Origin of the sequence: Mycobacterium sp. 1081908.1, assembly GCF_001673535.1 — a bacterium.
Classification (GTDB): domain Bacteria; phylum Actinomycetota; class Actinomycetes; order Mycobacteriales; family Mycobacteriaceae; genus Mycobacterium.
Map to the genome: position 1 here is coordinate 1 of NZ_LZLY01000018.1, position 46789 is coordinate 46789.

Annotated in this window: 43 protein-coding genes and 1 tRNA gene; 28 read left to right on the forward strand and 16 right to left on the reverse strand. The window is 69.0% G+C overall.

Annotated elements, in window-relative coordinates:
* Positions 1-81: 81 nt before the first annotated feature.
* Positions 82-167: transfer RNA gene (locus A5655_RS02945), tRNA-Leu, on the reverse strand.
* A 124-nt stretch (positions 168-291) separates the two neighbouring features.
* Between A5655_RS02945 and A5655_RS02950 the strand changes: the two genes are divergently transcribed.
* The 3 genes from A5655_RS02950 (at position 292) to A5655_RS02960 (ending at position 3640) form a co-directional block, all read left to right on the forward strand.
* Positions 292-1638, forward strand: coding sequence for a M20/M25/M40 family metallo-hydrolase (locus tag A5655_RS02950; RefSeq protein WP_082978444.1), 1347 nt, complete (start codon positions 292-294; stop codon positions 1636-1638).
* Between the two features lie 29 nt (positions 1639-1667).
* Positions 1668-2198, forward strand: a complete 531-nt coding sequence (locus A5655_RS02955) for a YbhB/YbcL family Raf kinase inhibitor-like protein (RefSeq protein ID WP_067005414.1) — start codon at positions 1668-1670, stop codon at positions 2196-2198.
* Positions 2199-2260: 62 nt separating this feature from the next.
* Positions 2261-3640 carry an HNH endonuclease signature motif containing protein gene (locus tag A5655_RS02960; RefSeq protein ID WP_067005416.1) on the forward strand — a complete coding sequence of 460 codons (1380 nt, stop codon included), beginning with the start codon at positions 2261-2263 and terminating at the stop codon, positions 3638-3640.
* A gap of 171 nt (positions 3641-3811) precedes the next feature.
* Here A5655_RS02960 and A5655_RS02965 read toward each other — a convergent pair whose 3' ends face one another.
* The 5 genes from A5655_RS02965 to A5655_RS02985 all read right to left on the reverse strand — a co-directional run bounded on the left by A5655_RS02965 (position 3812) and on the right by A5655_RS02985 (position 10185).
* Positions 3812-5440: a PE family protein gene (locus A5655_RS02965; RefSeq protein WP_067005418.1), complete on the reverse strand. Its 1629-nt coding sequence runs from the start codon at positions 5438-5440 to the stop codon at positions 3812-3814.
* Positions 5441-5552: 112 nt separating this feature from the next.
* Positions 5553-7616 carry a PE family protein gene (locus A5655_RS28500; RefSeq protein WP_067005420.1) on the reverse strand — a complete coding sequence of 688 codons (2064 nt, stop codon included), beginning with the start codon at positions 7614-7616 and terminating at the stop codon, positions 5553-5555.
* A gap of 180 nt (positions 7617-7796) precedes the next feature.
* The gene (locus tag A5655_RS02975; protein WP_067005422.1) at positions 7797-8915 is read right to left on the reverse strand and encodes a quinone-dependent dihydroorotate dehydrogenase; all 1119 of its coding nucleotides are present in this window, start codon (positions 8913-8915) and stop codon (positions 7797-7799) included.
* On the reverse strand, positions 8915-9121 hold the full coding sequence (locus A5655_RS02980; RefSeq protein WP_082978448.1) for a DUF5703 family protein: 207 nt from the start codon (positions 9119-9121) through the stop codon (positions 8915-8917). The genes A5655_RS02975 and A5655_RS02980 overlap by 1 nt, the downstream gene beginning before the upstream one ends.
* Before the next feature lie 50 nt (positions 9122-9171).
* Positions 9172-10185, reverse strand: coding sequence for a YncE family protein (locus A5655_RS02985; RefSeq protein WP_197508576.1), 1014 nt, complete (start codon positions 10183-10185; stop codon positions 9172-9174).
* Positions 10186-10349: 164 nt separating this feature from the next.
* On the opposite strand from A5655_RS02985, the gene A5655_RS02990 reads away from it, so the two are divergent.
* From A5655_RS02990 to A5655_RS03005, 4 genes are all read left to right on the forward strand, one after another.
* Positions 10350-10652 carry a hypothetical protein gene (locus tag A5655_RS02990; protein ID WP_067005425.1) on the forward strand — a complete coding sequence of 101 codons (303 nt, stop codon included), beginning with the start codon at positions 10350-10352 and terminating at the stop codon, positions 10650-10652.
* 37 nt (positions 10653-10689) lie between these two features.
* The gene (locus A5655_RS02995) at positions 10690-11469 is read left to right on the forward strand and encodes a histidine phosphatase family protein (protein WP_067005427.1); all 780 of its coding nucleotides are present in this window, start codon (positions 10690-10692) and stop codon (positions 11467-11469) included.
* 63 nt (positions 11470-11532) lie between these two features.
* Complete coding sequence (locus A5655_RS03000; protein ID WP_067005429.1) at positions 11533-12120, forward strand: DUF3090 domain-containing protein; 588 nt, start codon at positions 11533-11535, stop codon at positions 12118-12120.
* Positions 12104-12922, forward strand: coding sequence for an SCO1664 family protein (locus A5655_RS03005; RefSeq protein ID WP_082978446.1), 819 nt, complete (start codon positions 12104-12106; stop codon positions 12920-12922). Before A5655_RS03000 ends, A5655_RS03005 begins: the two co-directional genes overlap by 17 nt.
* 2 nt (positions 12923-12924) lie before the next feature.
* Here A5655_RS03005 and A5655_RS03010 read toward each other — a convergent pair whose 3' ends face one another.
* On the reverse strand, positions 12925-14445 hold the full coding sequence (locus A5655_RS03010; RefSeq protein ID WP_067005433.1) for a PE family protein: 1521 nt from the start codon (positions 14443-14445) through the stop codon (positions 12925-12927).
* A gap of 376 nt (positions 14446-14821) precedes the next feature.
* Here A5655_RS03010 and A5655_RS03015 point away from each other — a divergent pair, with 376 nt between their 5' ends.
* From A5655_RS03015 to A5655_RS03025, 3 genes are read left to right on the forward strand one after another with little or no spacing between them, the layout of a single operon-like run.
* Entirely contained in the window at positions 14822-15610 is a 789-nt protein-coding gene (locus A5655_RS03015; protein ID WP_067005435.1) for a 3'(2'),5'-bisphosphate nucleotidase CysQ, read from the forward strand.
* A 26-nt stretch (positions 15611-15636) separates the two neighbouring features.
* Positions 15637-16872, forward strand: a complete 1236-nt coding sequence (mshC, locus tag A5655_RS03020) for a cysteine--1-D-myo-inosityl 2-amino-2-deoxy-alpha-D-glucopyranoside ligase (RefSeq protein WP_067005436.1) — start codon at positions 15637-15639, stop codon at positions 16870-16872.
* A 19-nt stretch (positions 16873-16891) separates the two neighbouring features.
* On the forward strand, positions 16892-17791 hold the full coding sequence (locus A5655_RS03025) for an SDR family oxidoreductase (protein ID WP_067005438.1): 900 nt from the start codon (positions 16892-16894) through the stop codon (positions 17789-17791).
* Here the strand turns inward: A5655_RS03025 and A5655_RS03030 are convergent, their stop codons facing one another.
* On the reverse strand, positions 17792-18655 hold the full coding sequence (locus A5655_RS03030) for a PAC2 family protein (protein WP_197508577.1): 864 nt from the start codon (positions 18653-18655) through the stop codon (positions 17792-17794).
* Between the two features lie 351 nt (positions 18656-19006).
* Between A5655_RS03030 and metH the strand changes: the two genes are divergently transcribed.
* Positions 19007-22768: a methionine synthase gene (gene metH / locus A5655_RS03035; protein ID WP_067005440.1), complete on the forward strand. Its 3762-nt coding sequence runs from the start codon at positions 19007-19009 to the stop codon at positions 22766-22768.
* An 84-nt stretch (positions 22769-22852) separates the two neighbouring features.
* A complete protein-coding gene (locus tag A5655_RS03040; RefSeq protein ID WP_067005442.1) occupies positions 22853-23266 on the forward strand; it encodes a VOC family protein in 414 nt (137 codons plus the stop codon).
* Here A5655_RS03040 and A5655_RS03045 read toward each other — a convergent pair.
* A complete protein-coding gene (locus A5655_RS03045) occupies positions 23263-24684 on the reverse strand; it encodes a PPE family protein (RefSeq protein WP_067005484.1) in 1422 nt (473 codons plus the stop codon). The two genes, A5655_RS03040 and A5655_RS03045, sit on opposite strands and share 4 nt — an antisense overlap.
* Before the next feature lie 130 nt (positions 24685-24814).
* On the opposite strand from A5655_RS03045, the gene A5655_RS03050 reads away from it, so the two are divergent.
* From A5655_RS03050 to A5655_RS03065, 4 genes are all read left to right on the forward strand, one after another.
* Complete coding sequence (locus A5655_RS03050; protein WP_066937487.1) at positions 24815-25096, forward strand: phosphoribosyl-ATP diphosphatase; 282 nt, start codon at positions 24815-24817, stop codon at positions 25094-25096.
* Between the two features lie 2 nt (positions 25097-25098).
* Positions 25099-25956 (forward strand): ATP phosphoribosyltransferase, encoded by an 858-nt coding sequence (hisG, locus tag A5655_RS03055; RefSeq protein WP_067005444.1) that lies wholly within the window; start codon positions 25099-25101, stop codon positions 25954-25956.
* Positions 25957-26074: 118 nt separating this feature from the next.
* Positions 26075-26584, forward strand: coding sequence for a DUF4126 domain-containing protein (locus A5655_RS03060; RefSeq protein WP_067005446.1), 510 nt, complete (start codon positions 26075-26077; stop codon positions 26582-26584).
* Positions 26581-27951, forward strand: a complete 1371-nt coding sequence (locus A5655_RS03065) for an FAD-containing oxidoreductase (RefSeq protein WP_067005448.1) — start codon at positions 26581-26583, stop codon at positions 27949-27951. The genes A5655_RS03060 and A5655_RS03065 overlap by 4 nt, the downstream gene beginning before the upstream one ends.
* A gap of 12 nt (positions 27952-27963) precedes the next feature.
* Here the strand turns inward: A5655_RS03065 and A5655_RS03070 are convergent, their stop codons facing one another.
* The 3 genes from A5655_RS03070 to A5655_RS03080 all read right to left on the reverse strand — a co-directional run bounded on the left by A5655_RS03070 (position 27964) and on the right by A5655_RS03080 (position 30593).
* Positions 27964-28179: a hypothetical protein gene (locus A5655_RS03070; RefSeq protein WP_067005450.1), complete on the reverse strand. Its 216-nt coding sequence runs from the start codon at positions 28177-28179 to the stop codon at positions 27964-27966.
* A 7-nt stretch (positions 28180-28186) separates the two neighbouring features.
* Positions 28187-29455, reverse strand: coding sequence for a DEAD/DEAH box helicase (locus A5655_RS03075; RefSeq protein WP_067005452.1), 1269 nt, complete (start codon positions 29453-29455; stop codon positions 28187-28189).
* 247 nt (positions 29456-29702) lie between these two features.
* Entirely contained in the window at positions 29703-30593 is an 891-nt protein-coding gene (locus A5655_RS03080) for a RecB family exonuclease (RefSeq protein WP_067005454.1), read from the reverse strand.
* Between the two features lie 74 nt (positions 30594-30667).
* Here A5655_RS03080 and trmI point away from each other — a divergent pair, with 74 nt between their 5' ends.
* Complete coding sequence (gene trmI / locus A5655_RS03085) at positions 30668-31510, forward strand: tRNA (adenine(58)-N(1))-methyltransferase TrmI (RefSeq protein WP_067005456.1); 843 nt, start codon at positions 30668-30670, stop codon at positions 31508-31510.
* Between the two features lie 2 nt (positions 31511-31512).
* Here trmI and A5655_RS03090 read toward each other — a convergent pair whose 3' ends face one another.
* Both A5655_RS03090 and A5655_RS03095 read right to left on the reverse strand, forming a co-directional pair.
* Positions 31513-31815, reverse strand: coding sequence for a DUF503 domain-containing protein (locus tag A5655_RS03090; protein WP_067005458.1), 303 nt, complete (start codon positions 31813-31815; stop codon positions 31513-31515).
* Positions 31816-31821: 6 nt separating this feature from the next.
* Entirely contained in the window at positions 31822-32433 is a 612-nt protein-coding gene (locus A5655_RS03095) for a hypothetical protein (RefSeq protein ID WP_067005460.1), read from the reverse strand.
* 282 nt (positions 32434-32715) lie between these two features.
* On the opposite strand from A5655_RS03095, the gene arc reads away from it, so the two are divergent.
* Positions 32716-34545 carry a proteasome ATPase gene (arc, locus tag A5655_RS03100; RefSeq protein ID WP_067005462.1) on the forward strand — a complete coding sequence of 610 codons (1830 nt, stop codon included), beginning with the start codon at positions 32716-32718 and terminating at the stop codon, positions 34543-34545.
* Positions 34546-34647: 102 nt separating this feature from the next.
* Here arc and A5655_RS03105 read toward each other — a convergent pair whose 3' ends face one another.
* A complete protein-coding gene (locus tag A5655_RS03105; RefSeq protein WP_067005463.1) occupies positions 34648-35292 on the reverse strand; it encodes a hypothetical protein in 645 nt (214 codons plus the stop codon).
* A gap of 9 nt (positions 35293-35301) precedes the next feature.
* Positions 35302-36483, reverse strand: a complete 1182-nt coding sequence (locus tag A5655_RS03110) for a hypothetical protein (protein ID WP_082978447.1) — start codon at positions 36481-36483, stop codon at positions 35302-35304.
* Positions 36484-36597: 114 nt separating this feature from the next.
* On the opposite strand from A5655_RS03110, the gene dop reads away from it, so the two are divergent.
* The 10 genes from dop to A5655_RS03160 form a co-directional block, all read left to right on the forward strand.
* A complete protein-coding gene (gene dop / locus A5655_RS03115; RefSeq protein ID WP_067005465.1) occupies positions 36598-38106 on the forward strand; it encodes a pup deamidase/depupylase in 1509 nt (502 codons plus the stop codon).
* A gap of 92 nt (positions 38107-38198) precedes the next feature.
* The gene (locus A5655_RS03120; protein ID WP_066932182.1) at positions 38199-38393 is read left to right on the forward strand and encodes a ubiquitin-like protein Pup; all 195 of its coding nucleotides are present in this window, start codon (positions 38199-38201) and stop codon (positions 38391-38393) included.
* On the forward strand, positions 38390-39280 hold the full coding sequence (prcB, locus tag A5655_RS03125; RefSeq protein ID WP_067005468.1) for a proteasome subunit beta: 891 nt from the start codon (positions 38390-38392) through the stop codon (positions 39278-39280). Before A5655_RS03120 ends, prcB begins: the two co-directional genes overlap by 4 nt.
* Positions 39277-40059 carry a proteasome subunit alpha gene (prcA, locus tag A5655_RS03130; RefSeq protein WP_067005470.1) on the forward strand — a complete coding sequence of 261 codons (783 nt, stop codon included), beginning with the start codon at positions 39277-39279 and terminating at the stop codon, positions 40057-40059. Before prcB ends, prcA begins: the two co-directional genes overlap by 4 nt.
* 69 nt (positions 40060-40128) lie before the next feature.
* Positions 40129-41487 (forward strand): Pup--protein ligase, encoded by a 1359-nt coding sequence (pafA, locus tag A5655_RS03135; RefSeq protein WP_156764665.1) that lies wholly within the window; start codon positions 40129-40131, stop codon positions 41485-41487.
* 51 nt (positions 41488-41538) lie between these two features.
* Entirely contained in the window at positions 41539-42531 is a 993-nt protein-coding gene (locus A5655_RS03140; protein WP_067005473.1) for a YafY family protein, read from the forward strand.
* On the forward strand, positions 42528-43505 hold the full coding sequence (locus tag A5655_RS03145) for a YafY family protein (RefSeq protein WP_067005475.1): 978 nt from the start codon (positions 42528-42530) through the stop codon (positions 43503-43505). Before A5655_RS03140 ends, A5655_RS03145 begins: the two co-directional genes overlap by 4 nt.
* A gap of 50 nt (positions 43506-43555) precedes the next feature.
* On the forward strand, positions 43556-43810 hold the full coding sequence (gene tatA, locus A5655_RS03150) for a Sec-independent protein translocase subunit TatA (protein ID WP_066932188.1): 255 nt from the start codon (positions 43556-43558) through the stop codon (positions 43808-43810).
* A 49-nt stretch (positions 43811-43859) separates the two neighbouring features.
* Entirely contained in the window at positions 43860-44816 is a 957-nt protein-coding gene (gene tatC / locus A5655_RS03155; RefSeq protein WP_156764666.1) for a twin-arginine translocase subunit TatC, read from the forward strand.
* A gap of 24 nt (positions 44817-44840) precedes the next feature.
* A partial coding sequence (locus A5655_RS03160) for an RNA helicase (protein ID WP_067005477.1) occupies positions 44841-46789 on the forward strand: 1949 nt, incomplete at its 3' end.

The window sequence follows — 46789 nt, forward strand, 5'->3', positions numbered from 1 at the left end:
AGAAAACACCCCCAGCCAACAACTGAAGGTGTTCACTATGTCGCGAGACATCTGTCCTCGATGTCTCGCGACATCACGGTGTGTCCGAGGGGGGACTTGAACCCCCACGCCCATTAGTAGGGCACTAGCACCTCAAGCTAGCGCGTCTGCCATTCCGCCACTCGGACAAGACCAAACGAATGTTGGCAGCTAAGGCTATCGGATCGGCCCGCGCGGACCCAACCCAGCTCGCCGCCGGCAGAAGGTTCCGGCCCGAGCCCGGCGGCGCCGGCAGTGGTAGGAAAGGTGGTTGTGACCGAGCGCACCGAGCTGTCGTCCAATCGCTTTGATGACGTGGTCGAGGTTGTCAGCAAGCTGATCCGGTTCGACACCACCAACACCGGCGAACCCGAGACCACTCGCGGCGAGGCCGAGTGCGCGCAGTGGGTCGCCGAGCAGCTGCAAGAGGTCGGCTACCTCCCGCAATACATCGAGTCCGGCGCACCCGGCCGCGGCAACGTGGTCGCCCGCCTTAAGGGCGCGGACAGCTCGCGCGGTGCGCTGCTGATCCACGGGCACCTCGACGTGGTCCCGGCCGAGCCCGCCGATTGGACCGTGCACCCCTTCTCTGGCGCGATCCGCGACGGCTTCGTCTGGGGCCGAGGCGCGGTCGACATGAAGGACATGGTCGGCATGATGCTGGTGGTCGCCCGGCAGTTGAAGCGGGACCGCATCGTGCCGCCCCGCGACCTGGTGTTCGCGTTTGTCGCCGACGAGGAGCACGGCGGGCACTACGGGGCCCAATGGTTGGTCGACAATCGGCCGGAGCTGTTCGACGGCGTGACGGAGGCGATCGGCGAAGTGGGCGGGTTCTCCCTGACGGTGCCGCGCCGCGACGGAGGAGAGCGCCGGCTCTACCTCATCGAGACGGCCGAGAAGGCGATGTCGTGGATGCGGCTCAGCGCCCACGGCCCGGCCGGACACGGATCGATGGTGCACGACCAGAACGCGGTCACGGCCGTCGCCGAGGCGGTCGCGCGGCTCGGCAGGCACCAGTTTCCGCTCGTGGTGACCGACACCGTCGCGCAATTCCTCGCCGCCGTTAGCGAGGAGACCGGGCTGACCTTCGACATCGAGTCGGACGACCTGGCGGGGACCATCGACAAGCTCGGCCCCATGGCCCGCATGCTCAAGGCCGTCCTGCACGACACCGCCAACCCGACGATGCTCAAGGCCGGGTACAAGGCCAACGTCATCCCGGCGACGGCGGAGGCGGTGGTGGACTGCCGCATCCTGCCCGGCCGCAAGGAGGCGTTCGAGGCCGAGGTCGACGAGCTGCTCGGCCCCAACGTGACCCGCGAATGGATCAGGGACCACCCCTCGTACGAGACCAGCTTCGACGGCGAGCTGGTCGACGCCATGAACGCCGCCGTCCTGGCGCTCGACCCGGACGGCCGGACGGTGCCCTACATGCTTTCCGGGGGGACCGACGCGAAAGCGTTCGCGCGCTTGGGCATTCGTTGTTTCGGCTTCAGCCCGCTGCGGCTGCCGCCGGATCTGGATTTCGCCGCGCTGTTCCACGGCGTCGACGAACGGGTACCCATCGATGCGCTGAGGTTCGGCACCGAGGTGCTGGCACACTTCCTGACACACTGCTAGCGACGACAACCGAACGAGAGGATCGCTCCATGAGCCTGCCGCAGGACCCCTATGACGCGCTGCCCAAGCTGCCGTCGTTCAGCCTGAGTTCGGACTCGATCACCAACGGGCAGCCGCTGGCCACCCCGCAGATCAGCGGGATCATGGGCGCCGGCGGGGAGGACGTCAGCCCGCAGCTGAGCTGGTCGGGGTTCCCCGAGGAGACCCGCAGCTTCGCCGTCACCGTCTACGACCCGGACGCCCCGACGCTGTCCGGATTCTGGCACTGGGCGGTGGCCAACCTGCCCGCGAACGTCACCGAGCTGCCCGACAACGCCGGCGAGGGCAGCGAGTTGCCCGGCGGCGCACTGACTTTGGTCAACGACGCCGGCATGCGTCGTTACGTCGGCGCCGCGCCGCCTCCGGGCCACGGCCCGCACCGGTACTACGTCGCGGTGCACGCCGTGGACGTCGAGAAGCTCGACCTGCCCGAGGACGCCAGCCCGGCCTTCCTCGGGTTCAACCTGTTCCAGCACGCGATCGCGCGCGCCTACATCTACGGGACCTACGAGCAGAACTAGCTCGCTGGGCACTTAGCCGGCGTCACCGGTTCTTGTCGGTGGCGCGGCGTAGTCTTTCGAACATGAGTTCGAGTACGCGCGAGGATATCGTCGAGGATTTCGACGCGCTGCGTGCCGTGGTTTCGCGCATTGTGGGGCATCGCTATGACGCGTTGACGACGCCGGAGCGGCTGGCGTTGTTGGCGCGGCTCGAAGAGGAGACGCGGCGGTTGCCGGTGGCGGGGCATGTGTTGATCAATCAGCTGGGTGCGCAGGCCACGCCAGCGGAGTTGGGCGGGCGGCTGTCTCATGTGCTGGCCGATCGGCTGCGCATCACCCGCGGTGAGGCCGGCCGGCGGGTGGCCGAGGCCGCCGACTTGGGGCCGCGTCAGGCGCTGACCGGGGAACCGTTGGTGCCGCGGTTGGCGGCCACCGCCGCCGCCCAGCGCGCCGGGCAGGCCGGCGCCGGTCATGTGCGGGTGATTCGCCGATTCCTCGAGGAGTTGCCCTGCTGGGTGGACGCCGGCACGCGCGAACAGGCCGAGGCCGATCTGGCCAAGCTGGCCGCCGAGTATCGCCCGGAGCAGGTGGGTCTGTGGGCCGATCTGATCGCCCAGTACGTCAATCCCGACGGCAGCTACACCGATGAGGAACGCGCGCGTCGGCGCGGGCTGAGCCTGGGCAAACAAGGCATCGACGGCATGTCGGCCTTGCGGGGCTGGCTGACCCCCGAGGCCCGCGCCACCCTTGAGGCGGTGCTGGCCAAAACGGCCGCCCCGGGGATGTGCAATCCCGAGGACGACACCCCCGTCGTCGACGACCCGCCCGATGAGCAGGCCCAGCGCCGCGATACCCGCAGCGCGGCCCAGCGCAACCACGACGGGCTCAACGCCGCCCTACGCGCCTTGCTGGCATCGGGAAAGCTGGGCCAACACAACGGATTACCGGCGTCGATCATCGTGACGACCACCCTGCAGGACCTCGAGGCCGCCGCCGGCAAAGGCTTGACCGGTGGCGGCACCGTGTTGCCGATGTCGGACGTGATTCGCCTGGCACGCCACGCGCATCAGTATTTGGCGATCTTCGACAAGGGCCACGCGGTGGCGCTGTATCACACCAAAAGGCTGGCCTCGCCCGGTCAGCGAATTGTCTTGTACGCCAAGGATCGCGGCTGCACCCGCCCCGGATGCGATGTGCCGGGCTACCGGTGTGAAGTCCACCATGTCGAGGACTGGGCGACCACCCACTGCACCGACGTCGACAATCTGACGCTGGCCTGCGGAGCCGATCACCCCCTGGTCGAACCCGGAGGCTGGATCACCCGAAAACGCAACGACGGCACCACCGAATGGATCCCGCCCCCGCAACTCGACCACGGCCAACCACGAACCAACACCTTCCATCACCCGGAAAAACTCTGGTCCGATGAAGGAGCCGAAGGCGACGAAGACGGGCCAGCATAACTAGCCGACCTTTAGGCCGCCGGGAATTTCGGCGTCAAGCTAGCGGGATCCTCTCAGCCGATCAGTGGCCATCGAACTGCCCGATGATGGGGTGGACGCGATGACGTAGGTGGCGCGGCTCATATCGAGCAGAAGGTTCGCCCCGCGGAAGCGCAACGTTCGATGGCTCGCCTACGGTGCGATCGCCTCGGCGATCTGACGTGGCATGAAGTTCACCAATTCGGGGATCAGGCCGCCGAATTGCGTTCCGCCCAAGCTGACGGTGACGACCTGAACTGGCTGGCCGATACCCGCGGAGACCTCCATTGTCGCCGAGATCGGTTGCGGCGGAGTGAGAATCCCATCGAACGGCATGTGTATGACGATCGGTGTATTGGCGGGGACGATGGTGATCCCCGGGAGTAGCGGCGGGATGGCGCCGATAGTTATCGTCTCGGTGACCGGGATCGTCAGGTCGATAACGGTATGACCGTTGAGGAAGCCGTTCAGGGCGTAGGCGGGCAGGTCGGCGAGGGCGCCCATCGCCGCCACTCCGTTTCCGGTCTGAACGGCCGCCCCGAACACCGTGGCGCCCGTTGCGAGCCCGTCCAGTGCGGCGATCGGTGGGCCGATGATCGCGAAGCCCAACGGGAGGGTGGTCGTGTTGAGCGCGCTGACGAAGTGCTGCGCCATCTGTGCGGGGATGGAGCCCCGCGGTATCAGGTTGACGAGGGACTGTTCCTCCGCGGCGGGGATGGAGGCCAACGGGAGCAGGTCTCCCGCCGGGCCCTCCACCTTGTATGAAGGCGCGCTGAGGAGCAACGGGTTGCTGGAGTCGACCCCGACGACATTGATGTCGACCCCGCTGAGGAGGAGGTCCAGAAACGCACGTGGGACGGCCTCGACCGCGCCGTGGTAATCAGCCGTTACGAGCGAGTGGCCAGCCGTTCCGATGTCGTGCTCGAAGACCGGGAAGGTTTTTTTCAGGTCCGCGCCGGCCTTCTGCAGGCCCGCGCCGATCGCCTGGTTGTAACTGTTCTGCTCGTTGATGAACGACTGCATCGTCGGAGCGAAGGTCGATGTTCCCTGGATCGCGATCTGGATGTTCGCCGGAATGTTGCCGAGCGTGGTGGGGAAGTTCTGCAGCTGGCTGGCCACCACCGTCCCGACGGTATGCGCGTACCCGTTCTGGTTGCTGATGACCTGGTGCAGGGCGGGGAACGGGTCGGACATCCAGTCGTTGAAGATGGTTTGCAGGTTGGCGCCGGTGTTGGCGAAGAGCATCTGCCACGGACCGCCGGCCTGTGAGGCCGTCGTCCCGGCCGCGAACAACGATGGCAGCAGCCTGACTTCGATCCCGTCCCACTGAGCGGTCAAGAAGGAACCGATTTGCTGGCCTGCCCCGCTGAAGACCGAGCCCAGGGGGTTTCCGCCGAGCAGCCCGCCTAAAACCCCGCCGCCGCCCCCGCCGAGGACCTGGCCCAGGCCACCGAGGATTGGATCCGTGGCCGCGGCGGGCGCGCTGATCGCGTTGGCCGCGTTGGCGATCTCGGTGCCGAGGTACGCCGCCGCACCGCCGTTCAACAGATTCGAGAATTCGTTGTGAAACGTCGCCGCCTGGGCGATCAAAGCCTGAAATCGCTTACCGTACAGGCCGAATACTCCCGAGATTGCGGACGACACGTCGTCGGCGCCCGCGGCGGCAACGCTAGTGGTAAAGCCCGCCGCGGCCGAGGTGGCCTCGCCGAGGGTGGAGCCGATCCCCGCGACACTCTGGGCCGCCGCTGACACCGTTTCCGGCGTGGCGACTAGGAAGGACATGCTTTCCCCCTCGACTTACGCTGCCTCCGCATACGCGGTCATGTTCGCAAATGCGGGGCCCACACGCACTCGAAATCCCGGCTTTTGACCGCAGTCTGAGCGATCGAGCTAGCTAGCCGTTAGGTGTGATTGCCGCGGCGATCGCTTCCGGAATGGTGTTGAACAACGTCGGGAAGAGGCCGCCGAATTCCGTGCCGCCAAGGGTCTGGTTGATGGGGACGCTGATGCCGAGGAGGTTCAACGGAATCGTCACCGAAAGCGGTTCCGGCGGAGTAAGAAGCCCGTCGAACGGCACGTGCGCTGTGGCCGGCAGGACAATCAGGCCCACCCCAGGCTCCATCACGGCCACCGGCAGCGGCAGATCCACCAGCAATTGGCCGTTGAGGAAGCCATTCATCGCGTAGGCCGGCATGTCGCCGACCGCGTTCAGCATTCCCAGGACGTTGCCGGCCTGCGCGGCCGCACCGAACGCCGTCGCGCCCTGCGCGACCCCGTTCGCCATCGCGAACGGCGGGCCCAATATCGCGAAGCCCAGCTGCAATGGCAACCCGAAGATGGCGGTGCCGGCCAGTGTGCCGCCTGGAGGCAACGCCGCCAGGGTCACCGTGAAGTTCGCCGAGACGCCGGCGTCGGTGAGTACGCCGACCGCATTGGCGAAGTTGTGCAGCATCTGCCCGGGGATCGAGCCGGAAGGAACCAGGCTGGCGACGCCCTGCACCTGCTGTCCGGTGGCGGTCAGGATGGGAAGTAGGGCTGCCGCCGGGCCCTCCAACCCGACCGGGCCCACGATGGAGATCGTGGCGCTGAGGTTCGGTATGGAACCGCTGACGTTGGTCGCCAAGTGGCTGGTATCGAACCCGGTGATGAACAGGTCGATCGGCGCGTGAGCCGCGTCCTGCACCGCCGCGTAGTAATTGCCGACGGCTACCGCGTCCCGGGCCTCCGACATGTCGCGGAGCGCGGCGGGCAATGTGCCCTGCAGGCCCGAGCCGAGTTGCTGCAGCGACGTGCTGACCGTCCACCCGTAGCCGGTCACACCGCTGACGAAGTCCTCCCCGATGGCCACCGGGTTGAAGGTCGACACGCCCTGGGCGGCGAGTTGAATGTTCGGCGCCACGTTCGCGGGGAAACCCTGCAGGTCGGTCGCGATCCCATTCGCGATGAGCTGCGCGTAGTGACTCTGGTTGGCGATGATCTGACTCAGGACCGGGAACGGATGGGTCGCGAACTGCGCGCCCATCAGGTTCAGGTTCGTGAAGGTGTTCTGGAAGAGGACGGTGTACGGGTTGGGGTAGGGCGCTGGGCTGCCGGGGGGCACTGGCCCAAACAGACCTGGCAGCAACGAATTCAGCAGGGGTTGGAGCCCCTGGAGCAGCGGCACGTCCTGGAAGAGCCCGGTGCCGACGCCCAGCAGGTTGGGCAGGGTTATGCCGTTGGTGAGCTCGTTGGAAAGGAAGTTGCCCAGGTCGAGTCCGACGCCGTTGAGGGTCGGCCCCAGCAAGGCGCCGAGGGGCCCCGAGGTGAGGCTCAGGCCGGGCGTCAGGTTGCCGAGATTTATCGGCCCGAAGAAGTCGCTCAGGGTGGGGAAGGCATTCAGGATCGCCGGATTGAACAAGGAGCCCAGGCCGTTGGCGAACGCGCTGCCGATGCTGTTGAGGGGGCTGAGGAGTTGGCTCAACCCGCTACCGAGGCCGCCGAGCAGCCCGCCGCCCCCGGTGCCCAGGCCGAGCAGTCCGTCGAGCCCACCTAGCAAGCCACCGCCGCCGCTCGAGCCGCCCAGGCCGAGCAGGCCGCCCGAACCGAGCAGGCCTCCCGAGCCGAGCAGCCCGCCGAGGATCGGGTCCGACGCGGCCGCGCCGCCGGCGGCGAAGCCGCCGAGCATGCCCTGCTCTGCGTTGGCGAGCTCGGTGCTGAGGTACGCCGCCGCCCCACCGTTCAACAGGCTGACAAACTCGTTGTGGAATGCCGCCGCCTGGGCGCTCATCGCCTGGAATTGCTGCCCGTAACTGCCGAACAACTCCGAGATGGCGAGCGACACGTCATCCGCGGCGGCGGAGGTGATGGCGGTCGTCTGGCCCGCTGCCGCCGCGGTGACCTCCCGCAATGACGAACCGATGCCCGCTAGGTCTCCCGCGGCGGCGCCCACCGTCTCCGGCGCAGTGACTAAAAACGACATCGTCGTCTCCCCTCGAAGACTCCCCATTGCCCGATTTACGTCATACCAGTCACAATGTCGACCAAAATGTGACGTACTAAACGTATTCTTCTTGTTTCTAACAGCTTGTTCTACAAATGCACAACCCCGGATTGGCAAGGCCGTCAATCCATTTTATTGACACACGCCCAATAAGGTGGTCTACCCGGACTCGCCGACCTGGCCTGAGCTGCCCGCCGGCCTGCCCGGGTCGACGGCCGCGGACCCCACCGCCTCGCCAAGCGACGCGAAACCGCCTTCGTGCAAGCGGCGGGCGATGCCGTCGTGAATGTGCTTGGGCCACAAGCCCCCTCCGTAGATGAAGCCGGTGTAGCCCTGCAGCAGCGACGCGCCCGCGGTGATCCGTTCCCACGCATCGTCGGCGGTCTCGATGCCGCCCACGCTGATGAGCACCAGGCGGTCACCCACCCGGCCGTAGAGCCGGCGCAGCACCTCGACCGCCCTGCGCGCCACCGGCGGCCCCGAGATGCCGCCCTCTCCAAGGGTTTTCACCCCCGCGGTGCTCAGGCCGTCCCGCGAGACCGTGGTGTTGGTGGCGACGATGCCGGCCAGGCCGAGCTCGACAGCCAGGTCGGCGATGTCGTCGACGTCGGAATCGGAAAGATCGGGTGCGATCTTGACCAGCACCGGTGTCGACGTCGTCGAGGCCTCCAGCAGGACGCCCTGCAGGATGGGCCGCAGCGACTCCACCGCCTGCAGGTCACGCAGCCCCGGCGTGTTCGGCGAGCTGACGTTGACCACCAGGTACGACGCGAGCGGCGCGACCAGCCGGGCGCTCGCCCGATAGTCGCCGATGGCGTCGGCGGCCGGGACCGCCTTGGTCTTGCCGATGTTGACGCCGACCGGCACGCCGGGCCGGCGGTGGGTCAGGCGGATCGCCAGCGCGCCGGCGCCGCGGTTGTTGAACCCCATCCGGTTCAGCAGGGCCCGGTCGGCGGGCAGCCGGAACAGGCGCGGGCCGGGATTGCCGGGCTGGGGTTGCGCCGTGACGGTGCCCACCTCGGCATACCCGAAACCCAACGCGCCCCAGGTGAGCAGCCCCTTGCCGTCCTTGTCGAACCCGGCGGCCAGCCCCAGCGGGCCCGGGAAACGCACCCCGAATACGGTGCTGGCCAGCACCGGATCGGTCGGGCCGAGCCGGCGGTGCAGCAACCGCCGCGTGACGGGCAGGACGGTGGCGCCGCGCAGCAGCGCGAACACCAGCGTGTGAATGCGCTCGGGCGGGAACAGGAACAACAGCCGGCGGATAAGCCGGTACATCACAATTCCGGCTGGTCGGGCCGCCGGCTGTCCAGACGAGATTTCTTGCGGCGCAACAACACTCGTCGGCTGCCGTCGGTGTAGAGCCGCACGCGGGTGAGCTCCCAGCCGCGATATTCGGCCTCGATGGACAGCCGGATGGACGCGCTGACCCGCGTCACCTCGGGCGGCAGGCGCAGCGGAATCCATTCGTATTCGTCGGACATCTCCGCTTCCCAGCCCGCGGGCAGCCGGCTCCACCGGGGCGCGGGCCGCGTCACGGCGCACCCCGCGCGTGCTCGATGATCTGGACGCCCGCACCCGTCCCCGACACCACGTACAAGGTGCCCGACGCTTCGTCAAAAGCCAGCGAGTTGGGTTGTTGCACGGTTGGGTATCGCACCCTTTCGACGGGAATTCCGGTTGACAGATCGTAACCAATGACGACGTTCGACGCGGTGAGGGACACCCAGGCCAGCTCGCGGGAACCGGCCAGGCCGTAGGGGGACTGCCGCACCGGGTAGGCCTGCCGGAGGATCAGCGGGTCGACGCCGTACACCAGCAGCTGGCCGCCGCGGGTGTCGGCGACCAGGACGCGGCCCAGCGGATCGGCGGCCAGGGTGGTGGCGCCCTCGCCGGCGCGCAGGGCCTGCTCGACGCGACCGTCGGCGCCGATCGTCGTCACCGAGGTCTGCCCGCGATCCAGCACCACCATCGTATTCCCTTGCGACACCAGGGCATCCACGCGGGCGAAGATCTTCTTCCGGCTGCTGATGGTGGCGCTCTTGACCGAGGCCGGTGTCCGGGAGGCGAAGGTGTAGACGGCGCCGTCGGCGCTGCCCAGCACCAGCGTGCCGTCGGCGCGCTGGGTGACCGCGGTGAAGTCGATCTGCTGGGAGTTGGCGACGGGCACCCGGGTTGCCTGAGCAGCGGACAGGTCGACCGTGATGTAGCCGCCCCGGGTGGCCAGGTACGCCGTGCCGTGCCCGTCGCCGGTCAACGCGGTCGCCGGGCCCGGCAGGTCAACCACCCGCGGCGGGGCCTGCGGATCACCGAATTCGGTGAGGGTGGCGGGCGCCTCCGGGTCGGCGCCGGGAGCCAACACGGCCAGCTGACGGGTGGCGCCGTCGAAGATTGCCGCCACTGCGGGGCCGGGCAGCGGCCGCACCGCTCCGGCCGGGCTCTGAGACACCGGCGGGGAGGCGGCGGCCTGGGCCGGTTCGATCGTCGGCGGCGCGCTTGTGAGCGGATTGCTGGCGCAACCCGCGCAGAGCGTGATCAACGCCAGCAAAGCTGACAGGGCAGCAAAGGGGTGTTGAGCCCAGCCCCTATCTCGTCGCAGCAATTATTTTCCCTCGCGTCACCAACGTGAAAGTCAAATTTTAGGGAACGGTTTCGCATCCAATATGGCCATGTTGCCTGCATCGGGTCGGACTGGAGAGGTATGGTCGCGTCATGACCGTCATCGTTGACCGGCATATCTCGGACAAAGAGTTTGCTGTCGAGGACATCTCGACCGGAATCTTTGCCAGTGGGTACGGGCAACTCGGTGATGGGCGCAGTTTCTCCTTCCACATCGAGCACCGATCGCTCGTCGTCGAAATTTACCGTCCACGCCTTGCGGGTCCCGTTCCGCAGGCTGAGGACGTGGTCGCGCGCGCGATCCGCGGCCTGGTCGACATCGACCTCACCGACGAGCGCAGCCTGGCCGCCGCGGTACGCGACTCGATCGCGCACGCGGTGCCGGTCTCGCGCTAGCGATCCTTCCGCGCCCCTACCGAGTACGGTCGTCGTCGTGACCGTCATCCTGCTTAGGCACGGCCGCTCCACCTCGAACACCGCTGGCGTCCTCGCCGGCCGCTCGGAGGGCGTCGACCTCGACGACAAGGGCCGCGAGCAGGCCGCCGGCCTGATCGACCGGATCGGCGCCCTGCCGATCCGCGCGGTGGTCACCTCGCCGCTGCTGCGCTGCCGGCGCACCGTCGAGCCGCTGGCCGAAGCGCTGTGCCTCGAGCCGTTGATCGACGAGGAGCTCGCCGAGGTGGACTACGGCGACTGGACGGGCCGCAAAATCGGCGAGTTGACGAAAGAGCCGCTGTGGCGGGTGGTCCAGGCGCATCCCAGCGCGGCGGTGTTCCCCGGCGGCGAGGGCCTGGCGCAGGTGCAGGCCCGCGCGGTCGCCGCCATCCGCGGGCACGACCGGCGGCTGGCCATGGAGCATGCCGGAACAGATGGCGGTGAACCCGGCGGCGACGCGCTCTGGGTGGCCTGCACCCACGGCGACGTCATCAAGGCCGTCGTCGCCGACGCGTACGGCATGCACCTGGACGGCTTCCAGCGCATCACCGCCGACCCCGGGTCGGTGACCGTGATCCGCTACACCCCGCTGCGGCCGTTCGTGTTGCACGTCAACCACACCGGCGCCGGGCTGTCCGCCGCGCTGCGGGCGGGGCCGCCCCCCAAAGACGACTCCAAGGGTGATGAGGCTCACGGTGAGTCGAAGGGGGGATCGCAAACCGGGCCGGCCGAAGCGGTGCCGACGAGCGACGCGGTGGTCGGCGGGTCGACAGATTAGTTTCCCTGGGGCGGGGCAATCGAATCGCACGGCGACGGCAACAGCCGGTATTTTGGAGGTGCCATGGCCCGCGCAATTCACGTCTTCCGCACGCCCGACCGCTTCGTGGCCGGGACCGTCGGCCAGCCCGGAAATCGCACGTTTTACATACAGGCCGTGGGCGATTCGCGGGTGGTGTCGGTGGTTCTGGAGAAGCAACAGGTCGCGGTCCTCGCGGAGCGGATCGGCGCGCTGCTGCTGGAGGTGAACCGCAGGTTCGGCACCCCGGTCCCGCCCGAGCCCGCCGAGATCGACGACCTCAACCCGTTGATCACACCCGTCGACGCGGAGTTCCGGGTCGGGACCATGGGCCTCGGCTGGGATTCGGAGGCGCAGACGGTGGTGGTCGAGTTGCTGGCCGTCACCGACGCCGAGTTCGACGCCTCGGTCGTGCTCGACGACACCGACGAGGGTCCCGACGCGGTGCGGGTGTTCTTGACGCCGGAGTCGGCGCGCCAGTTCGCCACCCGCTCCAACCGCGTCATCTCGGCCGGCCGTCCGCCGTGCCCGCTGTGCGACGAACCGTTGGACCCCGAGGGCCACATCTGCGCGCGCACCAACGGTTACAAGCGCAGCGCGCTGCTCGGGCCCGACGATGAACCCGAGGAATAGCGACGAGCGTGCGGTGCTGCGGGACGGGGAGCTGACGGTCCTCGGACGCATCCGCTCGGCCAGCAACGCCACCTTCTTGTGCGAGTCGACGCTCGGCGAGGCGACCGTGCACTGCGTCTACAAGCCGGTCTCCGGCGAGGCGCCGCTGTGGGATTTTCCGGACGGAACCCTGGCCGGCCGCGAAGTCGCCGCGTACCGGATCGCGACACAATTGGGCTGGAACATCGTGCCCTACACCATCATTCGGCACGGGCCGGCGGGCCCGGGCATGCTGCAGCTGTGGGTGGAGCAGGCCGGCGACGCGGCCGACTCCGACCCGCCGCCCGGCCCGGACCTGGTCGACCTGTTTCCCGCCAACAAGCTGCAGCCGGGCTACCTGCCGGTGCTGCGGGCCTACGACTACGCCGGCGACGAGGTCATCCTGGTCCATGCCGACGACATTCGGTTGTGGCGGATGGCGGTGTTCGATGTCCTGATCAACAACGCCGACCGCAAGGGCGGCCACGTCCTGCGCGACCTCGAGGGGCACATCTACGGCGTCGACCACGGGGTGTCCTTGCACGTGGAGAACAAGTTGCGCACGGTGTTGTGGGGCTGGGCGGGCAAGCCGATCGACGACAACACGTGCGAGGCGATCGGTGGGCTCGCCGAGTCCCTCGCCGGCTCGTTCGGCGCCGAGCTGGCCGAGCACATCACGCGCGCCGAAATCGCGGCGCTGCGCGGGCGTGCGCTCGCGCTGCTGGACAACCCGGTCATGCCCGGGCCCAACCGGCACCGCCCGATTCCGTGGCCGGCGTTCTAGGGCTACGGGATCCCAGCCGTCCCGGCCATGCCGAACAGTAGTCCGCCCAGGCCGCCGGGGCCCCCGGTGACGCCGTTGGAGCCATTTCCTCCGTTCCCGCCACTGCCGATCAGCTGGGCGTCACCGCCGCCACCGCCTGCGTTACCGGTGCCGGCGCCCGCCCCGGCGGCGCCTCCGCCGCCGCCGTTGCCGATCAGCCCGGCGGCGCCACCGTAGCCCCCGCTCCCGTTGGTTTGGAGGCCGGTGCCGCCCTGGCCTCCCGACGCACCGACGCCAATGAGGCGGCCGCCCGCGCCGCCGTTGCCTCCGGACCCGCCGAGGACGCCGTCGCCGCCGGCGCCGCCCACCCCGCCTAGGCCGAGCAGGCCACTGTTGCCGCCGGCGCCGCCATTCCCACCGGCCCCGCTCAGAACAGTTGAGCCATTCGCACCGTTGCCGCCCGCGCCACCGTGGCCGTACAGCAGTCCGGCGGTGCCGCCGTTGCCACCGGCTCCGCCCAGGTTGCCCACCCCGCCGCCGCCGTTTCCGCCGGCTCCCCCGCTGCCGAACAGGCTGGCGCTGCCGCCAGCGCCACCCACCCCGCCGTTGGCGCCGCCGGTGCCGCCGGCTCCACCGTTGCCGGACAACAGGCCGCCTCCGCCGCCGGCCCCGCCGGCCAGGGTGCCCGAACCGCTGCCGCCGCTACCGCCATTGCCGACGAGCTCGGTGCGGCCGCCGGCACCGCCGAAGCCGCCACCACCAATCCCCGCGCCGGCGTTACCGCCGGCGCCGCCGTCACCGATCAGGCCGCCCGAGCCCCCGTGGCCGCCCGACCCGTTGGTAACGGGGCCGGCGCCGCCGTCGCCTCCAGCGCCGCCGGCGCCGTATAGCCATGCAGCGCCGCCAGTTCCGCCGGTGCCGCCGATCAGCCCGGTGCCGCCGAGGCCGCCCCGGCCACCATTGCCGTAGAGCAATCCGCCGGTGCCGCCATTACCGCCGTTGCCCCCGTTGCCGGGGCCGACCCCGGGCAGGCCCGCGCCGCCGGCACCGCCGCTGCCGATCAGTCCGGCGGCGCCGCCGTTACCACCGTTGGGGTGGCCGGCGCCGCCCGAGGCGCCGTTGCCGCCGTTGCCGTAGAGCAGTCCGCCGGCACCGCCATCTTGCCCGGTGCCCGCCACCCCATCAGCGCCGTTACCGATCAGCGGACGCCCCAGTACGGCCTGGAACGGCGCATTCAGCGCGTCCAGTACATTCTGTTGGGCACTGGCGGCCTCGGTGCTCGCATAAGACGCGCCACTCCCGGTCAGGGCCTGGACGAACCGATCGTGAAGCGCGGAGGCCTCGGCCGTGAGCGCTTGATAGCTTTGGGCATACCCGCCAAACAGCTTCGCCATTGCCGTTGACACTTCGTCGGCCGCCGGCGCCAACAACCCGATAGTTGGACCCGCGGCGGCACTGGTGGCCATCTGGATCGACGAACCGATGCGGGCCAAATCGCCTGCCGCGGACACGAACGCCTCCGGCGAAGCCACCACAAAAGACATCTGTTCTCCCGTCTGACCCATCCGCTTCGACAGCAATCGGTCAGCCTTAGACGGCTGGCGAGCGGAGCATAATCACAATCCGAGGCGAATCGTGTGAGATCGAGTGTTCCCGTATCGGCAGGCGTCGACCGGTCGGTGCGGGCGGGCGCACAAGCCGGGACCCAGAGTCAGGCAACAATCATCTTGTAATAACAGGATGATTCGTCAGGGCGGTGGCCGGATATCGCGTTCCTGTTGCGGCGGAAGCGTTTTGCGGCCTCCCTCTCGCCGCGAGGGTGGGCTTATCTCCCGCATTGGGCGCGATTCTCGCGTCAAGTGCCCGGCTTGGGCTCCGCTAGGTGGCGGACGTCCGCGTTGAGTCGGCGATACTGATGCGGTGAACCCCGCCCCGGATGGTCTGACGGACGCCGCCTTGGCCGCCGATCTCGCCGCGGACGCGGGAGAGCTGCTGCTCAAGGTGCGCGACGAGATCGGTTTCGGCCATCCCTGGGCGCTCGGCGACGCGGGGGACAGCCTGGCGAACGCGCTGATCCTGCGCCGGCTGCGGGCCGAGCGGCCCGGCGACGCGGTGCTCAGCGAGGAGGCCTACGACGACCTTTCCCGGGTCGACCACGACCGGGTGTGGATCATCGACCCGCTGGACGGCACCCGCGAGTTCTCCACGCCGGGCCGCGACGACTGGGCGGTCCACATCGCGCTGTGGCAGCGCCCCTCCGACGGGCAGCGGGAGATCACCGATGCGGCGGTCTCGCTGCCCGCCCGCGGGAACACCGTGTACCGCAGCGACACCGTGACCGACGGCGCCGCGCGCACCGGCGTCCCCGCGACCATCCGTATCGCGGTCAGCGCCACCCGGCCACCCGCGGTGCTCTACCGCATCCGCCAGACACTGCACATTCAGCCTGTGGCGATCGGATCGGCGGGCGCCAAGGCGATGGCCGTCATCGACGGCGACGTCGACGCCTACGTGCACGCCGGGGGCCAGTGGGAGTGGGACTCGGCGGCCCCGGCCGGGGTGCTGATGGCCGCGGGCATGCACGCGTCGCGGCTCGACGGCTCGCCGCTGCGCTACAACCAGCTCGACCCGTACCTGCCCGACTTCGTCATGTGCCGCGCCGAGCTGGCGCCGATCCTGCTGGGCGCCATCCGGCAGGAATTTCACTGATCGCGTGCGCGTTTAGAGTCGACGTTATGCAGACGTGGTCTTCCGCACAGGTCCCGGTGGTGCCCGGGCGCGGCCCGGAGCTGCGGCTGTACGACACCTCCGACCGGCAGGTGCGGCCGGTGGCGGCCGGGTCCAAGGCCACCATGTACGTCTGCGGGATCACCCCGTACGACGCGACGCACCTGGGTCACGCGGCCACCTACCTGGCGTTCGACCTGGTGTACCGGCAGTGGCTGGACCTCGGCCACGACGTGCATTACGTGCAGAACGTCACCGACATCGACGACCCCCTGCTGGAGCGCGCCGAGCGCGACGGGATCGGCTGGCGCGAGCTGGGCGACCGGGAGGTCGCCCTGTTTCGCGAGGACATGACGGCGCTGCGGATCCTGCCGCCGCGGGAGTACGTCGGGGCGACGGAGGCGATCGCCGAGGTGGTCGAACTCGTCGAGAAGATGCTGGCGTCCGGCGCGGCGTACGTGCTCGACGGCGAATACCCCGACGTCTACTACCGGGCCGACGCCACCCCGCAGTTCGGTTACGAGTCCGGCTATGACCGCGACACCATGCTGGCGCTGTTCGCCGAGCGTGGCGGCGACCCCGCCCGCCCCGGCAAGACCGACGAGCTGGACGCCCTGCTGTGGCGGGCGGCGCGGCCCGGCGAGCCCAGCTGGCCCTCGCCGTTCGGGGACGGCCGGCCCGGCTGGCACGTCGAGTGCGCCGCGATCGCGCTCAGCCGCATCGGCAGCGGCCTGGACATCCAGGGCGGCGGCAGCGACCTGATCTTCCCGCATCACGAATTCACCGCCGCCCACGCCGAATGCGTGCGCGGGGAACGGCGTTTCGCCCGCCACTACGTGCACGCCGGCATGATCGGCTGGGACGGGCACAAGATGTCCAAGAGCCGGGGCAACCTGGTGCTGGTGTCGGAGCTGCGCGCGCAAGGCGTCGAGCCGGCGGCTATCCGGCTGGGCCTGCTGGCCGGGCACTACCGCGCGGACCGGTCTTGGAGCCCGCAGGTGCTCGACGAGGCGACCGAGCGGCTGCGGCGTTGGCGCGCCGCGACCGCGCTGCCCGCCGCCCCGGACGCCGGTGACGTCATCGCGCGGGTGCGCCGGTACCTCGCCGACGACCTTGACACGCCGAAAGCCCTTGCCGCGCTGGATGGTTGGGCGACCGACGCGCTCGAGTACGGCGGCCACGACGCCGGCTCGCCATCGTTGGTGACGACCGCCGTCGATGCGCTGCTGGGAGTGCAGCTGTAAACGGGGTACGTTTTCGCCCATGACGTCGCTGCACGGCAAAGTCGTCTTCATCACCGGCGGCGCCCGCGGCATCGGGGCCGAGGTCGCCCGCCGGCTGCGCAACAAGGGCGCCAGGCTGGTGCTGACCGATCTCGACAAGGCCGAACTGGCGGCGCTCGCCGCCGAACTCGGCGAGGAGCGCGTGCTCACCGCCGTCGCCGACGTGCGCGACCTGCCCGCCATGCAGACCGCGGCCGACAAGGCCGTCGAGCGCTTCGGCGGCATCGACGTCGTCGTGGCGAACGCCGGCATCGCCAGCTACGGATCCGTCCTGCACGTCGACCCCGAGGCGTTCAAACGGGTGCTGGACGTCAACCTGCTCGGCGTCTTCCACACCGTGCGCGCCACGCTGCCGGCGGTGATCGACCGCCGCGGCTACGTGCTGATGGTCTCGTCGCTGGCCGCATACGCCGCCGCCCCGGGCCTGGCGCCGTACAACGCCTCCAAGGCCGGCAACGAGATTCTTGCCAACGCGCTGCGGCTAGAGGTCGCCAACCTCGGCGTGAGCGTCGGCTCGGCGCACATGTCCTGGATCGACACCGCCCTGGTCCGCGACACCAGGGCCGACATCCCCGCTTTCGGCGAGATGATCGCGAAGCTGCCGTGGCCGCTCAACAAGACCACCACCGTCGACGAGTGCGCGAACGCCCTCGTCAAGGGCATCGAGGGCCGCCAGCGCCGGATCTTCAGCCCCCAGTGGGTCGGCCTGATGCGCTGGCTCAAGCCGGTGCTGTCCAGCCCGGTCGGCGAATTCCCCATCCGCGGCATCACCGACGCGCTGTTGCCCCGGATGGACGCGGAGGCCGCCGCGCTCGGCCGCTCCCTGTCCGCGTTCAACGTCGAGTCGCTGCGCGAGACGCGCGATTCGGTCCCCGAGTAGCTATTTACGGCGCCGGCGCAGATAACGCTCGAACTCGGCGGCCAGCGCGTCGCCGTCGATCTTGCCCAGCGCCTCGTTCATGTCGACCTCGGCGTCGCCGCGCTGCTCCAGCGACGACACGTATTCGGCCAGGTCCTCGTCGTCGGCGGCCATCTCGGTGATCGCCTGCTCCCACTCCTCGGCCTGCGCCGGCAGGTCGCCCAGCGGGACCTCGATGTCCAACACGTCCTCGACGCGGCGCAGCAGCGCCACCGTCGCCTTCGGGTTCGGCGGGTTGGACACGTAGTGCGGCACTGCGGCCCAGAACGTCACGGCGGGGATCCCGGCGGCCACGCAGGCGTCCTGGAACACCCCGGCGATGCCGGTCGGACCCTCGTAGCGGGTTTCCTCGAGGCCGAAGCGTTTCGCCGATTCGGGGGAGTAGGCCGCACCGGACACCGGGACCGGGCGGGTGTGCGGCGTGTCGGCGAGCAGGGCGCCGAGGATGACGACGGTGTCGACGTTGAGCTTGTCGGCGATGGCCAGCAACTCGGCGCAGAACGTCCGCCAGCGCATGTTGGGCTCCACGCCGTGCATCAGCACGACGTCGCGGTCGCTGCCCGGGGGACGGCAGTGGGTGATCCGCATCGCCGGCCACACCAGCTCGCGGGTCACCCCGTCGATTTGCCGGATGACCGGGCGATTCACCTGGTAGTCGTAGTACGCCTCGTCATCGATCTCGACGATCGGGTCGGCCTCCCAGATGGCATCCAGGTGCTCGAGCGCATCGCTGGCCGCGTCGCCGGCGTCGTTCCAGCCCTCGAACGCCGCCACAACGATGGTGTTGTGCAATTCGGGCAGCGGGCTGCCTTCGGCCGGGTTCACAGAATCAGCGTACGGCCTCTGTCAGGCGGCCGGCGCGATCGCTCGCCGACATCGGGCGGGGATCCGGCACGACCGGGGCGTTTGCATAGGACGACTATCCTTGTGGGGCGTGACTCCGAAATACGGCCGGCCGCAAACTGGTTAACCTTGGTAACTATCACGCCGCCGGCAGGCCCGCGAGCTGTCGATCGCGGCGACGAGTTGGGCGTCCAGACGTCGATCGCATGACGACGTAGACTTTTCTGGTCGAGAGGCGTTGCAACGGTTCCGGTTCCCCGCCGGTATCCGCCACGCTCGGCAGAGTCGACGTTGTTGACGAGAAGGACGCCTTCCGCTACGGAAGGAACGTGTGTGAACCCCGCTGACACGGACTCGGCTACGAAGACATTCGCGCCCAACATCCGCCCCAACTGCACCGACGAACTGACGGCTGCCCTGCGCCGGCGGATCATGGTGATCGACGGCGCGATGGGCACGGCGATCCAGCGGGACCGGCCGGACGAGGCCGGCTACCGCGGCGACCGGTTCACCGAGTGGCCGACCGCTCTGCAGGGCAACAACGACCTGCTCAACCTGACGCAGCCGCAGATCATCGCCGGGATCCACCGCGAGTACCTCGAGGCGGGCGCCGACATCCTGGAGACCAACACGTTCAATGCGAACGCGATCTCGCTCTCCGACTACGACATGGCGGACCTGGCCTACGAGCTGAACTACGCCGGCGCCGCCCTGGCCCGCAAGGCCGCCGACGAGTTCGGCACGCCCGAGAAGCCCCGCTACGTCGCCGGCGCGATCGGGCCCACGACCCGGACCGCGTCGATCTCGCCGGACGTCAACGACCCCGGGGCCCGCAACGTCTCCTACGACCAGCTGGTCGCCGCCTACCTCGAGGCCGCCAACGGCCTGGTGGACGGCGGTGTCGACCTCCTTATCGTCGAGACGATCTTCGACTCGCTGAACGCCAAGGCGGCGGTGTTCGCCGTCGAGACGCTGTTCGAGGAGCGCGGACGGCGCTGGCCGGTCATCATCTCGGGCACCATCACCGACGCTTCCGGGCGGACGTTGTCCGGTCAGGTCACCGAGGCCTTCTGGAACTCGATCCGGCACGCGAAGCCGATCGCGGTCGGCCTCAACTGCGCCCTGGGTGCGCCGGAGATGCGGCCCTACATCGCCGAGATGTCGCGGATCGCGGACACTTTCGTCTCCTGCTACCCCAACGCCGGCCTGCCCAACGCCTTCGGCGAGTACGACGAGACCCCGGAGCGCCAGGCCGGCTACATCGCCGACTTCGCCGAGGCCGGTCTGGTCAACCTGGTCGGTGGCTGCTGCGGGACGGCGCCGCCGCACATCGCCGAGATCGCCAAGGTCGTCGACGGCAAGGCGCCGCGCGAGGTGCCGCAGATCCCGGTCGCCACCAGGCTGGCCGGCCTGGAGCCGCTCAACATCACCGACGAGTCGCTGTTCGTGAACATCGGCGAGCGCACCAACATCACCGGCTCCGCCCGGTTCCGCAACCTGATCAAGGCCGAGGACTACGACACCGCGCTGTCGGTCGCGCTGCAGCAGGTCGAGGTCGGCGCGCAGGTCATCGACATCAACATGGACGAGGGCATGATCGACGGCGTCGCCGCGATGGACCGATTCACCAAGCTGATCGCGGCGGAGCCGGACATCAGCCGCGTCCCGGTGATGATCGACTCGTCCAAGTGGGAGGTCATCGAGGCGGGCCTGAAGAACGTGCAGGGCAAGCCGATCGTCAACTCGATCTCCATGAAGGAGGGCGAGGAGAAGTTCATCCGCGAGGCCCGGTTGTGCCGCAAGTACGGCGCCGCCGTCGTCGTGATGGCCTTCGACGAGCAGGGCCAGGCCGACAACCTGGAGCGTCGCAAGGAGATCTGTGGGCGGGCCTACCGGATCCTGACCGAAGAGGTCGGTTTCCCGCCCGAGGACATCATCTTCGACCCGAACTGCTTCGCGCTGGCCACCGGTATCGAGGAGCACGCGACGTATGGGATCGACTTCATCGAGGCCTGCGCCTGGATCAAGGAGAACCTGCCCGGGGTGCACCTTTCCGGCGGCATCTCGAACGTGTCGTTCTCGTTCCGGGGGAATAACCCCGTCCGCGAGGCGATCCACGCGGTGTTCCTGTTCCACGCCATCAAGGCCGGCCTGGACATGGGCATCGTCAACGCCGGCGCGCTGGTGCCCTACGACTCGATCGACCCCGAGCTGCGGGACCGCATTGAGGACGTCGTCCTGAACCGCCGCGCGGACGCGGCCGAGAGGCTGCTGGAGATCGCCGAACGGTTTAACAGCAAGGAGAAGGGCGAGGACCCCGCGGCGGCCGAGTGGCGTAGCCTGCCGGTCCGCGAGCGGATCACGCACGCCCTGGTCAAGGGCATCGACGCCCACGTCGACGCCGACACCGAGGAACTGCGGGCCGAGATCGCCGCCGCCGGGGGTCGCCCGATCGAGGTGATCGAGGGCCCGCTGATGGACGGCATGAACGTCGTCGGCGACCTCTTCGGCTCGGGCAAGATGTTCCTGCCCCAGGTCGTGAAGTCGGCCCGGGTGATGAAGAAGGCCGTGGCGTACCTGCTGCCGTTCATCGAGGCGGAGAAGGAGGAGTCCGGGGCGGCCGCCGGTAAGGACACCAACGGCACGATCGTGATGGCGACGGTCAAGGGCGACGTCCACGACATCGGGAAGAACATCGTCGGGGTTGTCCTGCAGTGCAACAACTTCGAGGTGATCGACCTCGGTGTGATGGTGCCGGCCGAGAAGATCCTGGCCGCGGCGAGGGAGCACGACGCCGACATCATCGGGCTGTCCGGACTGATCACCCCGTCGCTGGACGAGATGGTCAACTTCGCCGTCGAGATGGAACGCGAGGGGCTGGAAATCCCGCTGCTGATCGGCGGCGCGACCACCTCGCGCGCCCACACGGCCGTGAAGGTGTCGCCGCGCCGCAGCGGCCCGGTGGTCTGGGTCAAGGACGCGTCCCGCTCGGTGCCCGTCGCCGCCGCGCTGCTCGACGACAAGCAGCGGCCGGCCCTGCTGGAGGCCACCGAAGCCGACTACGCCTCGCTGCGCGAACGGCACGCCCAGAAGAACGAGCGCCCGATGCTGACGCTGGAGAAGGCCCGCGCCAACCGGACGCCGATCGTGTGGGACGGCTACACGCCGCCGGTGCCCGCCCAGGGCCTCGGCGTGCGTGAGTTCTCCGACTATGACCTCGCCGAGTTGCGCGAGTACATCGACTGGCAGCCGTTCTTCAACGCTTGGGAGATGAAGGGCCGCTTCCCCGACATCCTCAACAACCCGGCCTCGGGTGAGGCCGCCCGCAAGCTGTACGACGACGCGCAGCAGATGCTCGACACCCTGATCAAGGAGAAGTGGCTGACCGCCAACGGCGTGATCGGGTTCTTCCCGGCCAACGCCGTGGGGGACGACGTCGAGGTGTACACCGACGAGACCCGCACCGAGGTGCTGACCACGCTGCACAACCTGCGCCAGCAGGGCGAGCACCGCGACGGCATCCCGAACCGGTCGCTGGGCGACTTCATCGCGCCCAAGGACACCGGTCTGGCCGACTACGTCGGCGCCTTCGCCGTCACCGCCGGGCTCGGCAGCCAGGAGAAGATCGCGGAGTTCAAGGCGGCCCTCGACGACTACAGCGCGATCCTGCTGGAGTCGGTCGCCGACCGGCTGGCGGAGGCATTCGCCGAACGGATGCACCAACGGGTCCGCAAGGAGTTCTGGGGATACCAGCCGGACGAGCAGCTGGACAACGACGCGCTCATCGACGAGAAGTACAAGGGAATCCGCCCGGCCCCCGGATACCCCGCCTGCCCGGAGCACACCGAGAAGGTGACGCTGTGGAAGCTGATGGACGTCAAGGAGCGCACCGGCATCGAGCTGACCGAGTCGATGGCGATGTGGCCCGGCGCGGCCGTCAGCGGCTGGTACTTCTCGCACCCGCAGTCGCAGTACTTCGTGGTCGGCCGGTTGGCCCAGGACCAGGTCGCCGACTACGCCAAGCGCAAGGGCTGGACCATGGCCGAAGCCGAGCGCTGGCTCGCGCCCAACCTCGGCTACAACCCCGAGGACTGAGCCCTACGAGGCCAAGCACTTCAACGTCTGACGGTCGCCTGCGCGGCGTATCCTCGGCCCAGTCGACCGGGGAGGTGCCTCGAGATGGCTGGAGACGCAAGGGTCAGCGTCCGCTACATCGTCCACGACGTGGACGCCGCGATCGATTTCTATTGCCAGCAGTTGGGATTTCATGAAGACATGCACCCTGCGCCGGGGTTCGCGATGCTCTCGCGGGGGTACCTGCGCCTGGTGTTGAGCAGCCCGGGCGCCGGCCCGGGCGGCGGTCAGGCCATGCCCGACGGGACGTTGCCCGCGCCGGGGGGCTGGAACCGATTCTCGATTGAGGTGACCGACCTGGCGGCTACGGTCGAGCGGCTGCGCGCCGAGGGAGCGCACTTCCGCAACGACATCATCACCGGTGTCGGCGGCAAGCAGATCCTTGTCGAGGACCCCTCTGGAAACCCGATCGAGCTGTTCGAACCCATCCTCGCCGAGGCGCGGCTGGGCGGGGACTAATCACGGGGATCCCAGGAGTTGGGCAGCATCGGCTCCGGTGGGGCGGCGCCGAACCCGCCGCCGCGCAGGTTGATGAGTCCTTGAGCCTGTCCCGCAGCCGATTTCGGGACGGTTCCGGCGAAGCCGAGCGAGCCTGAGCCGTCCGTGGCGGCGATGACCGCCTCTTGCGGTGGGTCGGACGGCAGCGTCGCACGCCCGTCTTGCTCCAGGTACTCGACGCGGTATTTGCGCGCACGCCGGCGCGCCTTGGCGGTTCGCTTCGCCCTCGCCTGGTCGCCGTCCGCCGGGACGGTGGCCGGGGGAGCCGCCGCGCCCGCGCTGAGGGCGGCGGCCGCGTCGGTGCCGGAGGTCGGCGCGACGCCGTCGCCGTCGGGACCGCCGCCCACCACGTAGAAACCTTCGGCGGCCGGGGCGGCGGGAACCGTCGGGGAGGCCGGCGCCGCGGCGCCGCCCGCCGCGCCAATCGATGCGGCAACGGGCGCGGCGGCGCCGGTGCCGGCGAGCGTGATTCCCGCGGCCACGGGCCACTTCTGGTGCCCGGGGGCACCCCCAGCCACGACCGCCGGTCCGGAGTCCGCCCCGAGCCCGGCGAGACCGGCCAAACCGGCGAGGCCGACGGGCAACGCGAGCGGGCCCAGCAGCGGAGTGAACGGGCCGAAATAGATCATGGGGTCCAGCACGGAGTAGGCGAGGATCGTGAATATTTCGCTGGATACGAGCGAGATCAACGCGTCCAGCGCCTGGACGACGACGCCGCCGAGCGGCCCGGTCAACGTTTGTGCGGCCAGGTCTCGAAGGGTGTCGAGGAGGCCTTGCAGCGCCTGAAGGATCAGCTTGGTCGGGTCGGGGAAGCTGCTGCCCGCGGCGGGCATCGCGGCGGCGCTCACGATTTGGGGCGCGGGCGATGTCGTTGGGATCGCCGAGAGGCTTTCCTCCGAGACGCCTTGGTAGGCGGTCATGGTGGCGGCGGCCTGGAGCCACATCCGCAGGTAGTCGGCTTCGTTGAGCGCGATCGGAATGGTGTTGACGCCGAAGAAATTGGTGGCGATCAAGACGCCGTGCACCGCGTGGTTGGCCGCGAGCTCGGCCATCGTGGGCATCGCGGCCAACGCCGTCGTATAGCCGGCGGCGGCCGCCTCGTGCCCGCCCGCGGCCGCGGCCGCGCGGGTGCTGGCCTGACCCAGCCAATAAAGAAAGGGCTGATGGGCCGCCACGAACCGCTCCGCCGTCGGCCCCTGCCACGCCGCGCCCCGAGCCACGTCGAGCAGCGCGGCGAGTTCCGTTGCGGCGGAGGCATATTCCGCGGCGAGCAGGCGCCACGCTCCGGCGGCGGCGAGCAGCGGGCCCGGGCCCGCGCCGGTGGAGAGCAGCGCGGAATGGACTTCGGGAGGAACAGCGAACCACATCGGGAAGGTCACGGCCGGCTCCTTCAACATGAGAAGAATTAAAGTTAGCCTAACCTATATTAGGGTGACCTAACGTGAAGCGCTTTCCCGGCGAAACCGAACCGTGCCGCGCCGAAACCGCCGTGACTTCGCTCGCCGGCACGTGAAACAATCGCTGGCCGTGAAGACCTTCGAGGATCTGTTCGCCGAACTCGGCGACCGTGCCCGCACCCGGCCGGCCGGCAGCGCCACGGTCGCCGCGCTGGACGGCGGCATCCATGGGCTGGGCAAGAAGATCCTGGAGGAGGCCGGCGAGGTGTGGCTGGCCGCCGAACACGAACCCGACGACGCGCTGGCCGAGGAGATCAGCCAGTTGCTGTACTGGACGCAGGTGCTGATGATCGCGCGCGGGCTGTCCCTCGACGACGTCTACCGGAAGCTGTGAGCATGCTGCGGGTTGCGGTACCCAACAAAGGCACGCTGAGCGAGCCGGCCAGCGAGATCCTCTCGGAGGCCGGCTACCGTCGGCGCACGGACTCCAAGGACCTCACCGTCATCGACCCCGTCAACCAGGTCGAGTTCTTCTTCCTGCGGCCCAAAGACATTGCGATCTACGTGGGTTCGGGGGAGCTGGACTTCGGCATCACCGGGCGGGACCTGGTCCGGGATTCCGACGCACCGGTGCGCGAACGCCTGGCGCTGGGTTTCGGGTCGTCGAGCTTCCGGTACGCCGGCCCGGCCGGGCGGGACTGGACGACGGCCGACCTGGCCGGCAAACGGATCGCCACCGCCTACCCGAACCTGGTCCGAAAGGACTTGGCGGAAAAGGGCATTGAGGCGACGGTGATCCGGCTCGACGGCGCGGTGGAGATCTCGGTGCAGCTCGGGGTGGCCGACGCCATCGCCGACGTGGTCGGGTCCGGGCGCACGCTGAGCCTGCACGACCTGGTGGCGTTCGGTGAGCCGCTGTGCGATTCGGAGGCGGTGCTGATCGAGCGCGCCGACGAGGGCGGCCACGGCGAGACCAAAGCCGTGCGCGATCAGCTGGTCGCGCGGGTCCAGGGTGTGGTGTTCGGCCAGCAATACCTGATGCTCGATTACGACTGCCCGCGTTCGGTGCTGGACAAGGCCACGTCGATAACGCCGGGATTGGAGTCGCCCACGATCGCGCCGCTCGCCGATCCGGATTGGGTGGCGATCCGCGCCCTGGTGCCGCGCCGCGGCGTCAACGAGATCATGGACGAGCTCGCCTCCATCGGCGCCAAGGCGATCCTGGCGTCCGACATCAGGTTCTGCCGGTTCTGATCAAACGGGTGCCGTACTCGGCGCTGTGTTAGCGTCCGCGTAGGGCTGTCGCCCGCGTCATCCCATGGGCCGCCATCCCTCACCGTTGCCGGGCTGTCTAGTCCCCAGGAGGGTCTTCGTGACACATGCGCTAATTCTGCTGCTGGCTTTGCTGATCGGTGTCGTCGCCGGGTTGCGTTCGCTGACCGCTCCCGCCGTCGTCGCCTGGGGCGCCTATCTCGGTTGGATCGACCTGCATGGCACGTGGGCGTCGTGGATGGGGAACATCATCACGGCCGTCGTGTTCACCGTTCTCGCCGTCGGGGAACTCGTCAACGACAAGCTGCCAAAGACGCCGGCCCGTACGGCGCCACCGATCTTCGCCGCGCGGATCATCATGGGCGGGTTGGCGGGCGCGGCGCTGGGCGCGTGGCCGCACTGGACCTTTTCCGCGCTCGGCGCGGGCATCATCGGGGCGGTGCTCGGCACCTTCGGCGGTTATCAGGCGCGCAAGCGGCTGGCCGCGGTGGCCGGCAAGGATCTGCCGATCGCGCTGCTCGAGGATGCGATCGCGGTCCTGGGCGGGTTCGCCATCGTCGCGGTGACGGGTCACGTGCTGACGGAATACATCCTGACGGCGGTTAAGTGACGGAGCGCTTCGACGCCATAATCGTCGGCGCCGGGCAGGCCGGACCCCCGCTGGCGGGCCGGCTGACGGCGGCCGGGCAGCGCGTCGCGATCATCGAGCGCAAGCTCATCGGCGGCACCTGCGTCAACACCGGATGCATCCCGACCAAGACGCTGGTGGCCAGCGCGCACGCCGCCCACCTGGCGCGCCGCGGCGCGGAATACGGCGTGGGGACCGGCTCGGTCAACGTCGACATGGCAAAAGTCAAGGCGCGCAAGGACGACATCATGCTCGGCGACCGCAAGGGCGTCGAAAGCTGGCTGGAGGGCATGGAGGGCTGCACCGTCATTCGCGGACACGCCCGCTTCGAGGACCCGCACACGATCAGCGTCAACGGCGACCTGCTGCACGGGGAGCGGATCTTCCTCAACGTCGGCGGGCGCGCCGTCGTGCCCGACCTCCCCGGACTGTCGGACATCGACTACCTCACCAACGTGTCGATCCTCGAACTCGACACGCTGCCAGCGCATCTCGTCATCGTCGGCGGCAGCTACATCGCGCTGGAGTTCGCTCAGATGTACCGGCGCTTCGGGGCGCGGGTGACCGTGGTCGAGCGCGGCCCGCGGCTGGCGTCCCGCGAGGACGAGGACGTTTCGGCCACGGTCAGGGAGATCCTGGAGGCCGAGGGCATCGACATCGTCGTCGGCGCCGAAGACGTGCGAATCACCAAGATGGACAACGGTTTTGAACTGACACCGCGTGCCGGTGCCGAGCCCATCGCCGGGAGCCATCTGCTGATGGCGGTGGGCCGGCGACCGAACACCGACGACCTCGGCCTGGAGGCGGCCGGCGTGCAGACCGATGCCCGCGGCTACATCGTCGTCGACGACGCGCTCCAGACCAGTGTCGATCACATCTGGGCGATGGGCGACTGCAATGGCAAGGGCGCGTTCACCCACACGTCGTACAACGATTTCGAAATCGTCGCCGCGAATCTGCTCGACAACGATCCCCGCCGGGTGAGCGACCGCATCACCACCTACGCGCTCTATATCGACCCGCCGCTGGGGCGTGCCGGGATGAGCGTGAGCCAGGTCCGTGCGTCCGGCCGCAAGGCGCTGGTCGGCAAGCGGCCGATGACGCGGGTCGGCCGGGCGGTGGAAAAGGGTGAGACGCAAGGCTTTATGAAGGTGGTGGTGGACGCCGAGACCGACGAGATCCTGGGGGCGGCCATCCTCGGCGTCGGCGGCGACGAGGCGATTCACGCCATTCTGGATGTCATGTCGGCCAAGGCGCCGTACACGACGCTGTCGCGCACGATGCACATCCACCCCACGGTCAGCGAGCTGATTCCCACGATGCTGCAGGAGATGTCGCCGCTCGAGTGAGCGTCCGACGAGCTATGGCGCCTTGGCGTACCGGCGAACGACGTCGTCCTCACCGAACGAGCTCGTCTGCTGTTGGCCCTGGGCATCGCGGCCGAAGAACGTCCACCGCTGTGGCGTGGTCTGCGGCCCGCCGATGATCTTGACCGTATAGCGGAGATCGGTGCGGTTCGCCGTGCCGATCACATCGCCGACGCGAACCTTGGACGGATGAATCTGCTGTTCGGCCATGATTTCCCTAACGGTGGGTGGTCGTTGCGGGGCGGCGAGAGCGGCGGCGTCTGCTGCGCGCCGCGGGCGGACGGTTGGAGGGCGCCGCGACGGGCACGACGGCCCTGCGGGGCGCGGCCGCGCCGACCAGGGCGTGGATGGCGGGGGAGGCCGCGCTGACCCGCTGGGGCACCGCACGAATGGCCGCCTTGCGCATCATCGACTCGGTTTCCCGGCGCTGCTCGGGCAGCACGATGGTGACGACGTCACCGGAGGCGCCGGCCCGGGCCGTGCGGCCGGACCTGTGCAGGTAGGCCTTGTGCTCGGCGGGCGGGTCGACGTGCACCACCAGTTCGATGTCGTCCACGTGCACGCCGCGGGCGGCGATGTCGGTCGCAACCAGCACCCGGGCGTGGCCGGCGGCGAAGGCCGCGAGGTTTCGGTCGCGTGCGGGTTGGGACAGGTTGCCGTGCAGCTCGACCGACGCGATGCCCGATTGGGTGAGCTGGCGGGCCAGCTTTCGCGCCTGATGCTTAGTCCTCATGAAGAGGATTCGCCGGGACTCTCCCGAGGCCAACCGGTGCACCAATTCCTTCTTGGCTTCGATCCCGTCGACACAGAAGACGTGATGCGTCATCTCGGGCGCCGACGACGTCGCCTCCACCACCGACCGGGTCACCGGATCGCTGAGGAATCGCTTGACCAGGGTGTCGACGGCGGCGTCCAGGGTGGCCGAGAACAGCATCCGCTGCCCGACGGCGGGGGTGGCCGCCAGGATGCGGGTGACGGTCGGGAGAAAACCGAGATCGGCCATGTGGTCGGCTTCGTCGATGACCGTGACCTGAACGGCGTCCAAGCTGATCACGCGTTGCTTCATCAGGTCGTCGAGGCGGCCGGGGCAGGCCACGACGATGTCGATGCCGGCCCTCAGCGCGGCGGCCTGCCTGTTCTGCGAGACCCCGCCGAAGATGGTCGCGACGCGCAGCCCGCGCACCTTGGCGAGCGGCTCGATGGTCGCGGCGATCTGCGTCGCCAGTTCGCGGGTGGGCGCCAGCACCAGCCCCGTGGGCCGGCCCGGTCGCCGGTCAGCCGGGTCGAGCCGACTGACCAGCGGGATCGAGAATGCGAGCGTCTTGCCGCTGCCCGTCTTTCCGCGGCCCAGCACGTCGCGGCCGGCAAGCGTGTCCGGCAACGTCTGCACTTGAATCGGAAACGGCTGGCTGACGCCTCGCGCGGCGAGCGCGTCGACCAGTGGGGGGCTCACACCCAGGTGAGCAAAAGTTTTGTCTTCCAGCATGTTTCGATGTCCCTAAAGCTTCGATGGTGGCGAGATTGCCGGTGTGGCAATATCGGTCGCCGCGACTCGAGCTTCCGCAGGGCGCGCCTGGTCGTCTTGGACTCGGCGCCCCGCAGGGATCTGAGTAAAGAAAACAAAGAATCGATCACGACTCGTCGGCAACCCACTCGGTCGCCGACGCTTCAGCCAGGATACCGCACTCGGGGGCGAATTCGCGTATTCGACGGTTTCTTGCCCCCCCGGGGCATCACGCCGCCGGTTCGGTCGGATGCGAGATGGGTTGCGCCGCAGTGATATCCGGCCAGCCCGGGTAGGGCGGGGGCGTTCCGCCGAAGGTCGGGCAGTGCTGCTGGTGCGGGCACCACTCGCACAGCCGCGACGGGCTGGGCCGGAAATCGCCCGTCGGCGCCGCGGACTGGATGGCGCGCCAGATCGCCATCAGCGTCTTCTCGAAGCGCAGCAGCTCGTCGTGGTCGGGCGCGTAGTCCAGCACCTGGCCGTCGGCCAGGTAGATGATGCGTAGCCGGGTGGGCAGCACGCCGCGGGAACGCAGCAATGCCACCGCGTAGAACTTCATCTGGAACATGGCCTTGAACTCGGCCAGCGCCCGCGCTTCGGGTGGAGCCTTGCCGGTCTTGTAGTCCACCACCCGCAGCTCGCCGGTGGCCGCGACGTCGATCCGGTCGATGAAGCCCCGCAGCAGCGTGCCGTCGGCGAGTTCGACCTCGACGCGTTCTTCGCAGCTTTGCGGGTCGAACCGGGTCGGGTCCTCGAGCCGGTAATAGCCGGCGAGCAACGCGCGGGCCTCCGCCAGCAGTTCGGTTCGCCGTTCGGGATCCATGTCGCAGGCCAGGTCGGGTTCGGCGGCGATCACCCGGTCCCAGGCGGGCTCCACCAGCGACGTGGCGGTGTCGGGGCCGCGCATCTCGGCCGGCAGGCCGTAGAGCTGCTCCAAGGCGGCGTGCACGACGGAGCCGCGCAGCTGTGCGGTCGACGGCGCCTCGGGCAGCCGGTCGATCGCCCGGAAGCGGTACAGCAACGGGCATTGCTTGAAATCCGCCGCGCGCGACGGTGACAGCGCAGGTTTGGAAGCCGGTTTCGAGGCCGGCCGGCTCAGTTCCTCCGGCTGGTCCGTCATGTGCGCAGCCTAGAACCGGACGCCGACAACCCCCAAGCACCGGCCGCGGCGCGTCGGCTGGCACGCTAGACGGCGTGTCCGCGACCGGCCCATTCAGCGTTGGCGAACGGGTCCAGCTCACCGACGCCAAGGGCCGGCATTACACGATGTCCCTCACCCCCGGCGCGGAGTTCCACACCCACCGCGGGTCGATCCCGCACGACGCCGTGATCGGGCTGCAGCAGGGCAGCGTGGTCAAGTCCAGCAACGGCGCCGATTACCTGGTGCTGCGCCCGCTGCTCATCGACTACTTGATGTCGATGCCCCGCGGGCCGCAGGTGATCTACCCCAAGGACGCCGCCCAGATCCTGCACGAGGGCGACATCTTCCCGGGCGCGCGGGTGCTGGAGGCGGGCGCCGGATCGGGCGCGCTGACCTGCTCGCTGCTGCGCGCCGTCGGGCCCGAAGGGCGGGTGGTCTCCTACGAGCAGCGCGCCGACCACGCCGAACACGCCCGCCGCAACGTGTCGGTGTTTTTTGACGGCGAACCCGACAATTGGCAACTGATCGTCAGCGACGTCGTGGACTCCGACATGCCCGACGGCTCCTTCGACCGCGCCGTGCTCGACATGCTCGCGCCGTGGGAGGTGCTCGAGGCGGCGGCGCGCCTGTTGATAGCCGGCGGGGTGTTGATGATCTACGTCGCCACCGTCACCCAGCTGTCGCGGACGGTGGAGGCGCTGCGGGCCCAGCAGTGCTGGACCGAGCCCCGCTCGTGGGAGACGCTGCAACGCGGCTGGAACGTCGTCGGGCTGGCGGTGCGGCCGCAGCACTCGATGCGCGGGCACACGGCGTTCCTGATCTTCACGCGCCGGCTCGCGCCGGGCGTCGTCGCCCCGGCGCCGCTGGGCCGCAAGCGCCCGGGCCGAGACGGGTAGGACTAGTCGTCACTCCTGGTCAGGCCTCGCCGCGCCGACAGCAGCTCGAACTCGGGATGCGCCGCGACCAGTCGTTCGGCCGCATCCAGCACGGCGACCGCGTGGCCGCGGTCGCCGGACACCACGGCCACGCCGATGCCCGCCCGTCGGTACAGGTCCTGCGCACCGGTTTCGGCGGCCGACACGCCGAACTTGCGCTGCAGCTCCGCCACCACGGGACGAATCACCGACCGCTTCTGTTTGAGTGATCGCACCCCAAGCTCCGGGTCCAGCAACACGTCGAACTCGAGCCAGCCGATCCACATCGCGGCTCAGCCCGTGGGAGTCGCGGCCGGGGGCTGCGGCGGCGCGGGAGGCGGGCTGGGCGCCGGGTTGGCGGGTGGCGTGGTCCCGATGGCCGAGGTCCCGGTGGCCGAGTTGCCCAGCGCCAGAAGCATTTCCGCCGTCCGGCGGGAGAGCTGCCATCCGCCTTGGAACGGGGTGAATTCCATCGGGAAGGTGAAGTTGCCGTTGTTCGCCTGCGCGGTCTTGACGGCGACGGTGGCCGTCACGTGGGACGGATTCTTGTCCGACCAGGCGACGTCGTTCGCGACGAAGGTCATCGGGAGGTAGCCGTTGTCCCGCAGCGCGTTGGTGAACTTGTCGAGCGTGCCCGCACTGTCGGCGGTGGCGCCCTCGACGAGGGTCACCTTGTTGAGGCCCGGCACGTTCGGGTCGGCGAGCCGGTTCAGGACGTCGATCAGGGCGTCGGGCGGCGGGAGTGGAGCGGCCGGGGGAGCGGCGACGACCAGGGGGGTCGACGTCACCGGAACCGCGGAGGACGACGACGACACCACCTTGGGCCCGGTGTGCGCGCACCCGGTCACACCGGCCGCCGCCACCGCGGTGACGGCGCTCAGCGTGACGAGCAACCGTCGGTGCATCCGGTTCGTTCTGGGGCTAGGCGTTCGCGCCCGCCGTCGGGCCAACGGGTGCAATGGAAGTCACACCGGGCCTGCCGTGCCGAAGATGACGGTGCCGGCGGAGCCCATGGCAAGGGCTTTTCGGGCCACGGCCGTCCTTTCACTCGGCAAGATTCGTGGCCGAGATTACCAGTGGAACCAAAGTCTTAACTTTTCGTGAGCATTTGACTCCGCACATCAACCGGCAATCGCCGGTAGCGTTGAAGTACCACCGCACATTTCGGGGCGGGAAAGGAGCGCAACATGGGTGACTCAGAGCGTTCTGGCGCATTCGGCAATGCCGGTGAAACTGGCATGTCCAGCGATGATGCTGCCGAATTGGAACAGTTACGCCGTGAGGCAGCGGTGCTGCGCGAGCAACTGGAGCACGCGGTTGGATCGGCCGGCGGCACTCGGTCCGCGCGCGACGTGCATCAGCTCGAAGCCCGTATCGACTCCCTCGCGGCGCGAAACTCAAAGTTAATGGAAACCCTCAAAGAGGCCCGTCAGCAACTGTTGGCGCTGCGCGAAGAGGTCGACCGGCTCGGTCAGCCGCCCAGTGGCTACGGCGTCCTGTTGGGGTCCCACGAGGACGACACGGTCGACGTGTTCACCTCCGGTCGCAAGATGCGCCTGACGTGCTCGCCCAACATCGAGGTCGGTTCGTTGCGCAAGGGCCAGACGGTCCGGCTCAACGAGGCCCTGACCGTCGTCGAGGCCGGCACGTTCGAATCGGTCGGCGAGATCTCCACTCTGCGCGAGGTGCTCAACGACGGTCACCGCGCATTGGTCGTCGGACACGCCGACGAGGAGCGCATCGTGTGGCTGGCCGAGCCGCTGGTCGCCGAGGATCTGCCGGACGGCGTTCCGGACGCCCTCAACGACGACACCAAGCCCCGCAAGCTGCGCCCGGGCGACTCGCTGCTGGTCGACACCAAGGCCGGTTACGCCTTCGAGCGCATCCCCAAGGCCGAGGTCGAGGACCTGGTCCTGGAAGAGGTGCCCGACGTCAGCTACCAGGACATCGGCGGGCTGACGCGCCAGATCGAGCAGATCCGCGACGCCGTCGAGCTGCCGTTCCTGCACAAGGAGCTCTACCGCGAGTACGCGCTGCGCCCGCCGAAGGGTGTGTTGCTCTACGGGCCGCCCGGCTGCGGTAAGACCCTGATCGCCAAGGCGGTCGCGAACTCGCTGGCCAAGAAGATGGCCGAGGTGCGCGGCGACGACGCCCGCGAGGCGAAGTCGTACTTCCTCAACATCAAGGGCCCGGAGCTGCTGAACAAGTTCGTCGGCGAGACCGAGCGGCACATCCGGCTGATCTTCCAGCGGGCCCGCGAGAAGGCGTCGGAAGGGACGCCGGTAATCGTCTTCTTCGACGAGATGGATTCGATCTTCCGCACCCGCGGCACCGGGGTCTCCTCGGACGTCGAGACGACGGTGGTTCCCCAGCTGCTGTCCGAGATCGACGGCGTGGAGGGGCTGGAGAACGTCATCGTGATCGGCGCCTCCAACCGCGAGGACATGATCGACCCCGCGATCCTGCGGCCCGGCCGTCTCGACGTGAAGATCAAGATCGAGCGCCCGGATGCCGAAGCGGCGCAAGACATCTTCTCGAAGTACCTGATCGAGTCGCTGCCGCTGCACGCAGACGACCTCGCCGAGTTCGACGGCGACCGCACCGCCTGCATCAAGGCGATGATCGAAAAGGTCGTCGAGCGGATGTACGCCGAGATCGACGACAACCGGTTCCTGGAGGTCACCTACGCCAACGGTGACAAAGAGGTCATGTACTTCAAGGACTTCAACTCCGGGGCGATGATCCAGAACGTCGTCGACCGCGCGAAGAAGAACGCGATCAAGTCGGTGCTGGAGACCGGCCAACCCGGATTGCGCATTCAGCACCTGCTCGACTCGATCGTCGACGAGTTCGCCGAGAACGAGGACCTGCCCAACACCACCAACCCCGATGACTGGGCGCGGATTTCGGGCAAGAAGGGCGAGCGGATCGTCTACATCCGCACGCTGGTCACCGGCAAGTCGTCGAGCGCGTCGCGGGCCATCGACACCGAGTCGAACCTGGGCCAGTACCTGTAAACGCTCGAGTCGCGCCGCCGCGACATTGCAACCACGCACACGACACGCCGAGGCGGGTGTGCGTGGTTGCAGTTTCGGCGGCCCAGGCCGCTCCGGCCGCCGTCAGTCGATCTCCAGCGAGTAGCTGTTGGTCAGGTTGTCCTGTAACACCTGCGCGGCTTGGCTTCTGGTGTCCACGCGCAGCTCCTCGGTGAGCACGCGCGGCTTATAGCTCCACCCGTCGGGCAGTTCGAGCCGGCTCGCCAGCCCGGGCAGGTCTTCGCGCTTGAGGTTGGGGTCGGTGACCTGACTCCAGGTCTGCATGACCCAGCGTTTCCCGTGCGGATCGATGAGTTCGTAGACCTCTTCGCCGGCGTTGAACACGAAAACCGTATGGCGGCTCACCTTGTTCACGCTGAAGGGCGCGGGGTTCATCGAGGACAGCAGAACGGTGGCCTGCAGGATCATCTCGATGCCCCCGAAGGTCTTCGTCACCTGCGGGCCCTGGCGCTCCTTTTCGATGGAGTTCATCAGCCAATAGCGGGGGCCGTTGAGCAGGGCCGCGGCCGCGCCGTTTTCGGCGGCGATCGCGTGCGGGTCCAGCGCCGACCACAGCTCGGCGGGACAGTCGTTGAGCGGGAAGCTGTTGTAGACCGAAGCCTGCGGGCCGGCCTCGCCGGGAGTCACGAGAAGCACTTCCCCGTAACGCTTCCCGGCCAGGTCGCTCACCGGTTCATCGACTTCCTCTTCGGCGCGGTGGCGGGACACCCTGTGAAATTAATCACTGCCCTGGTTGGCGTCAACTTCACACGCCGGTGCGGCCACGGCCCCGCGGTAGCGGTTGCGCGCGATCAGGGTCGTGTGCAAGTCGGCGATGAGCGGGTCGAGGAACGTCGATCGGTACTCGGCGTCGCCGGCCGCGCGGGCGCTGATGTACATGAACGTCAACGCGCCGAGGAAAAGCGTCATGTGGATCAGCGAATCGGGCACCGGCAGCGTGAATCCCAGCACCGTCGCGGTGCTGGTGTAGGTGTGGGTCCATTCGTTGAGCAGCGACGGGCTGAGCACGATCAGCCCCAGGATCAGGTAGATGGTGGCCGTGACCACCGCCACCACCAGGATCTGCGCCAGCTGCGAGGCGGCCAGCACGAAGACGACGTTGAGGCGTTCGGCCCGTTTCAGCGGCGCGCAGTCGGGCGTGTCCGGCATGCCCGCGAAGGGCGTGCCGGCCAGCCCCTCGGCGTCCCTGGGCAGCGCCGCCGTCGATTGCAACATCGGCCTGGCCCGATCGTGGGTGGCGGAGACGACGAAGGCCGCGGCGATGGAGACGAGGAATGCCATTGCCAGCCCCAGCCGTTCCCCGCTGATCGTCGCCGCCATCAGCCAGACGTAGGTGTTGAAGAACACCAAGGCGGTCAGGAGCACGACGGGCAGGGCCCGCACCGCCAGGGCACCCACCGTCGTCAGGTGCGACAGCATCATGCGCACCGCCCAGCCGACGACCGACCCGACGCCGCAGCCGGTCAGCACCAGCACCGCGGCCACTACGACGGCTTCCTGCGCCAGTTGCGCGGCCCCGCCCACGACGGCCCCGACGCACGCCACGACCAACACCGCGGCGGTCGAGACGGCCGCGCGCGTGCGGCCGCTGCGTGACCGCGACACCAGCCAGCCCACGACGGCCATCAGCGGAAGGGCCAGCCCGATGATCGTCAGGAGAATCACTTCGGAGGTTGTCGGCTCCCCGTTTATGTGGACGTCGCGCCCGCCGGTGATGAGGTAGACCGGCAGTACGCAGGCCTGCAACGTCGCGTACGCCGCGAGCGCGGGCGCCGACCGCGGCCACAGCCGCCGCCAGCGCGACCGCCTCGTCAGCACCGACGGCAAACCCCGGTTCAGGAACCAGCTTTCGGCCGCCGCGTTCGCCGTCCCGCGCGAGGGGCGAAGGGAAAGCTCCATGCGGGCAAACCCTAGCGGCGATCGGCCCTTGTGCTGGCCGTTATCGCGCCGAATTCGGGCCGCGAGATCACCCCGCCTCGGGGTCTACATGGTCACCGGGCCTATCTTGAAGTAATGCAAAGGATTATCGGGACGGAGGTCGAGTACGGCATCTCGTCGCCGTCGGACCCGACCGCCAACCCGATCCTCACCTCGACGCAGGCGGTCCTGGCCTACGCCGCCGCCGCCGGCATCCAGCGCGCCAAGCGCACCCGCTGGGACTACGAGGTGGAATCGCCGCTGCGCGACGCCCGCGGCTTTGACCTGAGCCGCTCGGCCGGGCCCCCGCCGGTGGTCGACGCCGACGAGGTCGGCGCGGCCAACATGATCTTGACCAACGGCGCGAGGCTTTACGTCGACCACGCGCACCCCGAATACTCCGCGCCCGAGTGCACCGACCCGCTGGACGCGGTGATCTGGGACAAGGCCGGCGAACGGGTGATGGAGGCCGCCGCGCGGCACGTCGCCAGCGTGCCCGGCGCCGCGAAGCTGCAGCTCTACAAGAACAACGTCGACGGCAAGGGCGCCTCCTACGGGTCCCACGAGAACTACCTGATGTCGCGGCAGACGCCGTTCTCGGCGATCATCGCCGGCCTGACGCCCTTCCTGGTGTCGCGGCAGGTGGTCACCGGCTCCGGCCGGGTCGGCATCGGGCCCGCCGGTGACGAGCCCGGCTTCCAGCTGTCCCAGCGCTCCGACTACATCGAGGTCGAGGTCGGGCTGGAGACCACGCTCAAGCGCGGCATCATCAACACCCGCGACGAGCCCCACGCCGACGCCGACCGGTATCGCCGGCTGCACGTCATCATCGGCGACGCGAACCTGGCCGAGACGTCGACGTATCTGAAGCTCGGCACCACGGCGCTGGTGCTCGATCTGATCGAAGACGGACCGGCCCACGGGATCGACCTGAGCGACCTGGCGCTGGCGCGGCCGGTGCACGCGGTCCACGCCATCAGCCGCGATCCGTCGCTGCGGGTGGCGGTGGCGCTGGCCGACGGGCGCGAATTGACCGCCCTTGCGCTGCAACGCATTTACCTCGACCGGGTGGCGAAGCTGGTCGACAGCCGCGACCCCGACCCGCGGGCGGCCGACATCGTCGAGACGTGGGCCGACGTGCTCGACAAGCTGGAGCGCGACCCGATGGACTGCGCCGAGCTGCTGGACTGGCCGGCCAAGCTGCGGCTGCTCGAGGGCTTCCGGCAGCGCGAGAACCTGAACTGGTCGGCGCCCCGGCTGCACCTGGTCGACCTGCAGTATTCCGACGTCCGGCTGGACAAGGGGCTGTACAACCGGCTGGTCGCGCGCGGTTCGATGAAGCGCCTCGTGAGCGAACACCAGGTGCTCGACGCCGTCGACAATCCGCCGACGGACACGCGCGCATACTTCCGCGGTGAGTGCCTGCGCAGGTTCGGCGCCGACATCGCGGCGGCCAGTTGGGACTCGGTGATTTTCGATCTCGGGGGCGATTCGCTGGTGCGCATCCCGACGCTGGAGCCGCTGCGCGGCAGCAAAGCCCACGTCGGAGCGTTGCTGGACTCTGTGGACAGCGCGGTGGAACTGGTGGAACAACTGACCAGCTAGCGGACGTTAGACCGGGAAACGTCGGCGTTGACCGGTAATGTAGAGAAGACCAGCGGGCGTGTGAGCGGCCGATAACTAAGCAGGAGGCGGCGATGGCTCAGGAGCAGACCAAGCGTGGTGGTGGCGGCGGCGATGATGACGACTTCGGCGACGCCACGGCCGCGGGCCAGGAGCGTCGCGAAAAGTTAGCCGAAGACACCGACGACCTGCTTGACGAGATCGACGACGTCCTTGAGGAAAACGCCGAGGATTTTGTCCGCGCGTATGTCCAAAAGGGCGGACAGTGACCTGGCCATTCGCCGATCGACTGTCCCTCAACTCGCCACTCTCCGGGAATCCGGCCGCAGACCTGTCATCGTTTGCTGACCACCTCCGCCGCCACGCGCCGGAGTTGCTGCCGGCAAGCCTGAGCGGGGGCGCGCAAGGCGGCGCCGCCGGGGACCAGCTGCCGCACGGGACAACGATCGTCGCGTTGAAATACCCGGGCGGCGTTGTCATGGCGGGCGACCGGCGCTCGACGCAGGGCAACATGATCGCCGGGCGCGACGTGAAGAAGGTGTACATCACCGACGACTACACGGCCACCGGCATCGCGGGTACCGCCGCGATCGCGGTCGAGTTCGCCCGGCTTTACGCGGTGGAACTCGAGCACTACGAGAAGCTCGAAGGCGTGCCGCTCACGTTTGCCGGCAAGGTCAACCGGCTCGCGATCATGGTGCGCGGAAACCTGGCCGCGGCGATGCAGGGACTGGTCGCGCTGCCGCTGCTGGCCGGGTATGACATCCAGGCGCCGGACCCGGAAAGCGCGGGCCGCATCGTGTCTTTCGATGCCGCGGGCGGTTGGAACATCGAGGAAGAGGGCTACCAGGCGGTGGGATCGGGGTCGATTTTCGCCAAGTCGTCGATGAAGAAGCTGTATTCCCAAGTCTCCGACGTCGATTCCGCGCTGCGCGTGATCGTGGAGGCGCTTTACGACGCCGCCGACGACGATTCCGCCACCGGCGGCCCGGACCTGGTCCGCGGCATCTATCCCACGGCGGTCACCATCGGTGCCGAAGGGGCGGCGGAAGTGCCGGAGAGCCGGATCGCCGAACTGGCCCGGCAGGTCATCGAAAGCCGCTCGCGGGCGGACACTTTCGGGCCCGACGCCGAACCGCGGGGTAAGAAGAAGTGAGCTTCCCGTATTTCATCTCGCCCGAGCAGGCGATGCGCGAGCGCAGCGAGCTCGCGCGCAAGGGCATCGCGCGGGGCAAGAGCGTGGTGGCGCTGGCCTACGCCGACGGTGTGCTGTTCGTCGCGGAGAACCCGTCGCGGTCCCTGCAGAAGATCAGCGAACTCTACGACCGCGTTGGCTTTGCGGCAGCGGGCAGGTTCAACGAGTTCGACAATTTGCGCCGCAGCGGCATCCAGTTCGCCGACACCCGGGGTTACGCGTACGACCGCCGCGACGTCACCGGCCGGCAGCTGGCCAACGCGTACGCGCAGGCGCTGGGCAGCATCTTCACCGAGCAGGCCAAGCCCTACGAGGTCGAGTTGTGCGTCGCCGAGGTCGCCCACCACGGCGAGACGAAACCTCCTGAGCTGTACCGCATTACCTACGACGGCTCGATCGCCGACGAGCCGCATTTCGTGGTGATGGGCGGGACCACCGAGCCGATCGTCACGGCGCTCAAGGACTCGTACGCCGAAAACGCCCACCTGCGTGAGGCTTTGGGCATCGCGGTCGCGGCGCTGCGGGCGGGCAGCTCGGACGCGTCCAACGGCGACCAGCCGACCCTCGATGTGGGCAGCCTGGAGGTGGCCATCCTGGACGCCAACCGGCCGCGGCGGGCGTTCAGGCGGATCAATCGCCCCACCCTGGAAAACTTGCTGAAGAAGTCGGACGGCCCGAAATCCAAGGGTGCAAAATCCGGCGATGAAGCGCCGGAAGCCGAGGACGACGCCTCGGACTAGATCCGCCCAATAACATCCTGGGCGCGGCTTCCGCACCTTTGCGGTGCGACAACCAGTACGCTCGATTACGTGCAGCGACGAATAATGGGCATCGAGACCGAGTTCGGTGTCACCTGCACGTTCCACGGCCATCGCCGGCTGTCGCCGGACGAGGTCGCCCGGTACCTGTTCCGGCGCGTGGTGTCGTGGGGCCGCAGCTCCAACGTGTTCTTGCGAAACGGTGCCCGCCTCTACCTCGATGTCGGCAGCCATCCCGAGTACGCCACGGCCGAGTGCGACAGCCTGGTGCAGCTGGTCACCCACGACCGGGCCGGTGAATGGGTGCTGGAAGACCTGCTGGTGGACGCCGAACAGCGGCTCGCCGACGAGGGCATCGGCGGCGACATCTACTTGTTCAAGAACAACACCGACTCCGCGGGCAACTCCTACGGCTGCCACGAGAACTACCTGATCGTGCGGGCCGGCGAGTTCTCCCGGATCTCCGACGTGCTGCTGCCCTTCCTGGTCACCCGGCAGCTGATCTGCGGCGCCGGCAAGGTGCTGCAGACCCCCAAGGCCGCGACGTTCTGCCTTTCCCAACGCGCCGAGCACATCTGGGAGGGCGTCTCCTCGGCGACCACCCGCAGCCGCCCGATCATCAACACCCGCGACGAGCCGCACGCCGACGCCGAGAAGTACCGCCGCCTGCACGTCATCGTCGGCGACTCCAACATGTGCGAGACGACCACCATGCTCAAGGTGGGCACGGCGGCGCTGGTGCTGGAGATGATCGAGGCCGGCGTCCCGTTCCGCGACTTCTCGCTGGACAACCCCATCCGCGCCATCCGCGAGGTCAGCCACGACATCACGGGCCGGCGGCCGGTGCGGCTGGCGGGCGGGCGGCAGGCCAGCGCCCTGGACATCCAGCGCGAGTACTACAGCCGGGCCGTCGAGCACCTGCAGACCCGGGAGCCCAACGCCCAGATCGAGCAGGTCGTCGACCTGTGGGGCCGGCAACTGGACGCCGTCGAAAGCCAGGACTTCGCCAAGGTGGACACCGAGATCGACTGGGTGATCAAGCGCAAGCTGTTCCAGCGCTACCAGGACCGCTACAACATGGAGCTGTCCGACCCGAAGATCGCCCAGCTGGACCTGGCCTACCACGACATCAAGCGCGGCCGCGGCGTGTTCGACCTGCTGCAGCGCAAGGGCCTGGCCACGCGCGTGACCACCGACGAGGACATCGCGGAGGCGGTCGACAACCCGCCGCAGACCACCCGCGCCCGGTTGCGCGGGGAGTTCATCAGCGCCGCCCAGGCCGCGGGCCGCGACTTCACCGTCGACTGGGTGCACCTCAAGCTCAACGACCAGGCGCAGCGCACCGTGCTGTGCAAGGACCCGTTCCGCGCGGTCGACGAGCGGGTCAAGCGGCTGATCGCCAGCATGTAGCGGGCCACCGCCGGAAGCGCCCGCGGCGGCCCATCGAATAACCTGGGACAAATGGCGACCTCGAAAGTCGAGCGGCTGGTCAATCTCGTCATCGCCCTGCTGTCCACCCGCGGCTACGTCACCGCCGAAAAGATCAGGTCCAGCGTCGCCGGCTATTCCGACAGCCCCAGCGCCGAGGCGTTTTCGCGGATGTTCGAGCGCGACAAGAACGAATTGCGCGACCTCGGCATCCCGCTGGAGGTCGGCCGGGTGTCGGCGATGGATCCCACCGAGGGCTACCGGATCAACCGCGACGCCTACGCGCTGGCCCCGGTCGACCTCACCCCGGACGAGGCCGCCGCGGTGGCCGTTGCCACGCAGCTGTGGGAGTCGCCCGAGCTGATCACCGCCACCCAGGGCGCCCTGCTCAAGCTGCGCGCCGCCGGGGTGGACGTCGATCCGGACGCGCCGGTGGCCATCGCGTCGCCCGCGGGCGTGCCGGGCCTGCGCGGGTCGGAGGACGTGCTCGGAATCCTGTTGTCCGCCATCGGTTCCCGACGGGCGGTGCAGTTTCAGCACCGGCCGTCGCGGGCGGAGCCCTACACGACGCGCACCGTCGAGCCGTGGGGCGTGGTCACCGAGAAGGGGCGCTGGTACCTGGTCGGGCACGATCGCGACCGCGACGCCACCCGCACCTTCCGGCTGTCCCGGATCGGGGCCGATATCACCCCCATCGGCCCGCCCGGCGCGGTCACCGTGCCCGACGGCGTCGACCTGCGCAAGATCGTGGCCCAGACGGTCACCGAGTGGCCGGCCGGCGGGCAGGCCCGGGTGTGGGTCGCCGACGGGCGGGCCACCGCGCTGCGGCGCGCCGGGAGGTCGATGGCGGCGCAACAGGTGGCCGGCCGCGACGGCGAGGTGATCGAACTCGGCATCGGATCCGCCGACCAGCTGGCGCGCGACATCGCCGGCTACGGCGCCGACGCCGTCGTGCTCGAGCCGCAATCCCTGCGCGACGAGGTGCTGGCCCGGCTGCGCGCGCACGTGGAGGTTCCCGGCGCATGACCCCCGTGTCCACCCGGCTGGTTCGGCTGCTCAACATGGTCCCGTATTTCCAGGCCAATCCGAAGGTCACCCGGGCCAAGGCCGCCGCCGATCTCGGCGTATCGGAAAAGCAGCTGGAGGAGGACCTCAACCAGCTGTGGATGTGCGGCCTGCCCGGCTACTACCCGGGTGACCTCATCGACTTCGCGTTCTCCGGCGACACCATCGAGGTGACGTTCTCGGCGGGCATCGACCGGCCGCTCAAGCTCACGTCCCCGGAGGCCACCGGCCTGCTGGTGGCGCTCCGGGCGCTGGCCGACATCCCCGGCGTGGTCGACCCGGAGGCGGCGCGCAGCGCGATCGCCAAGATCGAGGCCGCCGCGGGCGCCGTCGGGCAGGACGCTACGGCCGCCGTGGCCGCCGTGGACGAGCCGGCACCCGTCGAGAGCCGCGCCGCCGCGGCCGTCCGGACGGCGGTGCAATACCGGCGCGCGCTGGCCATCGACTACTACTCCGCCTCGCACGACACCCTGACCAGCCGGGTCGTCGATCCCATTCGCGTCCTGCTGATCGGTGGGCACAGCTACCTGGAGGCCTGGTCGCGCGAGGCCGAGGGCGTCCGGCTGTTCCGTTTCGACCGGATCGTCGACGCCACCGAGCTGGGCGAGCCGGCCGCCCCGCCGGAACCGGCGCTGCACGCGCCGCCGGACACGTCGCTGTTCGACGGCGACCCGTCGCTGCCGTCGGCCCGGCTGTGGGTGGCGCCCGCGGCCTCGTGGATGTTCGAGTACTACCCGATGCGCGAGGTGCTCGAGCTGGCCGACGGGTCGTGCGAGGCCGTCATGACCTACGCCTCGGAGGACTGGATGACGCGCCTGGTGCTGGGCTTCGGGCCGGCGGTGCGGGTGCTCGAACCGGAATCGCTGGCACATCGTGTCCGGGATGCCGCCGCCGCGGCCCTGGAGTCCTACCAGGTCGCGGCGCGGCCGGACTAGCTGGGACCGTCGCTGCGGTAGCATCGGGTGGACGTCTGGAGGTAATCAAAGTGGGCAGTCTTAGTCCGTGGCACTGGGCGATCCTCGCGGTCGTAGTGATCCTGTTGTTCGGTGCCAAGAAGCTCCCCGATGCCGCGCGCTCGCTGGGCAAGTCGATGCGCATCTTCAAGTCCGAGATGCGGGAAATGCAGACCGAAGGCAAGTCTGAAACTCCTTCGATCGAGACCCCCCAGCCCGTGCAGTCGCAGCGGGTCGACCCGCCGGCGGCCACCGAGCAGGGGCACACCGAAGCGCGCCCGGCCTAGCCGCGTCGCCGCGGTGCCCGAGCGCCCCTGACCGACCGCAAAGACCACCGTGAAAGGTTTCAAGGTTTCAGCGCGCACCGCGGGCCTGCTGAAACGGCTCAACCCTCGTAACAGGCGGAGCCGCACCAACCCCGACGCGACGATGTCGCTGGTCGACCATCTCACCGAGCTGCGCACCCGGCTGCTGATCTCGCTGGCCGCCATCCTGGTCACCACGATTTTCGGGTTCTTCTGGTACTCGCATTCGCTCTTCGGGCTGGAGAGCCTCGGCGAATGGCTGCGCCATCCGTATTGTTCGCTGCCGCAATCGGCGCGGGCGAGCATCAGCGCCGACGGGCAGTGCCGGCTGCTCGCCACCGCCCCGTTCGACCAATTCATGTTGCGCCTCAAGGTCGGGCTGACGGCCGGGCTCGTGCTGGCCTGCCCGGTGTGGTTCTACGAGCTGTGGGCGTTCATCACTCCCGGGCTCTACCAGAAGGAGCGCCGCTTCGCGGTCGGGTTCGTCGTGCCCGCGGCGGTGCTGTTCGTCGTCGGCGCCGTGCTGGCCTACTTCGTGCTGTCGAAGGCGCTGGGGTTCTTGTTGACGGTCGGCAGCGACGTGCAGGTGACCGCGCTGTCCGGGGACCGGTATTTCGGCTTCCTGATCAACCTGCTGGTGGTTTTCGGCGTCAGCTTCGAGTTCCCGCTGCTGATCGTCATGCTCAACGCGGTCGGCGTGCTCAGCTACGAGCGGCTCAAGTCCTGGCGGCGCGGGCTGATCTTCGGCATGTTCGCCTTCGCGGCCGTCTTCACGCCCGGATCCGACCCGTTTTCGATGACGGCGCTCGGGATCGCGCTGTCGGTGCTGCTCGAGCTCGCCATCCAGATCTCCCGACTGCACGACCGGCGCAAGGCCAAGCGCGAGGCCCAGGTCGTGATTCCCGACGACGAGGCGTCGGTCATCGAACGGCCGGAGCCGATACCGGAGCCGTCGTTCACGGCCGGGCAACATGACGACGTCACCTAGACGTCGGCGTCGCGCGGCGACGGCGTGACGGAGCTTTCCGAGCTCGCCCGGTTCTCCGCGGAACTGCGCTTCACGCTCGACGACTTTCAGCAGCGGGCGTGCGCGGCGCTGGAACGCGGCCACGGCGTGCTGGTGTGCGCGCCCACCGGCGCCGGCAAGACGGTAGTCGGCGAATTCGCCGTGCACCTGGCGCTGGCGTCCGGCGGCAAGTGCTTCTACACCACGCCGCTCAAGGCGCTGAGCAACCAGAAGCACACCGACCTGAGCGAGCGCTACGGCCGCGACAAGATCGGGCTGCTGACCGGCGACATGTCGGTGAACGGCGACGCGCCCGTCGTGGTGATGACCACCGAAGTGCTGCGCAACATGCTCTACGCCGATTCGCCTGCGCTGCAAGGGCTTTCCTATGTGGTGATGGACGAGGTGCATTTCCTGGCCGACCGGATGCGGGGCCCGGTGTGGGAGGAGGTGATCCTGCACCTGCCCGACGAGGTGCGCGTGGTCAGCCTGTCGGCGACGGTGAGCAACGCCGAGGAGTTCGGCGGCTGGATCCAGACCGTCCGCGGCGACACCACCGTCGTCGTCGACGAGCACCGGCCCGTTCCGCTGTGGCAGCACGTGCTGGTCGGCAAGCGGCTGTTCGACCTGTTCGACTACTCGCACGCCGAGCCGGACGCCGGTGCCAAGCCGCGCGTCGACCCCGACCTGCTGCGCCACATCGCCCACCGCCGCGAGGCGGACCGGACGTCGGACTGGCAGCCCCGCCGCGGGCGCTCCGCGCGGCCCTCCCGGCCGCGCTTCTACCGACCGCCCGCGAGGCCGGACGTGATCGGGATCCTGGATTCGCAGGGGCTGCTGCCGGCGATCACGTTCGTGTTCTCCCGGGCCGGCTGCGACGCCGCCGTCGCGCAGTGCCTGCGGTCGCCGCTGCGGCTGACCACCGAGGAGGAGCGCGCGCAGATCGCCGAGGTGATCGAGCACCGCTGCGGTGACCTGGCCGACGCCGACCTGGCGGTGCTGGGCTACTACGAGTGGCGCGAGGGGTTGCTGCGCGGGTTGGCGGCCCACCACGCCGGGATGTTGCCGGCGTTCCGCCACACCGTCGAGGAGCTGTTCACCGCGGGCCTGGTCAGGGCGGTGTTCGCCACCGAAACGCTGGCGCTGGGCATCAACATGCCCGCCCGCACCGTGGTGCTCGAGCGGCTGGTGAAGTTCAACGGCGAGCAGCACATGCCGCTGACGCCGGGGGAGTACACGCAGCTGACCGGGCGCGCCGGCCGGCGCGGCATCGACGTCGAGGGCCACGCGGTGGTGCTGTGGAATCCCAGCGAAGAAACCACCGAACCGTCCGCGGTGGCCGGGCTGGCATCCACCCGCACCTTCCCGCTGCGCAGCTCGTTCGCCCCGTCGTACAACATGACGATCAACCTGGTGCAGCAGATGGGCCCCGAGCAGGCCCACCAGCTGCTCGAGCAGTCGTTCGCCCAGTACCAGGCCGACCGCTCGGTCGTCGGCCTGGTACGCGGCATCGAGCGCGGCGAGCGGATGCTCGACGAGATCGCCGCCGAGCTCGGCGGGCGCGACGCGCCGATCTTCGAATACGCGCGGCTGCGCGCACGGATCTCCGAGCTGGAGCGCGCGCAGTCCCGCGCGTCGCGGCTGCAGCGCCGGCAGGCCGCCAGCGATGCGCTGGCCGCGCTGCGCCGGGGCGACATCATCACGATCACCCACGGCCGGCGCGGCGGGCTGGCGGTGGTGCTGGAGTCCGCGCGCGACAGCTCCGACCCGCGCCCGCTGGTTCTCACCGAAAACCGTTGGGCGGGGCGGATTTCGACGGCGGACTACACGGGCGCGACGGCACCCGTCGGCTCGATGCCGTTGCCCAAGCGCGTCGAACACCGCCAGCCACGAGTGCGCCGCGACCTGGCGTCGGCGCTGCGGTCGGCAGCCGCCGGGCTGACCGTTCCGGCCAC

What these genes read in the sequence shown, in the direction of transcription:
- A5655_RS02955 (WP_067005414.1), top strand. Translation starts at nt 1,668, where the DNA reads ATGAGCCTGCCGCAGGACCCCTATGACGCGCTGCCCAAGCTGCCGTCG.
- A5655_RS02960 (WP_067005416.1), top strand. Translation starts at nt 2,261, where the DNA reads ATGAGTTCGAGTACGCGCGAGGATATCGTCGAGGATTTCGACGCGCTG.
- A5655_RS02965 (WP_067005418.1), bottom strand. Translation starts at nt 5,440, where the DNA reads ATGTCCTTCCTAGTCGCCACGCCGGAAACGGTGTCAGCGGCGGCCCAG.
- A5655_RS28500 (WP_067005420.1), bottom strand. Translation starts at nt 7,616, where the DNA reads ATGTCGTTTTTAGTCACTGCGCCGGAGACGGTGGGCGCCGCCGCGGGA.
- A5655_RS02975 (WP_067005422.1), bottom strand. Translation starts at nt 8,915, where the DNA reads ATGTACCGGCTTATCCGCCGGCTGTTGTTCCTGTTCCCGCCCGAGCGC.
- A5655_RS02980 (WP_082978448.1), bottom strand. Translation starts at nt 9,121, where the DNA reads ATGTCCGACGAATACGAATGGATTCCGCTGCGCCTGCCGCCCGAGGTG.
- A5655_RS02990 (WP_067005425.1), top strand. Translation starts at nt 10,350, where the DNA reads ATGACCGTCATCGTTGACCGGCATATCTCGGACAAAGAGTTTGCTGTC.
- A5655_RS03000 (WP_067005429.1), top strand. Translation starts at nt 11,533, where the DNA reads ATGGCCCGCGCAATTCACGTCTTCCGCACGCCCGACCGCTTCGTGGCC.
- A5655_RS03005 (WP_082978446.1), top strand. Translation starts at nt 12,104, where the DNA reads ATGAACCCGAGGAATAGCGACGAGCGTGCGGTGCTGCGGGACGGGGAG.
- A5655_RS03010 (WP_067005433.1), bottom strand. Translation starts at nt 14,445, where the DNA reads ATGTCTTTTGTGGTGGCTTCGCCGGAGGCGTTCGTGTCCGCGGCAGGC.
- mshC (WP_067005436.1), top strand. Translation starts at nt 15,637, where the DNA reads ATGCAGACGTGGTCTTCCGCACAGGTCCCGGTGGTGCCCGGGCGCGGC.
- A5655_RS03025 (WP_067005438.1), top strand. Translation starts at nt 16,892, where the DNA reads ATGACGTCGCTGCACGGCAAAGTCGTCTTCATCACCGGCGGCGCCCGC.
- A5655_RS03040 (WP_067005442.1), top strand. Translation starts at nt 22,853, where the DNA reads ATGGCTGGAGACGCAAGGGTCAGCGTCCGCTACATCGTCCACGACGTG.
- hisG (WP_067005444.1), top strand. Translation starts at nt 25,099, where the DNA reads ATGCTGCGGGTTGCGGTACCCAACAAAGGCACGCTGAGCGAGCCGGCC.
- A5655_RS03070 (WP_067005450.1), bottom strand. Translation starts at nt 28,179, where the DNA reads ATGGCCGAACAGCAGATTCATCCGTCCAAGGTTCGCGTCGGCGATGTG.
- A5655_RS03075 (WP_067005452.1), bottom strand. Translation starts at nt 29,455, where the DNA reads ATGCTGGAAGACAAAACTTTTGCTCACCTGGGTGTGAGCCCCCCACTG.
- A5655_RS03080 (WP_067005454.1), bottom strand. Translation starts at nt 30,593, where the DNA reads ATGACGGACCAGCCGGAGGAACTGAGCCGGCCGGCCTCGAAACCGGCT.
- A5655_RS03090 (WP_067005458.1), bottom strand. Translation starts at nt 31,815, where the DNA reads ATGTGGATCGGCTGGCTCGAGTTCGACGTGTTGCTGGACCCGGAGCTT.
- A5655_RS03095 (WP_067005460.1), bottom strand. Translation starts at nt 32,433, where the DNA reads ATGCACCGACGGTTGCTCGTCACGCTGAGCGCCGTCACCGCGGTGGCG.
- arc (WP_067005462.1), top strand. Translation starts at nt 32,716, where the DNA reads ATGGGTGACTCAGAGCGTTCTGGCGCATTCGGCAATGCCGGTGAAACT.
- A5655_RS03110 (WP_082978447.1), bottom strand. Translation starts at nt 36,483, where the DNA reads ATGGAGCTTTCCCTTCGCCCCTCGCGCGGGACGGCGAACGCGGCGGCC.
- dop (WP_067005465.1), top strand. Translation starts at nt 36,598, where the DNA reads ATGCAAAGGATTATCGGGACGGAGGTCGAGTACGGCATCTCGTCGCCG.
- A5655_RS03120 (WP_066932182.1), top strand. Translation starts at nt 38,199, where the DNA reads ATGGCTCAGGAGCAGACCAAGCGTGGTGGTGGCGGCGGCGATGATGAC.
- A5655_RS03140 (WP_067005473.1), top strand. Translation starts at nt 41,539, where the DNA reads ATGGCGACCTCGAAAGTCGAGCGGCTGGTCAATCTCGTCATCGCCCTG.
- A5655_RS03145 (WP_067005475.1), top strand. Translation starts at nt 42,528, where the DNA reads ATGACCCCCGTGTCCACCCGGCTGGTTCGGCTGCTCAACATGGTCCCG.